Source organism: Bacillus sp. B1-b2 (assembly GCF_009183415.1).
Lineage (GTDB): Bacteria > Bacillota > Bacilli > Bacillales > Cytobacillaceae > Niallia.
Genome location: NZ_WEHU01000008.1, coordinates 57,672 through 115,342, shown reverse-complemented (window position 1 = coordinate 115,342; position 57,671 = coordinate 57,672). Strand labels below are relative to the sequence as shown.

General features: G+C 33.9%; 53 protein-coding genes, 1 tRNA gene, 1 other RNA gene, 1 pseudogene and 1 riboswitch (1 of these 57 only partly in view). Of the genes and pseudogenes, 43 read left to right on the top strand and 13 right to left on the bottom strand.

Going from position 1 to position 57,671, the window contains the following annotated elements; all coding sequences use genetic code 11:
• Positions 1 to 7: 7 nt before the first annotated feature.
• Complete coding sequence (locus tag F9279_RS09865; RefSeq protein WP_152112473.1) at positions 8 to 880, bottom strand: hypothetical protein; 873 nt, start codon at positions 878 to 880, stop codon at positions 8 to 10.
• A 249-nt stretch (positions 881 to 1,129) separates the two neighbouring features.
• On the opposite strand from F9279_RS09865, the gene F9279_RS09860 reads away from it, so the two are divergent.
• From F9279_RS09860 to F9279_RS09830, 7 genes are all read left to right on the top strand, one after another.
• The gene (locus F9279_RS09860) at positions 1,130 to 1,342 is read left to right on the top strand and encodes a YqgQ family protein (RefSeq protein ID WP_152112472.1); all 213 of its coding nucleotides are present in this window, start codon (positions 1,130 to 1,132) and stop codon (positions 1,340 to 1,342) included.
• Positions 1,343 to 1,344: 2 nt separating this feature from the next.
• Complete coding sequence (locus F9279_RS09855) at positions 1,345 to 2,307, top strand: ROK family glucokinase (RefSeq protein WP_152112471.1); 963 nt, start codon at positions 1,345 to 1,347, stop codon at positions 2,305 to 2,307.
• Positions 2,308 to 2,560: 253 nt separating this feature from the next.
• Positions 2,561 to 4,444 (top strand): LTA synthase family protein, encoded by a 1,884-nt coding sequence (locus F9279_RS09850; RefSeq protein ID WP_152112470.1) that lies wholly within the window; start codon positions 2,561 to 2,563, stop codon positions 4,442 to 4,444.
• Positions 4,445 to 4,684: 240 nt separating this feature from the next.
• Complete coding sequence (locus tag F9279_RS09845; protein WP_152112469.1) at positions 4,685 to 5,872, top strand: M14 family metallopeptidase; 1,188 nt, start codon at positions 4,685 to 4,687, stop codon at positions 5,870 to 5,872.
• A 143-nt stretch (positions 5,873 to 6,015) separates the two neighbouring features.
• The gene (locus F9279_RS09840) at positions 6,016 to 7,128 is read left to right on the top strand and encodes a hypothetical protein (protein ID WP_152112468.1); all 1,113 of its coding nucleotides are present in this window, start codon (positions 6,016 to 6,018) and stop codon (positions 7,126 to 7,128) included.
• A gap of 62 nt (positions 7,129 to 7,190) precedes the next feature.
• Complete coding sequence (locus F9279_RS09835) at positions 7,191 to 7,505, top strand: MTH1187 family thiamine-binding protein (RefSeq protein ID WP_152112467.1); 315 nt, start codon at positions 7,191 to 7,193, stop codon at positions 7,503 to 7,505.
• A 15-nt stretch (positions 7,506 to 7,520) separates the two neighbouring features.
• The gene (locus F9279_RS09830) at positions 7,521 to 8,156 is read left to right on the top strand and encodes an MBL fold metallo-hydrolase (RefSeq protein WP_152112466.1); all 636 of its coding nucleotides are present in this window, start codon (positions 7,521 to 7,523) and stop codon (positions 8,154 to 8,156) included.
• A gap of 48 nt (positions 8,157 to 8,204) precedes the next feature.
• Here the strand turns inward: F9279_RS09830 and F9279_RS09825 are convergent, their stop codons facing one another.
• Positions 8,205 to 8,903, bottom strand: a complete 699-nt coding sequence (locus F9279_RS09825; RefSeq protein WP_152112465.1) for a helix-turn-helix transcriptional regulator — start codon at positions 8,901 to 8,903, stop codon at positions 8,205 to 8,207.
• 269 nt (positions 8,904 to 9,172) lie between these two features.
• On the opposite strand from F9279_RS09825, the gene F9279_RS09820 reads away from it, so the two are divergent.
• Positions 9,173 to 9,850 carry a GNAT family N-acetyltransferase gene (locus F9279_RS09820; protein ID WP_152112464.1) on the top strand — a complete coding sequence of 226 codons (678 nt, stop codon included), beginning with the start codon at positions 9,173 to 9,175 and terminating at the stop codon, positions 9,848 to 9,850.
• Positions 9,851 to 10,707: 857 nt separating this feature from the next.
• Here F9279_RS09820 and F9279_RS09815 read toward each other — a convergent pair.
• Positions 10,708 to 10,779 (bottom strand) — tRNA-Gln (locus tag F9279_RS09815).
• A 130-nt stretch (positions 10,780 to 10,909) separates the two neighbouring features.
• Here F9279_RS09815 and comGA point away from each other — a divergent pair.
• Genes comGA through F9279_RS09775 form a run of 8 tightly spaced genes read left to right on the top strand, consistent with a single transcriptional unit; the run spans position 10,910 to position 15,134 of the window.
• Positions 10,910 to 11,980 (top strand): competence type IV pilus ATPase ComGA, encoded by a 1,071-nt coding sequence (gene comGA, locus F9279_RS09810; protein WP_152112463.1) that lies wholly within the window; start codon positions 10,910 to 10,912, stop codon positions 11,978 to 11,980.
• On the top strand, positions 11,964 to 13,001 hold the full coding sequence (gene comGB / locus F9279_RS09805; RefSeq protein WP_226793395.1) for a competence type IV pilus assembly protein ComGB: 1,038 nt from the start codon (positions 11,964 to 11,966) through the stop codon (positions 12,999 to 13,001). Before comGA ends, comGB begins: the two co-directional genes overlap by 17 nt.
• 13 nt (positions 13,002 to 13,014) lie before the next feature.
• The gene (gene comGC, locus F9279_RS09800; RefSeq protein ID WP_152112461.1) at positions 13,015 to 13,323 is read left to right on the top strand and encodes a competence type IV pilus major pilin ComGC; all 309 of its coding nucleotides are present in this window, start codon (positions 13,015 to 13,017) and stop codon (positions 13,321 to 13,323) included.
• A gap of 2 nt (positions 13,324 to 13,325) precedes the next feature.
• Positions 13,326 to 13,763 carry a competence type IV pilus minor pilin ComGD gene (gene comGD, locus F9279_RS09795; protein WP_152112460.1) on the top strand — a complete coding sequence of 146 codons (438 nt, stop codon included), beginning with the start codon at positions 13,326 to 13,328 and terminating at the stop codon, positions 13,761 to 13,763.
• Positions 13,747 to 14,094, top strand: a complete 348-nt coding sequence (locus F9279_RS09790) for a hypothetical protein (RefSeq protein WP_152112459.1) — start codon at positions 13,747 to 13,749, stop codon at positions 14,092 to 14,094. Before comGD ends, F9279_RS09790 begins: the two co-directional genes overlap by 17 nt.
• Positions 14,018 to 14,515: a competence type IV pilus minor pilin ComGF gene (gene comGF / locus F9279_RS09785; RefSeq protein WP_152112458.1), complete on the top strand. Its 498-nt coding sequence runs from the start codon at positions 14,018 to 14,020 to the stop codon at positions 14,513 to 14,515. The genes F9279_RS09790 and comGF overlap by 77 nt, the downstream gene beginning before the upstream one ends.
• A 2-nt stretch (positions 14,516 to 14,517) precedes the next feature.
• Complete coding sequence (comGG, locus tag F9279_RS09780; RefSeq protein ID WP_193224529.1) at positions 14,518 to 14,898, top strand: competence type IV pilus minor pilin ComGG; 381 nt, start codon at positions 14,518 to 14,520, stop codon at positions 14,896 to 14,898.
• A gap of 11 nt (positions 14,899 to 14,909) precedes the next feature.
• Positions 14,910 to 15,134: a YqzE family protein gene (locus F9279_RS09775; RefSeq protein ID WP_413463201.1), complete on the top strand. Its 225-nt coding sequence runs from the start codon at positions 14,910 to 14,912 to the stop codon at positions 15,132 to 15,134.
• Between the two features lie 54 nt (positions 15,135 to 15,188).
• Here F9279_RS09775 and F9279_RS09770 read toward each other — a convergent pair whose 3' ends face one another.
• Both F9279_RS09770 and F9279_RS09765 read right to left on the bottom strand, forming a co-directional pair.
• A complete protein-coding gene (locus F9279_RS09770) occupies positions 15,189 to 15,980 on the bottom strand; it encodes a YqhG family protein (protein ID WP_152112456.1) in 792 nt (263 codons plus the stop codon).
• The gene (locus F9279_RS09765) at positions 15,958 to 17,667 is read right to left on the bottom strand and encodes a DEAD/DEAH box helicase (protein ID WP_152112455.1); all 1,710 of its coding nucleotides are present in this window, start codon (positions 17,665 to 17,667) and stop codon (positions 15,958 to 15,960) included. The genes F9279_RS09770 and F9279_RS09765 overlap by 23 nt, the downstream gene beginning before the upstream one ends.
• Before the next feature lie 280 nt (positions 17,668 to 17,947).
• A riboswitch (glycine riboswitch) is annotated at positions 17,948 to 18,040 on the top strand.
• A gap of 188 nt (positions 18,041 to 18,228) precedes the next feature.
• On the opposite strand from F9279_RS09765, the gene gcvT reads away from it, so the two are divergent.
• Genes gcvT through gcvPB form a run of 3 tightly spaced genes read left to right on the top strand, consistent with a single transcriptional unit; the run spans position 18,229 to position 22,151 of the window.
• Positions 18,229 to 19,335 carry a glycine cleavage system aminomethyltransferase GcvT gene (gene gcvT, locus F9279_RS09760; RefSeq protein WP_152112454.1) on the top strand — a complete coding sequence of 369 codons (1,107 nt, stop codon included), beginning with the start codon at positions 18,229 to 18,231 and terminating at the stop codon, positions 19,333 to 19,335.
• A 19-nt stretch (positions 19,336 to 19,354) separates the two neighbouring features.
• Entirely contained in the window at positions 19,355 to 20,701 is a 1,347-nt protein-coding gene (gcvPA, locus tag F9279_RS09755; protein ID WP_152112453.1) for an aminomethyl-transferring glycine dehydrogenase subunit GcvPA, read from the top strand.
• Complete coding sequence (gcvPB, locus tag F9279_RS09750; protein ID WP_152112452.1) at positions 20,694 to 22,151, top strand: aminomethyl-transferring glycine dehydrogenase subunit GcvPB; 1,458 nt, start codon at positions 20,694 to 20,696, stop codon at positions 22,149 to 22,151. Before gcvPA ends, gcvPB begins: the two co-directional genes overlap by 8 nt.
• 148 nt (positions 22,152 to 22,299) lie before the next feature.
• Here gcvPB and F9279_RS09745 read toward each other — a convergent pair whose 3' ends face one another.
• The 3 genes from F9279_RS09745 to F9279_RS09740 form a co-directional block, all read right to left on the bottom strand.
• Entirely contained in the window at positions 22,300 to 22,584 is a 285-nt protein-coding gene (locus tag F9279_RS09745; protein WP_264298240.1) for a GNAT family N-acetyltransferase, read from the bottom strand.
• Positions 22,575 to 22,790 carry a hypothetical protein gene (locus F9279_RS25675; protein ID WP_226793389.1) on the bottom strand — a complete coding sequence of 72 codons (216 nt, stop codon included), beginning with the start codon at positions 22,788 to 22,790 and terminating at the stop codon, positions 22,575 to 22,577. The genes F9279_RS09745 and F9279_RS25675 overlap by 10 nt, the downstream gene beginning before the upstream one ends.
• A 432-nt stretch (positions 22,791 to 23,222) precedes the next feature.
• Complete coding sequence (locus F9279_RS09740; RefSeq protein WP_413463202.1) at positions 23,223 to 23,600, bottom strand: rhodanese-like domain-containing protein; 378 nt, start codon at positions 23,598 to 23,600, stop codon at positions 23,223 to 23,225.
• Between the two features lie 241 nt (positions 23,601 to 23,841).
• Here F9279_RS09740 and F9279_RS09735 point away from each other — a divergent pair, with 241 nt between their 5' ends.
• From F9279_RS09735 to F9279_RS09720, 5 genes are all read left to right on the top strand, one after another.
• Positions 23,842 to 24,678: a biotin/lipoate A/B protein ligase family protein gene (locus tag F9279_RS09735; RefSeq protein WP_152112450.1), complete on the top strand. Its 837-nt coding sequence runs from the start codon at positions 23,842 to 23,844 to the stop codon at positions 24,676 to 24,678.
• Between the two features lie 135 nt (positions 24,679 to 24,813).
• Positions 24,814 to 25,839: a spore photoproduct lyase gene (gene splB / locus F9279_RS09730; protein ID WP_152112449.1), complete on the top strand. Its 1,026-nt coding sequence runs from the start codon at positions 24,814 to 24,816 to the stop codon at positions 25,837 to 25,839.
• An 85-nt stretch (positions 25,840 to 25,924) separates the two neighbouring features.
• Entirely contained in the window at positions 25,925 to 26,065 is a 141-nt protein-coding gene (locus tag F9279_RS25155) for a hypothetical protein (RefSeq protein ID WP_193224528.1), read from the top strand.
• Between the two features lie 80 nt (positions 26,066 to 26,145).
• Positions 26,146 to 26,409, top strand: coding sequence for a hypothetical protein (locus tag F9279_RS09725; protein ID WP_152112448.1), 264 nt, complete (start codon positions 26,146 to 26,148; stop codon positions 26,407 to 26,409).
• A 663-nt stretch (positions 26,410 to 27,072) separates the two neighbouring features.
• Positions 27,073 to 27,396: a hypothetical protein gene (locus F9279_RS09720; RefSeq protein ID WP_152112447.1), complete on the top strand. Its 324-nt coding sequence runs from the start codon at positions 27,073 to 27,075 to the stop codon at positions 27,394 to 27,396.
• A 159-nt stretch (positions 27,397 to 27,555) separates the two neighbouring features.
• Here F9279_RS09720 and F9279_RS09715 read toward each other — a convergent pair whose 3' ends face one another.
• Positions 27,556 to 27,786: a spore coat protein gene (locus F9279_RS09715; protein ID WP_152112446.1), complete on the bottom strand. Its 231-nt coding sequence runs from the start codon at positions 27,784 to 27,786 to the stop codon at positions 27,556 to 27,558.
• A gap of 230 nt (positions 27,787 to 28,016) precedes the next feature.
• Here F9279_RS09715 and F9279_RS09710 point away from each other — a divergent pair, with 230 nt between their 5' ends.
• The gene (locus F9279_RS09710; RefSeq protein ID WP_152112654.1) at positions 28,017 to 28,901 is read left to right on the top strand and encodes a patatin-like phospholipase family protein; all 885 of its coding nucleotides are present in this window, start codon (positions 28,017 to 28,019) and stop codon (positions 28,899 to 28,901) included.
• A 99-nt stretch (positions 28,902 to 29,000) separates the two neighbouring features.
• Here the strand turns inward: F9279_RS09710 and F9279_RS09705 are convergent, their stop codons facing one another.
• Together F9279_RS09705 and F9279_RS09700 are read right to left on the bottom strand one after the other, a co-directional pair.
• Entirely contained in the window at positions 29,001 to 29,381 is a 381-nt protein-coding gene (locus F9279_RS09705) for an SA1362 family protein (protein WP_152112445.1), read from the bottom strand.
• Between the two features lie 128 nt (positions 29,382 to 29,509).
• A complete protein-coding gene (locus F9279_RS09700) occupies positions 29,510 to 30,451 on the bottom strand; it encodes a DUF1385 domain-containing protein (protein WP_152112444.1) in 942 nt (313 codons plus the stop codon).
• 194 nt (positions 30,452 to 30,645) lie between these two features.
• Here F9279_RS09700 and F9279_RS09695 point away from each other — a divergent pair, with 194 nt between their 5' ends.
• From F9279_RS09695 to F9279_RS09615, 17 genes are all read left to right on the top strand, one after another.
• Positions 30,646 to 31,182: a YqhR family membrane protein gene (locus F9279_RS09695; RefSeq protein ID WP_152112443.1), complete on the top strand. Its 537-nt coding sequence runs from the start codon at positions 30,646 to 30,648 to the stop codon at positions 31,180 to 31,182.
• 153 nt (positions 31,183 to 31,335) lie between these two features.
• Positions 31,336 to 32,397, top strand: coding sequence for a M24 family metallopeptidase (locus tag F9279_RS09690; RefSeq protein ID WP_152112442.1), 1,062 nt, complete (start codon positions 31,336 to 31,338; stop codon positions 32,395 to 32,397).
• Positions 32,398 to 32,409: 12 nt separating this feature from the next.
• Positions 32,410 to 32,967, top strand: a complete 558-nt coding sequence (gene efp / locus F9279_RS09685; RefSeq protein WP_152112441.1) for an elongation factor P — start codon at positions 32,410 to 32,412, stop codon at positions 32,965 to 32,967.
• A gap of 67 nt (positions 32,968 to 33,034) precedes the next feature.
• A non-coding RNA gene (gene ssrS / locus F9279_RS09680) (6S RNA) lies at positions 33,035 to 33,224 on the top strand.
• 178 nt (positions 33,225 to 33,402) lie between these two features.
• Positions 33,403 to 35,406 (top strand): beta-galactosidase, encoded by a 2,004-nt coding sequence (locus tag F9279_RS09675; RefSeq protein ID WP_152112440.1) that lies wholly within the window; start codon positions 33,403 to 33,405, stop codon positions 35,404 to 35,406.
• Positions 35,407 to 35,550: 144 nt separating this feature from the next.
• Entirely contained in the window at positions 35,551 to 38,235 is a 2,685-nt protein-coding gene (locus F9279_RS09670; protein ID WP_152112439.1) for a beta-glucosidase, read from the top strand.
• A complete protein-coding gene (locus F9279_RS09665) occupies positions 38,235 to 40,454 on the top strand; it encodes a glycosyl hydrolase family 95 catalytic domain-containing protein (protein WP_152112438.1) in 2,220 nt (739 codons plus the stop codon). The genes F9279_RS09670 and F9279_RS09665 overlap by 1 nt, the downstream gene beginning before the upstream one ends.
• Positions 40,455 to 40,572: 118 nt before the next feature.
• Positions 40,573 to 42,339 carry a sensor histidine kinase gene (locus F9279_RS09660; protein WP_193224527.1) on the top strand — a complete coding sequence of 589 codons (1,767 nt, stop codon included), beginning with the start codon at positions 40,573 to 40,575 and terminating at the stop codon, positions 42,337 to 42,339.
• 15 nt (positions 42,340 to 42,354) lie between these two features.
• Positions 42,355 to 43,800: a response regulator transcription factor gene (locus F9279_RS09655; RefSeq protein ID WP_152112436.1), complete on the top strand. Its 1,446-nt coding sequence runs from the start codon at positions 42,355 to 42,357 to the stop codon at positions 43,798 to 43,800.
• Between the two features lie 10 nt (positions 43,801 to 43,810).
• Positions 43,811 to 44,464, top strand: coding sequence for a DUF624 domain-containing protein (locus F9279_RS26230; RefSeq protein ID WP_152112435.1), 654 nt, complete (start codon positions 43,811 to 43,813; stop codon positions 44,462 to 44,464).
• Positions 44,461 to 45,750 (top strand): hypothetical protein, encoded by a 1,290-nt coding sequence (locus F9279_RS09645; protein WP_152112434.1) that lies wholly within the window; start codon positions 44,461 to 44,463, stop codon positions 45,748 to 45,750. Before F9279_RS26230 ends, F9279_RS09645 begins: the two co-directional genes overlap by 4 nt.
• A gap of 214 nt (positions 45,751 to 45,964) precedes the next feature.
• Positions 45,965 to 46,921 (top strand): ABC transporter permease, encoded by a 957-nt coding sequence (locus F9279_RS09640; protein ID WP_152112433.1) that lies wholly within the window; start codon positions 45,965 to 45,967, stop codon positions 46,919 to 46,921.
• Positions 46,922 to 46,931: 10 nt separating this feature from the next.
• Complete coding sequence (locus F9279_RS09635; protein ID WP_152112432.1) at positions 46,932 to 47,846, top strand: carbohydrate ABC transporter permease; 915 nt, start codon at positions 46,932 to 46,934, stop codon at positions 47,844 to 47,846.
• Between the two features lie 35 nt (positions 47,847 to 47,881).
• Positions 47,882 to 49,531 (top strand): ABC transporter substrate-binding protein, encoded by a 1,650-nt coding sequence (locus F9279_RS09630; RefSeq protein WP_152112431.1) that lies wholly within the window; start codon positions 47,882 to 47,884, stop codon positions 49,529 to 49,531.
• Positions 49,532 to 49,629: 98 nt separating this feature from the next.
• A complete protein-coding gene (locus tag F9279_RS09625) occupies positions 49,630 to 50,517 on the top strand; it encodes an ROK family protein (RefSeq protein WP_226793387.1) in 888 nt (295 codons plus the stop codon).
• Between the two features lie 13 nt (positions 50,518 to 50,530).
• The gene (gene yicI / locus F9279_RS09620; RefSeq protein ID WP_152112430.1) at positions 50,531 to 52,834 is read left to right on the top strand and encodes an alpha-xylosidase; all 2,304 of its coding nucleotides are present in this window, start codon (positions 50,531 to 50,533) and stop codon (positions 52,832 to 52,834) included.
• Between the two features lie 37 nt (positions 52,835 to 52,871).
• Positions 52,872 to 54,332 (top strand): glycoside hydrolase family 1 protein, encoded by a 1,461-nt coding sequence (locus F9279_RS09615; protein ID WP_152112429.1) that lies wholly within the window; start codon positions 52,872 to 52,874, stop codon positions 54,330 to 54,332.
• 375 nt (positions 54,333 to 54,707) lie between these two features.
• On the opposite strand, the pseudogene F9279_RS09610 reads toward F9279_RS09615, so the two are convergent.
• A pseudogene (locus F9279_RS09610) lies at positions 54,708 to 55,106 on the bottom strand (M23 family metallopeptidase); the annotation flags it as partial.
• A 68-nt stretch (positions 55,107 to 55,174) separates the two neighbouring features.
• The gene (locus F9279_RS09605) at positions 55,175 to 56,557 is read right to left on the bottom strand and encodes an alkaline phosphatase (RefSeq protein WP_152112428.1); all 1,383 of its coding nucleotides are present in this window, start codon (positions 56,555 to 56,557) and stop codon (positions 55,175 to 55,177) included.
• A gap of 248 nt (positions 56,558 to 56,805) precedes the next feature.
• Between F9279_RS09605 and spoIIIAA the strand changes: the two genes are divergently transcribed.
• On the top strand, positions 56,806 to 57,671 hold the 5' portion of the coding sequence (gene spoIIIAA, locus F9279_RS09600) for a stage III sporulation protein AA (RefSeq protein ID WP_152112427.1). It continues 61 nt past the right edge of the window; only the first 866 of its 927 coding nucleotides appear in the window; its start codon is at positions 56,806 to 56,808; its stop codon lies beyond the right edge, outside the window.

The following is a 57,671-nucleotide window of genomic DNA, read 5'->3' as shown; positions in this document are numbered from 1 at the left end:
ATAGTTATTATAAATTAGAAATTTGTTGTCTAAGTACTACAGGCTCCTTACTTTCCGTTATAAATAATACCAGAAGATGATTATTAGCAATCAGAATAACAGGCATAGAACTTCCAATCGGACTAATAGTAGAGCCATCTATTTTTGTAATTCCCAGGAAATAATTTTTATATAATCCTTCTGTTAACTGCCCAATTATCTCGGCAGTTTGTTCTTGTGAGAATAGATTAATACGAGAGTCATTAAACTGAGTTAAGTCCGATAATAAAATCCTTGTATGATAATCCTCTAGTGAAATTCCAAACTTATTCAAAACACTTTTATAGGCAAACTCAATATAATCATCTGTTTCGCTTATTAATTCTTGTTTCCACTCTTCCTCTACATTTGATTTAGGTGTATGAAAAACGAAAGGCTTATCATCATAGGTTGAATTAACAACGAATAAGGTATCTCCAGAAATTCTCTGTGAGCTAAAGATACTGCCGTTGCTATCATGCACCTCTGCAAAGTGGAAGGATACAGCTTGAAACAAGCTACTTTTACTTTCAATAATTGATTTTTCTTCAGCTAGCTCCATTTTATTCTGCTTCCATTCACCCATAGTACTAATTAATTTACCATTTGCAAATAAAAAACTCATATCTTGCCTCAAATAAGCTTGTTTATTAATAGAAGATTGTGTTTTCCAAAATATGCTATATTCATCAAATCTTTTTTTATTATATTCAAGGGAAGTGCTTGCTTTCGGAAATGTAACAGATGGATCAATTGGAAAATAAGTAATGCTTTCCTTCGCAATTTCTTTTTGCTGGAAAATATAAAAAATGAAAATTAGAATGATTAAAGCTAAACTTAATCTAAGAAAATCTTTTCGCATATTGTTCACCACTTCATATAGATTAAATTTCTGATTCCTGATGATTGAAGATGTGCAAGCTTGTCTTTAGTATAGTCTTTCCATTTATATGTAGAACCTTAAAAAAGTATGTGGTCAGTTGATAAAATTGTTATCGGTATCTTGTCAGTATCATATTGAGGTAAATGTTAATATCCTATATACTTGAATTGAAAGCGATTAATCTACAAGGTATAGATAAAGGTAGAAAAAGATAGTTGAGGTACTGATATGAAAACAATTTATGATATTCAGCAATTTTTAAAGAAATATGGAACTATTATCTACATAGGTGATCGTCTAGGAGATTTACAATTGATGAAAACAGAAATAGTAGAACTCGATAAAGCACAGTTAATGAATAAGCAAGATTTTGAAACAGCAATCTTTCTACTTAACCAAGAGATACAACATATGCAAGATGAGAATTCTGGAGGGGAATAAGGATGAGTGAAAAATGGGTTATAGGAATTGATTTAGGTGGTACTACAGTTAAGATAGCATTTCTTTCTCTTGAAGGTACTATTATTGATCATTGGGAAATACCAACAGATAATTCAGAAGAAGGAAAAAATATTACTAGTGATATAGCAACATCAATTCATGAGAAGTTAGTTCAATTGAATCATGCAAAAGAAGATGTTCTTGGTGCTGGAATGGGAGCACCTGGCCCGTTTGATTATGAAACTGGCATCATTTTTAATACAGTTAATTTAGGGTGGCCAGATAATTTTCCGTTAAAAGAGAGATTAGAGCAGGACTTAGGCTTACCAGTTATCATTGATAATGATGCTAATTGTGCGGCTTTAGGTGAGATGTGGAAAGGCGCAGGTGAGGGAAGTAAAGATCTTGTCTGTGTTACTCTAGGAACAGGTGTAGGTGGCGGTGTTATTGTAGAGGGGAATATTGTTCAAGGTGTTAAAGGTGCAGCAGGTGAAATTGGTCATATTACAAGTATTGTAGAAAATGGTGCTCCTTGTAACTGTGGAAAAACTGGTTGTTTAGAAACCATCGCATCTGCAACAGGGATTGTTAGGATAGCTAAAGAAAGGTTAGCGGAAGAACATGAATTAAGTTTGTTACATAGTATGTTGGATCAAGAAGGAAACATAACAGCTAAAGATGTCTTTGATGCTGCAAAAAAAGAAGATAAGCTAGCTAAGTCAGTTGTTGACTTTGTATCCCTTCACTTAGGACTTGTGCTTGCCAATATCGCAAATACCCTAAATCCGGAAAAAATTGTACTTGGAGGGGGCGTTTCTAAAGCTGGAGATATCTTATTAAATTCAGTTAAAGAAAACTTTCTAAAATATTCTTTTAAAAATGTGGCAGAATCTACAATTATCGATGTTGCTACATTAGGTAATACAGCTGGAGTAATTGGTGCTGCTTGGTTAGCGAAAAAATAATTACAATTAAGCTTTTTTATATTTTTATAATGAGTTCTTTTTCTAAAAAAGGGAGAAGAACTTTTTTTTTTGAATTTTTTTGGATTATTTTTGAAACTTTTCACCTTGGTAAATCGTCTGTAATAGAGGGAAATATTATATTTTAATACATAATTATGAAAAATAGATTAAAATAAAATAAAAATTAGATACGAATATATGAATTGCGTAAATATAATTAAGACATTAGGATAATAGGCTAGGGGGATCACTTTTGTTTACAAAAAAAATAGACTTTACTAAGGTTTCACTAATTGCTATAGCTACTCTTTTTCTTTGGGTGAAAACAAATATAGCGTATGTAGTTAGCTTTGACATTAAAATTGAAAACTGGATTCAACAATTCATATTAATTATTAATCCATTAAGTTCGCTGCTTTTTGTATTTGGAATAGCGATGTTTTTATCAGGAAAAAAGCATATAAGATATATCTTTATTGCTAGTGTCGTATTATCCATCATTCTTTATGCTAATGTAGTATTCTACCGAGTATATACTGACTTTTTGACACTGCCACTTTTATTTCAAACTAGCAATATGAGTGATTTAGGGAGCAGTGTAAAGGAGCTAATTCATTTCACAGATATTCTGTATTTTATTGATATAATCGTAATAGGCGTATTAATAAAGAAACAACCGAAATTTATTAAAATAGCAACATATACAAAATGGCAAAAAAGTTTTTTCTATTTGCTCACGATTAGTTTGGCCTTCTTTAATTTGAGTTTAGCAGAAACGCAAAGAACACAATTGTTAACGAGAACGTTTGATAGAGAGATTTTAGTCAAAAACATAGGTGCCTTCAATTATCAGTTGTATGATATCTTTTTACAAACGAAGGCTACAGCTCAAAGAGCACTTGCGGATGGAAGCGAATTAACAGATCTATTAAACTATAATCAAGCTAATTATACGGAGCCTAGTGAATCTATGTTTGGAATAGCAAAAGGAAAAAATATCATTATGATAAGCCTGGAGTCTACACAAAGTTTTGTTGTGAATCGAGAAGTAAACGGAGAGGCTATTACACCCTATTTAAATGAATTTATTAAAGATAGCTTGTATTTTGAAAATTTTTATCATCAGACTGGACAAGGTAAAACCTCTGATTCTGAATTTATCGTAGAAAACTCACTATATCCTTTAGGAAGAGGAGCCGTTTTCTTTACTCATTCAGGAAACGAATACCAGGCAACACCAGAGATATTAAACGAAAATGGTTATTATACAGCTTCCTTGCATGCTAATAATAAGAGCTTTTGGAATAGAGACATAATGTACAAAAGTTTAGGATATCAAAGGTTTTATGAGATAAATGATTATGAAGTAAATGAAGAGAATTCAGTAGGGTGGGGATTAAAGGATATTCCATTTTTTGAACAGTCTATTGATCACTTAAAAGAGATGCCACAGCCATTTTATACGAAGTTTATCACACTAACAAACCACTTTCCTTTTGAACTAGAAGAGGAAGACAAATATATAGAACCATTAACTACTGGGAGTAAGACACTTAATAACTATATTCCGACAGTCCGATATCAAGATGAAGCATTAAAAATCTTTATAGAAAGATTGAAAGAAGAGGGCCTCTATGAAAATAGCGTAATTGTCTTATATGGAGATCATTATGGAATATCAGATAATCATAATAAAGCAATGGCTGAATTGTTAGGGGAAGAAGTAACGCCATTTGTAAGTACACAATTACAAAGAGTACCTTTTGTTATTCATATTCCAGGAATGAAAGGGGAAACCATTTCTACTGTTTCTGGACAAATGGATATCAAACCTACCCTTCTTCATTTATTAGGAGTGGAAACAAAAGATGATATACAATTCGGTTCTGATTTGTTTTCTACTGAAAATAATCCCTTTGTCGTTTTAAGAGATGGAAGCTTTATTACAGAAGAATATGTGTATACAACAGATGTTTGCTATGACAGAGCAACTGGAGAGCAAATAGAGCAGAGTGCTTGTACGCCATTAGTAGAGCAGTCAAGCCTTGAGTTACAGTATTCAGACAGTATTATTAATGGAGATTTATTAAGGTTTTATGATAAAAAGAGTGGAACATTAAAAATACAAGAAGAATGAGAAATAAGTAGTGATTAGCTTCTTACCTTACTAGTGGTAAGAAGCTAATCTTGTTTACATTGCCACTTTTTTCAAGGAATTCTTGTAGATCACACAGAAATCTCAGCCTATAATGTTACAACTGTAAATTTAGCAGACTATTTAGTACATACTCTTGAAATACCTACTACAAAACAGAGAAACAGAAGAATTTTTCTAGAAAAAACATCATAGCCTATAAATAGGAGGGGAGTGTGCGAAATGGACGTTAACATAAGACCAGGAGATACTTTATGGTATTATAGCCAACTATTTAAAGTGCCATTAAATCTTATAATAGATAGTAACCCAACTGTAAATCCTAATAGCCTAACAAGCTCAGAAATTATTAAAGTACCTGGGTTTGTAACACAGGAGTATACAATTAAGCCAGGAGATACTTTATGGAAAATAGCAGGAATTAGAAATATATCAGTTGATAGTTTATTATTACTAAATCAGACATTGAATTTAAATAATCTAGAAGTAGGTCAACAAGTGACTGTTCCCAAAAGAGTTGTTCTCCAATCAGTAAAAGGGAAAAAAGAATACGATTATGGTGACTTAGAAATGGATCTTAAATCCCTTACCAACATTTTTCCTTTTGTAAATTTAAGCACAATAGGAAAAAGTGTATTAGGTAATAATATTTATGCTTTGAAAATAGGTAAGGGAACCAAGAAAATACAGATGAATGCCTCTTTTCATGCGAATGAATGGATTACTACTCCAATATTAATGACTTTTATTAATGAGTTTCTACTTTCTTTAACAAATAATGCTGCTATAAGAAATGTACAGACTATGCCGCTTTATCAATCAGTAAGCTTGACTATTGTACCAATGGTAAATCCAGATGGAGTTAATCTTGTCTTAAATGGACCTCTTGAAGCAAATAAAACAGAGGTATTAGAGATTAATAATGGTAGCACGGACTTCACTGGCTGGAAGGCAAATATCCGAGGAATTGACTTGAATAATCAGTATCCTGCCAACTGGGAAATAGAAAAAGAAAGAAAAGAACCAAAATCTCCTGCTCCTAGAGATTATCCAGGTGATACCCCACTTTCTGAACCTGAAGCGATAGTCATGGCTGATTTGGCAACACGTGAAAAATTTGATAGAATGCTAGCTCTTCATACTCAAGGAAAGGAATTTTATTGGGGATATGAAGGATTAGAGCCTCCTGAATCCTTACAATTAGCGAATGAATTTAATCGAGTAAGTGGATATGAGGCTATTCAATATGTAGACAGTCATGCAGGTTATAAAGATTGGTTTATTCAAGAATTTAGAAAACCTGGCTTTACTATTGAATTGGGGAAAGGGATAAATCCGCTTCCTTTATCTCAGTTTGATGAAATATATAAGGATGTCACAGGCATCTTTTTAGCAACTATGTACATGTAAGGAAGCTACTGTATGAATTCAATAGGTAATATTTAATAATTTTATAAAAGTTAATACAAAAAGCCGAAATATCGGCTTTTTTGTGTTACTATTCAATAAGGGTAAAAGTAATGAATGATATATGGATTTAGGAGTGTGAAAAAATGAGTTGTTTCTACAAAAGAAACATGTTAGCAATCATTCTTCTCTTCACTTTTTTCACACTTATACTGTCCAGCTGCGACATGAGGCAGGGTAATACTACAACAAGTGATAAAGAAGCGAAGGACAAAAAAACAGTAAAAACAATACTTCCTCCAATTAGTCCACAAGATGGAGAGTTTGTTCAGGTATATGGTTGGATAAATAAAAATATTATATGTTATTCAGCTAAAACGGACACAGATTACACGGTGTATACGTATAATCTTCATACAGGAAAACATACCTCGATATATAAGTCCGAATATACACTAGCAAATGTGAGTATTAATGATCATTATTTATTGATATATAATCTACTTTCTGATACAGAGGGCGAAATACATATTATAGATTCAAAAGGAAATAAGCTATTCTCAAAAGCAATAACAAGCTATGAAACCTCATTTGCATGGAATCCATATAATGAAAATGAAGTGCTAATTACTACTTTCTCTAAGGAATGGGAAAGTAAAGTATATAAGCTAGATATAAACAAAAGTACAATAGACGAATTTAGTAAATCAACTCCTTTTCCTAAGTGGATAGCAACAAAAGAAGTAATGTATCTTGATTGGGATCAAGCAAACCCTTCTTTATATGCACCATTAAAAATCTACAATGTAGAATCAAAGCTTGAAAGAGAAGTGCAATTAAATTCTGTCTACTTTGTAGATCAAAGCAAGGATCAGCTTTTTACTATATCTAGTGAATCAGAATACGCTAATGAAGCAATCTATCGTTTTTACGATACAAATCTAGAAGAAAAGATAAGTGTTAGCTTACCAAGGCTTTCTAAGTTCTCCAATTGGACAGTGCCAAACTATACATTTTATGATAATCAGTTAATAACATTTGTTCCAAAGACTGCAGGAGATGCTGAGACCTATCAAGATGGATATGACTTAATTAGTATTAACATGCTTGATGGAGAAAGAAAAGAATTAATAGCAGATATAGAAGATCAACCACTTCAAATATCAAGTGATGGTAACTATTGCTTATATGGATATTATTTAGAAAATCTCATCAATTTGAATACAGGTGAGATTAGCTATCTATTTCCATCTAATTGAACAAATATAGAAATTATGACAGAATAAATAGGAATAACTCGTAAATAAGGAAGGTGTAGAAAATGGCAATAGTAGATGTTACAGTGATACCAGTTGGAACCGAAACACCTAGTGTTAGTATATATGTAGCTGCTATACAAAATGTATTAAAGGGGTATGAAGATAAAGGTCTTATTCGTTTTCAATTAACGCCAATGAATACGATTATTGAAGGTGAATTACCAGTTCTATTTGAAGTTATTCAAGCAATGCATGAAGTACCGTTCGAAGCAGGATTACAAAGAGTGTGTACAAATATAAGAATCGATGATAGACGAGATAAAGTTAGAAAAATGGAAGAAAAATTAGAAAGTGTAGAGAAGCACTTGAATAATTAAGAAAGGAGACTTCCAATGGAATATAAACAAATTCCTTTAGGGCCAATCCAAACTAATTGTTATTTGATTTGGAATGAGAACAAAGATTGCTTAGTAATAGATCCAGGAGCAAATGGAGAAAAACTAATCAAGTACATTACGGAACTAGCGTTAAGTCCCATTGCTATATTATTGACACATGCCCATTTCGACCATATTGGTGCAGTAGAGGATGTGAGAAATGAGTATAGCATACCAGTCTATATCAATGCCAAGGAGGAAAATTGGCTAATAGATCCTAAATTAAACGGTAGTGAGGCATTTCGTTTACCTCAACCAGTAGTTGCGAAACCCGCAGAGTATTTTCTAGATGAAAATCCTAAAATGAAAATAGGGGATTTTGTTTTTCAAGTGTTGGAAACACCAGGACACTCTCCAGGAAGTGTTACCATCTACTTTAAAGAAGAGAATCTTGCATTTGTTGGGGATGCATTATTTTACGAAAGTGTAGGTAGAACTGATTTGACCGGTGGAAATCAGAGAACATTGTTAGATAGCATACATAAAAAACTATTAACACTACCTGAGCATACGATCATATTATCAGGACATGGTAGAAAGACTACTATTGAGCATGAAATGGATCATAACCCATATATTAATGGATTTTAACTATAATAAGGGATGCTAAGCCTAATAAATGCTTGCATCCTTATTTTTTTATCTGACCTGTGTATGATAAGCACATTGGTCACAGCCTGAGATAATATTCTGTTTTTCCACTAATGTAACATCAGTAAATAGGGTCTCAAACATACCAACAAAGAAGGATTGGTGCATCATACAAACCTTATCCTTATGCAATTTAGCAACTTCTTTAAAAGGACAGTTATACACTTCAAAATACAGAGCTGATTGGTCGTCATTCCATTCAAGAGATGGCATTTGACCAGTCATTAAGCTAGCATTCTGTAAGATTCTTACTTTATCATCTTTGGAAAGAATACCAGCATTATTTGTAATACGGATGATTTCTTGTTCCATTAATTCTTTACCAAATTGTCTACCTGTTTCATATAATGCTATACTTCCATCCACTCCTAGCTTTTCAAGCGATTGAAGCAAGATGCTACTTAATAGTTTATAATCTCTAAATGGAAAGCTGAATTGAATCACTTCATCAGATAAACGATATAATCTGCTTGGGCGACCACCTTTTCCTGTCTTTTTTGTTTCCGAAACAAGCATTCTTACATCTTCTAGTTTCGATAAGTGCAAGCGAGCAACATTTGGATGGATTGAAAATTCATCTGCTATTTCTTGTACCGTAACAAATTGATGGCGATTAGTAATATATTGATAAATATAAAATCGTGTAGGATCAGACAGTACATTGGTGACTTTAAGTGTTTCCTCCATAATGGATATTCCTCCTAGGAACTAATTTCCTTCATTATAATATAGCAAACTATCATAAACACGTTAGTAACGATTAGTTTACAAAATGTTCACATTTTCACATGGTATTTGTTCATAAAATATACATATTCACTGTAGGTAAGATGGAAAAAGGACTTAGAGTGGAAGGTATGAAAGTGTACATAGTCTAAGCTTACTATTTATACATAGATTATTTTTTATTAAAATAATAGTTAGAAAAGAAGAATATACAAATAGGAGTAAAAATTATGACTATAATCTGGAAAGAAGTAACACTTGAAGACCGAAATTTATGGAATCAAGTGATGGAATTATATGATAGATCATTTCCTCTTGAGGTGAGAGAACCTCATAGCATTTTCAAAAAAAGTATGAAATATGCTGAAATTTCAAAGCCAAATGCTTTTCACTTTATAGCGGGTATAGATAATGAGCAAGTAGTTTCTTTTGCAACAGGACATTATTTAGCAGAAGTGAATGCGGGATTTATTGTCTATATCGCAACTAACCCGTCTGTTCAAAACAAAGGATTAGGTTCGCAGACATTGTTAACGTTAGAGCAATTATTAAATAAAGATGCTATTAAAGCTGGCTATTCATCCTTAAATCTCGTCATACTTGAGACAGAGAAAGAGGAAAATGCAGAGACAAAGCAAGAACAAGAGGAGTGTCAGAAGAGAAAATCATTCTTTGAGAGAAATAAATACAAAGCATATAAAGAAATAGAGTATGTCCAACCACCATTGTATCAAGAACATGAAGCAGTGCCATTGAACCTACTCATTAAGAATGTCCAGAAAATCGATATAACAATAGAGTATATTTTTCAAATTGTAAAATATATGTATCAGGAAAAATATTTAGCCGTAAACGGGTTAGAGAAAGAGACGATCATAGGGTGTTTACAGAATATGGGATTAGAATAGGGTTTGCCTGTTTTGTAATAGTTGGAGGAATTGGATATTAGCTATACGTATTTAACGGGGACTATAACAAGTCCATCATTTTGTTAAATAACCTAGATTTTAAAAATGATAAGTTAATAAAGGTTCCACATATGATAACCTTAGCATTAGAAAAAATATTATTTAATGAGAAAGTGAACTTAGCAGAATTTAAGCAGCTAATCAATTTATAAACAAAATGTCTATGAACAATTTGTAAATATAGAGGGAAACCCTCTCGTATCACAATGGAAAACGAAGGATTTTTTTATGTACTTCATTTATTTAAATATGGAGATAGTAGTAATTGAAAGAGTTATAAAATATTTTATGATGCTTCTTACCTTAGAGAATTTGGAAAAGACCACTATTAGAAAAATAGTCGTAGAAATCCTCTTATTTTCATTACTTCCATGAAAAACAACGGAAATAGACGGAGAATTACGCCTATTTCCTTAGAACACATGAAATAGGAGGCATTTTCCTTACTTAACCGGAAAAATCCGCTTATTAGCAAGCGAATTAACATTATATTTGCCTTTAGTCGGAATTCTCTGCTTATTTTTGATGATTCCTACAAATTGGCTGTGGAATTTTGTTAAACAAAGTGAAAAAGAAGGAGAAGTTTTTTCCTTCTTTTTTTAGACGGGCAGTCACAAATATTGGTGAAAAAAGTGAGCACTCATCTTATGATCTATAGATACAGTGGATATTCTGAAAAAAAACGATAGTATTTTGTGTAAAATCAGCTTTCAAAGACACCGGATATAAAACGGTGTTTTCTTGATTAATTCCTTAGACTATAAGGGGATTTCAAGAGTGGTTTCTCTATTTTCCTACTGGGCTAGCTGGATTCGAACCAACGAGTGACGGAGTCAAAGTCCGTTGCCTTACCACTTGGCTATAGCCCAATGTAACATTCTAATGATAGTATGCTAAAAAATATTATTTTTATTCGATTTTTTTAGAAATGAAGGAGGAATTTCTCTGATTCTGTCGAAATTACTCATTAAGACATGCAAAAGGTGGTGTAGAAAAAAAGTGTTATCTATTGAAGCTTTAGCTAATCAGCTCATTCGAGATGCTGTTGAGCAAAATGCGACAGATATTCATTTAGTTCCTCGGCAAAAAGAGTCCATTATTCAGTTCCGTATTGCCAATCATCTTCTCTTCAAGCGAAGCATTAATCCAAAAGAAAGTGACAAACTAATCTCTCATTTTAAATTTACTGCTGCCATGGATATTGGAGAAAGAAGAAAACCACAAAATGGTTCTATAACCACCACTGTAAACGGTCAATACATTGGCCTTAGATTATCCACCTTGCCCTCACATCCTCATGAAAGCTTAGTCATCCGAATTCTCCAAGACAACAATATGCTTCCGATGTCTACAATCTCTTTATTTCCTAAAGTGACAAAGAAATTAATCTCTCTCCTAAAACATGCTCACGGCTTAATTATCCTCACAGGTCCAACAGGCTCTGGCAAAACCACAACACTTTATTCCTTATTAAATGAAAATGCACATCTCTATCAGCGAAATGTAATCAGCTTAGAAGATCCAATAGAAAAAACGCAAGATAATGTTCTGCAAATACAAGTAAATGAAAAAGCAGGGATCACCTATTCGACTGGGCTAAAGGCTATTCTTAGGCATGATCCAGATATCATTATGGTTGGAGAAATTCGGGACGCTGAAACAGCTCATATTGCAATTCGAGCAAGCTTAACAGGTCATTTGGTGCTAACAACCATGCATACTCGAGATGCGAAGGGAGCAATTCACCGATTGGTTGAATTCGGGATTAATGAAATAGAAATTGAACAAACCTTAATTGCAGTTACAGCACAAAGGCTTGTAGAGTTAGTCTGCCCTTATTGTGGTGGTAAATGTAAGCCTCAATGCTATAGGCTTGAGAACAGAATGAAAAGAGCTACAGTATTTGAAATGATTACAGGAAGCATGATAAAAGATATTCTGTATCATCGAACCACTTCTATAAATGGTAAATATGTTTCACTAGGATCTTCGATTTCAAAAGGAATAGCATTAGGATTTATCAAAGAAGAGGAATACGAACGGTGGATTTATGATGAAGAGAAAAGCTAAAAGTTGGTCTTTGATGGAGCAGTCGCAATTTTTAAAATGCCTTGGTGAATTATTAGACAGGGGATATTCAGTAGCAGAAGCAGTTCAATCAGCCACTTATTATATGCCACCTAAAAGGGTAGAAGATATCAAAGCCTGCTATGGTTCATTGAAGGGTGGTGATTCATTTTTTGACAATCTAACCCGTTTAAATTTTGATCAACAAGTAATAAGCTTTGTATTTTTTGCAGAAAAACATGGAGGCTTTTCTTCCGCCTTTCAAGATGCGAGTAAAATGATTCAAAACAAATACGAAACGGTAGGAAATATGAAGAAACTTCTTTCTTATCCTTTATTTCTTCTTTTCTTTACTTTTATCTTACTATTCTTTGTTCAAAGTATATTAATTCCTCGATTTAACTCTATCTTTGCTTCCATGGATTTAGAAAGTAATTTTTTTATGAAAATAGTGCAAGTCTTTCACTTCCTTCTTCCTTTCTGCTTTTTTTGTATACTCATCTGCTTCTTACTCATCATTCTATATTACTACCTTCATTTCCAAAAACTCGCAGTAATGAAACGAATTAACCTTCTTGTTGGCTTGCCTGTAATAGGAAGTTATGTCATGCAGTATTACTCCTATATTTTCACACTTCAATTAAGCTATTTACTTGCTAGTGGTTTCTCCATGTATGAAAGCTTACTATTCTTTCAGGAAAATAAACAACAGCGCTTATATGCAGAAGTAGGAGCTACTATTATATTTCAGCTTAGAAAAGGAGTGAAATTAGAAAAAGCATTGAATTCTGTAGAGTTTTTAGATAAAGAATTGTCTCGAATCATTCAACATGGACAAGAAAATGGGAAATTAGATCAAGAATTATATTATTATGGAAGTCATTGTTTAAAGCAAATGGAGGAGAACCTCAGTAAAACAATGAAAATGATTCAACCAGCTCTCTATACGTTTATAGGAGTGTTAATAATATCTATTTATTTATCTGTATTATTACCAATGTTTCAACTCTTAAATGGACTATGAAAGGAAGAAAACGATGAAGAATGAATCTGGTTTTACCTTAATAGAAATGATGATTGTTCTAGTGGTCATTTCCATTCTATTATTAGTGACCATTCCTAATATAACAAAACATAACTCAAAAATTAATACCACTGGTTGTGAAGCTTTAACGAAAATGGTTCAAGCAGAGGTGCAATCCTTTTTCATGGAGCATCGGGAGTATCCAAAAGATATGGATGCATTAGTGGACGAACAATATATTATAAGTGAGCAAAAAACATGCCCAAATGGTAGTGAATTAATACTAACAAATGGTCTAGTTACTGTGTCTACTGATGAATAAGTATGAAGAATAAGGAATCAGGGTTTACATTGGTAGAAATGTTAATAGCACTTTCCCTTTTTACTATACTAGCTTCTTTCTCTATTCTTCTACTAAAGCCTCAACAAACGGCCTTAACAGAGAATAACTTTATCACACAATTACAGGCTGATTTATACTATGGACAAACATATGCCCTTGCAAACCAACAGTTAGTTCAAGTGAAAATTTTCCCTGCTATAAAGCGCTATTACCTACATGAAGAGATTGGTACAGGCTATTTAGTGAACCGATATTATGATCCATCTGTTGAGTTTCTTAATCAATCATCTATTTCTTTTTACATTCTACCAAATGGTAATTTTTCTCGTTTTAGGTCGTACGATTTTAGTATTGCTAATCAAAAGTATAGAATTACCACGCTAATAGGTAAAGGGAGGTTTTATGTTACGGAATTGTAAAGGTTTTATATTAGCAGATTATTTTTTAGCATTATCTATTTGGGCTCTTATTTCCATGACCTTGATACCTATATTTATTCACGTGCAAAAACAGTTTTTAAAGTCGGAGGAGCAAAGGGAGATAAATGAGTTATTTTATCATTATTTGATTGATCAAAAGTTAGAGGAGTTTAGTAGCAATGAATCGGTATTAGAAGGGAATGGAAAACAATATCCATTAACATGGAGAGAGAAGGAGGAGGTATGTGTGTCTTATGAAGATATGTTTCATCAGGATCAAACTATTTGCGAAAAGGTATATACCGAAAATCAATCTCCATTATCAGAATGAAAAGGGATATTTATTTATGGAGATGCTTCTTTCTTTATTTATAACAGTGGTTATTAGTTTACTTTTATCCATTCCTTTACAGATTATTGGTAATCAGCAAATGTTGAAAGTAGAACTAATGGATATGGAATGGGAAGTCTTTTACCTACAGTTAAAGAAAGAAACAAAGCTTGCTAAGAAGGTAGATGTTTCGAACAATAAGCTGCTTCTATATGTAGATGGCAATGTTGTAACTTATGAAAAATATGGAAACATTATCCGTAGAAGAGTAAATGCAACTGGTCATGAAATTGCTCTTCAGCAAGTGAAGGAAGTGCAGTTTCTAAAATCTAATAATGGGTTTCAACTGAGTGTAATAGATCAGAAAAATAGAAAGAAGGATTCGACCATTTATTCCTATTTAAACTTGGAGGGATACTAGAATTGTTAAATGAAAGAGGATTTATTTATCCACTCTCTCTTTGTATCTACTTACTTTTCATCCAGTTTTTATTATTGTTGTATGATGTATATCAAAATAAAAAGGCAATAGAAGTAGAAGCAACTCATAGTATCATACAAGAATATTATTTTCTTAGTGTGATAAAAGAAGTGGAGAATCAATTAGCTCATAATGAAATAGCTAGTTCGAAGGGAATATACTCCTTTATAAATGGAGAGGTTCACTACACTATTAATTCTTCATCCACACAAGAATATAAAATAGATTATAAATTATATCACTTCAATAAGAAGGCTGTAAGTGGTACAAGCTACTTTAATAAGGAGCAAAATAGAATGGTGAAGTGGGTAGAAATCAATTAGTATAAACCATCATGTTTTGGGGAATAATGCTACAAAAAGATATAGCAGGTGATGAAATGAAAACAAATGATTATGTCAAATTCCTAACACAAACATTTGTACAGTATATGGATCAGCCTAGAGAAGAAAGACAGAAATTAAAAGAAGAAAAAAAAGGGAATAAAGAACCTTTCATGCTTAAATGGTTTGGGATATTGCCTTATGTTATTGCATCCAGTTTTCAGAAGAAAAAGTAATTCTTAGCTTAATAGATGTCTCTGTGGTAGACGGATAACCCAGAGACATCTTTTTTATATGGCTTCAGATGAGAGGTAAAATAAGCCGCCATTAATAATGGAAATATTAATTTTGGGCTCGTATTGTTCTTTTAATGCTAAACGCTCTGTTTCTAATGTTTCTGTTTCTTCTACCTCTTCATAAAAATGTTCTAATAGTTCTAAATCGTTTTTCCACCTATCTCTTGCTGCGATTGCCCAATTGTGATCTTCCTCTAATAAAGATTGTTTTATAGTATTTTGAATACGCATAATACCACTTTTTGGCATTATGAGTGGTGAAAGGGTAAAGGTGTAGTCAGGAATTTTAGCTGTCATCCTTCTTTTTTCTATAACAGAATGAAAGGAATCTATTATCTGACCATTAATTAATTGCAAGCCTAAAGAACGAAAAATATCTCTTTTGCGATCACATTGATAAGAAACTTTAATATTTAGTCCAAGCCATGGCTTTAGTGCTGATTGTTGTTCAGGTTTTCCTCCATTATCTTCATAAAGGCGAATATAGCCTGCTAAATTTTTGGCAGAAGCAAATAATTGATGAAGTCTGGGAGAACCAAAATGAATAAGTTCTCCTTTAATATCACTAGGTGCTACTGTAGGATTTGTTATTAGCGTTAATTTAGCAGGATTTGGCGTACCACCAGTCTTTTCTAGGTAATGCCAATAAAAGGGGCGATTCATTAACTCCTTATCCATGTCTACTGTCAATTGAATGGTGAGATACCCAGGCTTATTTTCCGTAATCTCACAATCATTGGCTAGAAAAAAACGTTCAAGAAAATTATGAATTTCCTGCTGCTTCAAAACGTTCACCATCCTTTACATTTTGTGCAAATTCAATCATACTCGTAAGGTTATCCATCTTAATCTTCATTTCTCCTTCTGATTTAGAATGAGAAAATATATCCTTCATATAATCATCCATATTACCAAAATCCAGTTTTGTTAGAATATCATCTAATTCGCCAATTACTTTTTCGAAAAGATGAATTTTTTCATATAAAAGTTTGAGAATATGGTCTTCAACGGTATTCTTAATAGCAAAATTGTATATTCTAACATCTTCCTTCTGACCAAGGCGATGAATACGGCCAATCCTTTGTTCTAATCTCATCGGATTCCATGGTAAATCGAAGTTTATGATATGATGACAGAATTGAAGATTAATCCCTTCACCGCCAGCTTCTGTTGCTATTAATACTTGTGCATGATTCTGGAATAAATCTCTCATCCAATCCTTTTTGCCTCTCTTAAATCCTCCACGAAAAGGAACAGACGTAATGCCATGTTGCTTTAAGAACCATTGTAGATATAATTGTGTTGCTCTATACTCCGTAAAAATAATGACTTTATCATCAATTTTTTTAATAAGCTCTAAAGCTTTTTTTGCTTTTGAGTTTTCTTGTATTGCTTCCACTCTTTGGACAAGTGTTTGTATTCTTTGTTGGAATTCTGCAGATGGATTTTCTGTTTTTTTCAACATGTTTTGTAAGGTAAAGTAGACGGCTTCTCTACTCGAACAAGCTTCTCGTTGTAAAGTAATCATAGAAAAAGGACTTCGATTGTTTTCCGTTTCATTTTCATCTGTTTCATATGATTCTCCCCGCAGATCAAGAATGCTATCATATAAGGCTCTTTCTTCGTTGGAAAATTCAATAGAAACCGCTTCTACAATCCGTTTAGTCCATTCAATTCCCGTATCATTTCTTCTATTACGAATCATTACCTTATTTACAAGTGCTTTTAAATGCTCATCATCATCAATTGATCGTGCATCTTTTTTATATTTTTCATAAAAAGTAGATTCACTTCCTAGATGACCTGGTTTTAGAAGAGAAACTAAGTTGAAAATTTCACTAACTCTATTTTGAATAGGGGTAGCGGTTAATAATAAGCAAAACTTCTTTTTAAGATTTTGCACAAATTCATAGTTTTTGGTTTTGTTATTTTTTAGTTTATGTGCTTCATCAATAATTACTAAATCATAATCTAGATTTTTAATAATTTCTCGATGAGGCTCTCTTTTAGCCGTATCAATGGAAGAGACAACAATATCATATTGTTCCCACACATAACTTTTTTTCTGAGCAACAGCAGGAATATAAAACTTTGTATTAAGTTCTATTGCCCATTGTGTCACAAGAGACGCTGGAACTAAAATTAACACCTTTTTCACTAATCCTCGAATCATATATTCTTTAAGGATTAAACCTGCTTCTATCGTTTTTCCTAATCCAACTTCATCAGCAAGAATGGCTTTGCCGTTCATATTTTCAATGACTTTCTTCGCAACCTCTAGTTGGTGAGGAAGAGGAGTTAAGTCAGATAGATGATTTGGAGCAATAAGTCCTTCAAATTCAGGTATAATATTGTTCGTTTCCACTTGTACAGCTAGTTTATATAGCTCCCAATTTGCCCATGGACCATCATCAGAAATTCTTTTTTGTAATTGCTCACTCCAAGAATCATCAAAGTTAATTTGAAGAGTCATACGTTGTCTTCCTTTCTAATTAAGTTGTTTTGGGCTATGCATATAAGTAGTAGTTAGTATTTACATATAATAAAAAAAGATATTGCCACTTATTCACCTTGATGTTAGGATTAAAGGAAGAAAAAGTTTTTTAATAATAATATTTATTCTGTTTTTTAGTAAAAATATGAACATTGAGAAGAAAAAGTACATAGAACGATCGTGTTTTAACTTGGATTAGTAATGAGTTTAAAAGAATAGTATATAGTATTACCAAAGAATGATAATTTTATGATGGCGGATGAGAAATAGGGGAGAGACTACTTATGTGGCGCCGAAGGAGCAAACAATTGTTTATTGTGAATCTCTCAGGCAAAAGAACTCGATTTTGACGCAACTCTGGAGAGAGCTTTTGAAATTTTAAAAGCCACCAAAGGGGACAGCTAATTATTTTAGTAAACTCTCAGGTGAAAGGACAGAGACCTTCTTTTTTATAAAAGGGAGGTCTCTGTCCTTTTTTATTTGTCTTACAGAAAATAAATAAAATAAGGATATATACAGATGGGAAAGAGGGGATAAAGGATGAGTAATTTAAAGCGTACACCATTATATGAGGTGTATAAGGAGTATGGAGCAAAAACGATAGACTTTGGAGGCTGGGATTTACCTGTTTCATTCTCTAGTATAAAACTGGAACATGAGGCTGTCCGAACAAAGGCTGGATTGTTTGATGTATCTCATATGGGAGAGATTGAAGTAAAAGGAAAAGGCAGTCTTTCCTATCTTCAAAAGCTGCTTACAAATGATGTTTCCAAGGTAGCGGTAGGAGCTGCGCAGTATTCAGCTATGTGTTATGAAAATGGCGGAACAGTAGACGACTTACTTACTTATAAAATAGCAGATCATCACTATTTACTTATAGTAAATGCCTCAAATGTAGACAAAGATTTTGAATGGATGAAACAAAAAGTATTTGGGGATGTAGAGATAGTGAATCTATCGGAAGAGTACGCACAATTGGCCTTACAAGGACCTCTTGCTGAGACTACACTAGACAAATTAAATCCTTCTATTCCTTTAACTGAAATAGGCTATTTTAAATTTCAAAAGGATGTATCCCTTGCTGGTATTAACGTGTTAATCTCTAGAACAGGCTACACAGGAGAAGATGGTTTTGAAATATATTGCGATAAGCATGATGCAGTTCGACTTTGGAAAGCAATTCTAGAGGAAGGTGCTAATGATGGGGTCATTCCATGTGGTTTAGGAGCACGTGATACTTTACGTTTTGAAGCAACACTTGCTCTATATGGTCAAGAATTATCAGCAGATATCACTCCTCTTGAGGCAGGAATTGGATTTGCTGTTAAGTGTAATAAAGAAGCTGACTTCTATGGGAAAATTGTTTTAAAGAAACAAAGAGAAGAAGGATTAACTAGAAAAATAGTTGGAATTGAAATGCAAGATAAAGGGATTCCCAGACATGCATATAAGGTATTTAAAGATGGAGTGGAAATAGGTGAAGTAACAACTGGAACACAATCTCCTACTTTAAAAAGGAATATTGGGCTTGCTTTATTAAGTATTAACTATACAGAAATAGACACAGAAGTGGAAGTAGAGATAAGAGGAAAAAGGTTAAAAGCAAAAGTGATTCCTACACCATTCTATAAAAGAACAAAAGCTTAATGACAGGAGGAAATGTAATATGAAGCATCGTTATTTACCAATGACAGAACAAGATAAGAAGGAAATGCTTAAGCAAATTGGTGTAGATTCAGTAGAAGAATTATTCTCTGATATACCAGAATCTGTTCGTTTTAACGGCGAATATCAAATCAAACCGAAAAAGAGTGAATCTGCTTTACTAAAAGAGCTTACTAAGCTATCACAAAAAAATGCAGATGCCAAAGCAAACGTTTCTTTCCTTGGTGCTGGAGTATATGATCATTATTCACCTGTTATAGTAGATCATGTGATTTCACGCTCGGAATTTTATACAGCTTATACACCTTATCAGCCAGAAATTTCTCAAGGGGAATTACAAGCTATCTTTGAATTCCAAACAATGATTTGTGAATTAACAGGGATGGATGTTGCCAATTCCTCTATGTACGATGGAGCAACCGCGTTAGCAGAAGCAGGTATGTTAAGTGCAGGAACAACGAAGCGTAAAAAAATACTTCTATCTAGTACGGTTCATCCTGAAGCAAAGGAAGTAGTACGTACATATGCAAAAGGTCAATATATTGAGGTTGTCGAAGTACCACATAAAGATGGAATTACCGATTTGGATGCCTTAAAGCAACAAATAGGAAATGATATTGCAGCAGTTATGATTCAATATCCAAACTTCTTTGGTAAAATAGAGCCTTTAAAAGAATTAGAGGAAATCATTCATGAACATAAATCATTATTTATTGTTTCAAGTAATCCATTAGCATTAGGTGCATTGACTCCACCAGGCAAATTTCATGCTGATATTGTGGTTGGGGATGCACAAGTGTTTGGTATTCCAATGGGATTAGGTGGACCACATTGTGGTTATTTTGCCGTTACTTCTAAGTTAATGCGCAAGGTACCAGGACGTTTAGTAGGCCAAACCGTTGACGAAAGCGGACAACGAGGCTTTGTATTAACACTACAAGCTAGAGAACAGCACATTCGTCGAGATAAGGCCACTTCTAATATTTGTTCCAACCAAGCATTAAATGCCCTTGCTGCTTCTGTAGCAATGACCGCCTTAGGAAAACAAGGTGTTAAAGAGATGGCTGTAGCGAATATTCAAAAAGCACATTATGCAAAAACAAAATTAGCACAAGTAGGATTTGAAATAGTCTTTGCTGGTCCATCTTTCAATGAATTTGTGATTAAATGTAATCAAGATATTGCTAATATTAACCAAAAATTATTGAATAGTGGGATAATTGGTGGATATGATTTAGGCAGAGATTTTAAAGAACTAAAAAATCATATGCTTGTGGCAGTAACAGAGTTAAGAACGAAAGAAGAAATAGATCAATTTGTAACAGAAATGGAGGATTACCATGGTTAATCAAAATCAACCTCTTATCTTTGAAAATACTACTCCCGGTAGAATAGGGTATAGTTTGCCAGAAATGGATATTGAAACTGTAGATTTAGGAGAGCTAATTCCTAATGAATATATAAGAGAAGAAAACCCTGAGTTACCAGAGGTTTCTGAGCTAGATATTATGCGACATTATACAGCTTTATCCAAAAGAAACCATGGTCTCGATTCAGGCTTCTATCCTTTAGGATCTTGTACGATGAAATACAATCCAAAAATTAATGAAAACGTGGCTAGATTTAATGGTTTTGCACATATTCATCCATTACAAGAGGAATCCTCCATTCAAGGTGCATTAGAATTAATGTATGATTTACAGGAGCATTTAGTCGAAATTACTGGGATGGATGAAGTAACCTTACAACCTGCAGCAGGGGCTCATGGTGAATGGACGGGACTGATGTTAATAAGAGCATACCATGAAGCAAATGGTGATAGAAATCGTACAAAAGTTATTGTCCCAGATTCAGCTCATGGAACAAATCCTGCTTCAGCTACGGTTGCCGGACTTGAAACAATTACGGTTAAATCTAACGAAAATGGTTTGGTGGATTTAGAAGATTTAAGAAGAGTAGTAGGAGAAGATACAGCTGCTCTTATGTTAACAAATCCAAATACACTAGGACTGTTTGAGGAAAATATACTAGAGATGGCGGAAATTGTTCATGAAGCAGGTGGCAAGCTCTACTATGATGGAGCAAACTTAAATGCTGTATTATCTAAAGCAAGACCTGGTGACATGGGCTTTGATGTAGTTCACTTAAATCTACATAAAACTTTCACAGGACCTCATGGTGGAGGTGGGCCAGGATCTGGACCAGTTGGAGTAAAAGCGGATTTAATACCTTATTTACCAAAACCAGTTTTAATAAAAGTGGATAACAAGTACTTTTTTGATTATGATAGACCACTTTCCATTGGAAGAGTTAAACCATTTTACGGAAACTTTGGTATTAATGTACGTGCATATACGTATATTCGCTCTATGGGTCCAGACGGATTAAAGGCGGTTACAGAAAATGCAGTAATAAATGCTAACTATATGATGAGAAGACTTTCAGCATATTATGATCTACCATTTAATCGACATTGTAAGCACGAGTTTGTATTAAGTGGAAGAAGACAGAAGAAGCTTGGTGTTCGAACTCTTGATATAGCTAAAAGATTGTTAGACTTTGGCTATCATCCACCGACTATTTATTTTCCACTAAATGTGGAAGAATGTATCATGATCGAGCCAACAGAAACAGAATCGAAGGAAACTCTAGATAGCTTCATTGATGCTATGATTCAAATAGCAAAAGAAGCAGAAGAAACACCAGAAATGGTGCAAGAAGCACCACATACGACAGTGATTGGACGGCTTGATGAGACATTGGCTGCTAGGAAGCCAGTTTTACGCTATTTAAAATAAAAGCATAACCATATTAAAAAACAAGCTAAAGAACCATAAGTGGAGGCTTCTTTAGCTTGTTTTATTTATACTCTCTTTGAAAATTTAATGTTGATAAATGTGTAAAAATTAAAGGAAACCCAATAAAAATAGTTCCTTCCTGTTTGTACTAACTTGGCACTTTTTTGATGGAATAAATGGCTTGTTCTGCTCCAAACCTGGTAATTGATCGTTCAAATTTCATTCCAATTCTTTCTAAAAGTCTACAAGAGGACTTATTGGCAGTTTGTGTTTCAGCAATTAAATTTGATAGTTTTAATTCATTTAAAGCAAAGAAAGTTAAAAATTGAACAACTTCTGTCGCATAACCTTTTCCCCACCATTTAGGTAAAAATTGATAGGAGAGCTCAGGGTAAACTTCGTCGTGGTGAGGATCAAGAGACACTAACCCCATAAAATTATTGGTGAGCTTTTTTCTAACAACCCAATAATAACAGCCATTATCTGATCTAAGCATATCTGCAAATACTTCTTAATTGTATTATCTGATTGTACTCCACCAAGGAATTTTCTAACTTCATCATTTGTATATAAATTTCTTATATCAACATAATCGGATATTTTTAATACTTTAATTAAGCATTTTTCTGTCTCAAACAACCAAACTCTCCTTCCTGAAAAATACCAGTCTAGATTTAAGATCCTGAAAAGATTATCTCTTCTTTTTTCTGCTCGTATCCCTAGCTAATCCTGTAAATGGATTTATTTCGTAAGTCAGATCTCTTCCAACCTCTTTTTCTTCCGCAGAGATTCTTTTTCCTAATGCTATATAATACCCAATCCACGTGCTAAAGGATAAGACTCTCCGATGAATATTATTCAGTTACCAATAATAACACCTCTATGGAAAGTTATAGGAAAATATAACATAATTTAATTATAATTTTAGTGAGGGTCTGCCTTAAAAACATGAGTTTTCGGAAAAGGTAAAAGACCAAATCTGTAGTGATTTGGTCTCATAAACAAATTATTCGGTTATGAAAAGCATTAATAATATATAGTAACTATTCTATCGCTTTGATAGATAGTTGATTAATTTTTTGCTTTTACTTTGCCTGTCCATTTCTTAAAGCCGCCTTCTAACATGGTAAGATCTTTATACCCTTTACGATGTAAGAATTGAGCAGCTCTTCCGCTTTTCATACCATTTTCGCAGTATAAGTAAACTGGTTTATCTGGGCGAATCTCACTTTGTCTCATTTTAAGTTGTGAAAGTGGAATATTTCTTGCGCCAAGAACATGTCCCGCTTGAAACTCATTCGGTTCACGTACGTCAATTAACTGGGATTTTCTGTATCCTTGACGGAATTCATCTTGTGCAATAGTTTTCACAATTCTTCGTTGATAAAGCCACATTATAACGGAATAGATAATAAATGCGACTAATATGATGAGAACAGTATAAATCATTTGCAATTCTCATTTCTCCTTTCCATAACTACACTAACTCTATTATATATAGCAAACTATATAGTAGTAAAGTAAATCCTTCTATGAATCCAAAAGTTACATAAAGTACGTTTCCTTTCCTTTTCTTGCTACTATTGTCTCAATTGTTTCTACAAATTTTCATTGTATCTTTTCAAATAACTACATTATTGATAGACTTAGTTGTGATTTATTCATTAAATATAAAGGGTAGTGTTAATTTATGACTAGAGAAACCTGGAGATTTATTGATTCTGGTGATCATTCACCTTCGTTTAACATGGCATTAGATGAAGCTCTATTAGAGTGGCATGGACAAGGAAAGTTCCCACCGATTATTCGTTTTTATGGCTGGAATCCAGCAACTTTATCAATTGGTTACTTTCAAAAAGTAGAAAAAGAAATTGATATGGATGCTGTTAAGAAGCTTGAGCTTGGATTTGTTAGGAGGCCAACAGGCGGTAGAGGTGTTTTACATGATCAAGAATTAACTTATAGTGTCATTGTATCAGAAGAACACCCGAAAATGCCTAAGACAGTAACAGAAGCTTATCGAGTTATTTCAGAAGGGATTTTAAAGGGCTTTCACTTTCTTGATTTAGATGCCTATTTTTCTATTCCACGTACAGAAGAACAGAAGAATAGTTTAAAAAATCCTCGCTCTGCTGTCTGCTTTGATGCGCCAAGTTGGTATGAGCTAGTGGTAGAAGGAAGAAAGGTTGCAGGCAGTGCTCAAACAAGACAGCAAGGGGTTATATTGCAGCACGGTTCAATTCTTTTAGACTTAGATGAAGATAAATTATTTTCTCTATTTAAATATCCTAATGAGCGTGTTAAAGAAAGAATGCAAAAAGCATTTAAAGAAAAAGCAGTAGCAATAAACAACATAACGGATAAAAAAATCACCTTGAATATGGCAAAAGAAGCATTTAGAAAAGGGTTCGCAGATGGCCTCGATATCCATTTAGAAGAATATCAATTGACGGAAGAAGAACTTTTATATGTTCAAAAAATCGCAAAAGAAAAATATGAAAGTGATGAATGGAATTATAGAAGATAGTACATATTTTACAGTTATAAAGAAGGAAAATAGAGGATGGGGATAATTCCCTGTCCTCTATTTCTTTTTTAAGATAAAGATAATGGTAATGAATCATGCTAAAAGTTCTAGAGTTAGGAGAAAGGAAGTTATTACATGAAGCCATTTGTACCACAACTTGTCTATATTGAGCCAAAAGCTCTTGAATATCCATTAGGGAGAGAATTGAAAGATAAATTTGAAAAAATGGGTGTAGAGATTCGAGAAACAACGTCTCATAACCAAGTACGAGGTATCCCTGGTGATACAGAATTACAACAATATCGAAATGCGAAGTCAACTTTAGTTGTTGGTATTAGGAAAACATTAAAATTCGAAACCTCGAAGCCGTCGGCTGAGTATGCTATTCCTCTTGCAACAGGGTGTATGGGGCATTGTCACTATTGTTATCTGCAAACTACTCTCGGAAGCAAACCTTATATTAGAACATATGTTAATTTAGAAGAGATATTTGAACAAGCGGAGAAGTATATGAAGGAACGTGAAGGTCAGATCACTAGATTTGAAGCTGCATGTACTTCTGATATTGTAGGTATTGACCATTTAACACACTCGCTAAAACGTGCTATTGAGTATTTTGGTGAATCGGAAACAGGTCAACTACGTTTTGTTACTAAATTTCATCATGTAGATCACCTATTAGATGCGAAACATAATGGTAAAACAAGGTTTCGCTTTAGCATTAACTCTAGATATGTTATTAAAAATTTCGAACCAGGAACTTCTAACTTTGATGAGCGAATAGAAGCAGCAAGGAAAGTTGCTAATGCTGGATATCCGTTAGGCTTTATTGTTGCACCTATTTATTTACATGAAAATTGGAAGGAAGGGTATCATGAATTATTTGAGAGGTTATCGAATAGTCTAGAAGGCATTGATACGACTGATCTTACGTTTGAATTAATACAGCACCGATTTACAAAGCCTGCGAAAAAGGTTATTGCGAAAAGATATCCAAAAAGTAAATTGCAAATGGATGAAGAAGAGCGTAAATATAAATGGGGAAGATACGGCATAGGAAAGTATGTATATAAAGATGAAGATGCAAAAGATTTAGAATCAAGTATAAGAGGGTATATTGCGGAGTACTTTCCAAAAGCTGAAATTTCTTATTTTACTTAATAATACAGCGTATGTAAATCCTGTCTTCATTAAATTTGAATAAAGTGATTAGTAATTATTAATGAATAATAGGTGGATGTGTATTATGCTTAGAGTGTTTATAGCTCTAGGCTATTTATTTTTATTTGGAAGTTCATATTTAGAGCTTATCTGGAAAAATCCTGTTATACCTGTGTGTATTTTCGTTATTAGAGAAACAGGTTGTTTTGCAAATGACAACGAGTAATTGAATATTAGTAATGAAATATGGTACAAGTTGATTTCTTATCCATATATTATACTAATGAACAATTAGGAGGATAAGTAATGCTATCAGGATGTAATCAGGATAATTCTAAAAAAGAGAAAAATTGCACATGCAAGCGAGCACATAAAGGTAAACGCAGAACTCAAAATATGCATGAGAGTTTAAAACAATGTCCTTGCAAAAAATGCAATAAAGAAGATACATGTAATATAGAGGTTAATGGAGGAAATCAGGATCAATTCCTTTATCAAAAGCATGGAGATCAAGGGGGTCAGTCACAAGGGGATCAGATACAAGATCAAACGATAGGCGATCAAGCATAAACGATAGGTGACACGACCCAATCCCAATCAACTGGAGATACAGAACAGAATCAAACCATTGGTGACTCAGAACAAAATCAATATGTAGAAGGAACAACCCAAACGCAAGGAGACCAAGAACTCTCGTTTAATCAGACACAAGGTACTGTTAATATAGATACAGGTGAGCAAAATCAAAATGTTAATGCGGGAAATCAATCGCAAGAAGTAAGCTATGGAACACAGACAGCTTCTGGGCCAACGGCAAGTGCTACTTATGGAGATCAGACATTAGGGGATCAAAATGTTGAAGGTCATAGAAATACGTCTCCATTAAATAATAATCAAACAATTGACACAGATGTTAGTGGAGTCAATGTATATGTTACAACTACTACAAACTGTGGCTGCAGTAATAAAGAGCTTAAAAAAGAAAAGCAAGGTGGTTGTGATTCCTGCTGCCAAGATTCACTTTGCCAATTATTAAGAGAGATTGCAAGTGTACAATCATTAGAGTCAAGTGTAGGAATAGAAATATACCCAGGTTTTCAAACTTCCAGCTCATTAAGCAATCAACTAATCATCAATATCGATTCTTTTTGTCAAGGTGCCACTTTTGTTGATGCAGCTGAGCCAACAAGTTCAGAAAGAACTACTATTAGTTTAGGAAATATAAGTGGAATTATGGTAGATGATTCTAATGAATCTGTTTTCCAACTTATTCAGCAGTTTGCTGTTTCTTGTAATCTGCCAACGCATAATAATAATTGCACATGTGGAAGAGAAAAAAGTGATTGTCAAAACAGTTCACTTGCTAGTGATTTAGCTAGTGCAGGAAGATTTGGTATACCTGTATCTCTTTTCGTGGAAGGACAAGTTGAGCCATTAGATCCTTTAAGTGTTCTAAATGTTTGTGATTGCTTAGTCATTTTAACAGATGATGTAAGTAATCCATCCTTCTTTTACGTTTTCACCACTTGTTCTATAAATGGATTTGTGACGGAATAAGTGTAAGATCAGTTCTTTTGCTAAAAATCATGACAATAAAGAATCCTTAGTTAAAAGAAATAATGATACACAGATAACATTTTCTTTAAAATGTCACCAGTTTGGGATGCTTCTTTGCTAATAAGAAGCATCCTTTTCTATTAAATCTAATAAAACTAATTAATAATAATATCCAAATGGTGGGAATCCATATCCATAAGGAGGATAACCATATCCACCATAGCCTCCATATAATGCTGGTCCAAGTAATGCTCCAGTTGCAAGTCCTCCAACTAATCCTAAACCAAGCCCTAATCCACCAAAACCAAAACCAACTCTTCCAAAGCCAGGCCGTCCAAAGCCAGGGCGAATTCTTCTTAGATCTTGTGTGTAGAAATTTTGATTATACATTATGTTCCCTCCCCTAAAACTTGAATCAACATAGTGTATGTGTATATACCTATTTTGACTGATGAAAACGTCTAGCTTACTGGAGACTATTACACAAAAAAATCATATTTAACTTGTCCCTTGTACTATTTTGTGCCGTTCACGATTAAATTGAAATATAGGATGAAGGCATAAGGATGTTGAAATACATTACAAGGTACACTTGCTTTGTTATAAGGGAGTGAAAAATGGTGTATATTGATGGAGTCTTTTCTGGTGGAGGAATTAAAGGTTTAGCATTAGTAGGTGCATTTGAGGTGATTGAACAACGTGGTTTCCAATTTTCAAGATTGGCAGGAACAAGTGCAGGATCTATTGTAGCGGCCCTCATTGCTGCAAAATACACTAGTGAGGAAATCGCAAAACTTCTTGAAGAGCTAGATCTACAAACCTTTATGGATGAAAGAAGGCTATTAATACCCTTTCCATTAGCTAAATGGTTTTTCTTATATTGGAAATTGGGTTTGTATAAAGGGGAAGAGCTAGAAAAGTGGATAGAAGATAAATTAGCTAGAAAAGGAATAAAGACTTTTTCAGATTTACCACATCAAAGCTTAAGATTTGTTGCTTCAGATATTACAAACGGTGCATTGCTTATCTTACCTGATGATTTGCCCAAATATGGATTGAATCCTCATACCTTTTCTGTAGCAAAAGCAATAAGAATGAGCTGTAGTCTACCTTATTTTTTTGAGCCTGTATCTATTGGGAGCAAACAGAATAAAAGCTTGATAGTGGATGGAGGAGTGTTAAGTAACTTTCCAATGTGGCTATTTGATCAAGAGAATGTGCTAAAAACGAGACCTGTGTTAGGAATAAAATTAAGCCATAATTTGAAAGATCACCCAAAGCATCAAATTCATAATGCCATAGATTTATTTGGTGCCATGTTTGAGACCATGAAAGATGCCCATGATTCTAGATATATCTCTCGAAAGCATGAAAAAAACATTATATTTGTACCAACTGAAGGAGTTTTAGCTACAGAATTTACCTTAACAAAAGAAGATCAAGAAAAATTAATTCAATTAGGAAGGGACTATGCTGATAAATTTTTTAGAGGGTGGTCTTATTAATGATTTGTATAGAAGTAACTGAAGTTTTTAAAAGCAGATTATTAGAATAAAAGGGATGAATCAAAAAAGTATAGTGATCGACAGTAAGAATCGAGCTTCTTAAAAGGAAGCTCGATTCTTCTTTTTCCCTTTCTTGCCGTCGATTACAGTTAAATTCGCTGTGCTTCTGCTTTTTTGATGCTTATGGGCTTTTAAGGAAGATACTCTATTAGAACTAGAAGGTTTAGCTGGAGATTTCTCTCTTGTTTGTAATCTTTTTTTCGATTGCTTAGCAGCTTTGAGAAACGCCTTTTGCTCTTTCTTCTGAGGATTCGATTTGTTTAGACTCTGGAATACAAGCCATATGAGGACTCCAATACCGAGAAGCATCACGATATTCAAAAAGAACCCAGAGGGATTGCTTATTAAACTTGTAATGAGTCCGACCCCAGCAAGTAGAAGAATCGTAAGAAATAGTATAGAAGAAAATCGGTTTTTCAAAAAAAGCCACCTCCCTAAAAGCATGATGAGCAATTTTAATAACTTTTAAACTTATATGATGAAAAGTTTATTCAAATAAATGAAAATGGTTCACAAAAATGAATGTTCAGATAATAATTAACTGTTTTTTATAATATCCCTGTTTGCAATTGTGCTTCTGTTTCTTCTTCCCGTCTTTTAAGCTCTTGGAAAGAAAGAATAGCTACTTCGACTTGTTCATCCTTTGGTTCTTTCGTTGTTAATAATTGTAACCAAAGTCCAGGAACTCCAAGGTATCGTAATACAGGAACATCACGTAACTTATTAGTAAACTGTAATACTTCAAATGAAATCCCAATTACAAAAGGAATCAATGCAATTCTTACTAATATTCTATCCACTAAATTGTCTGTTTGGAAGAATAAATATAGAAATAAACCGACTATAACGGTAAATAGCATAAAGCTAGATCCACAGCGATAATGTAATCTGGAAGCTGCCTGTACGTTTTCTACTGTTAACTCTTTTCCACTTTCATAGGCGTTAATTACTTTATGCTCAGCACCATGATATTGAAAAACTCTTTTTATAAGAGGAGTTAAAGATACAAAGTAAATATAACCTAGTAATAAAATTAACTTAAAGAAGCTCTCTAATAAAACTTGGGCAACATGACCAGAGATAATGGGCTGGAGCATGGCGGCAAGAAAAGTTGGAACAAGTGTAAAGATGAATTTTCCAAAAATAAAGGAAAGAATTCCTATAGCAGCTACACCTAAAATCATGGTTAATTTAGAAGGTTCCTGTTCTTCTAATTTATAATCTTCAGAAGGGTCTACATCATAACGATCTGTAGAAAAGTTGAGATGCTTTGTTCCATTTCCACTAGATTCAATGATAGCAACTAGGCCTCTTAAAAATGGGATTTTCTTTAATTTTGAAAGCTTTTCATTTTTTGTTCTTGGGAGGTGAAAATAATCGATACTTTGATCTTTTCGTCTAATCGCCGTTACATAATGGTGTTTTCCTCCAAACATAACACCTTCCACAACAGCTTGGCCTCCATATAATGGTTTTTGCTCACTGGACATGAATAGTTACACCAACCTCAGGTTAAATTAGGTGGAAACAGGTACAAATATGGTCATACTAGCTATCCCCTATCTCTATATTACTAAAAATAGAATAAAACCACTAGTCTCACTTCACATTGTTAATGAATTGAAAAAAATAATGTAAGGGAATAATTGTCTTCGGACATACTAATTTTTGGAGGTGTATGTAAATGAGCAATGTAACAAAACAAACACATAGTGAAAAAGAAAAACCGATGTCATTTATTGCATTAGTCATTTGGACAGGTATGGTTGGTGGAATTTTTTGGTCTTCAATGGGGTATGTAGCTTATGTTTTTAACTTTCTTGAGTTTAGTCCACGAATTATATTAGAACCATGGGCAATTGGAAATTGGAAGAATAGTTGGTTAGGGACTGTTATAAGTATTGTTGCAATTGGTTTTATTTCTACTATTGTAGCATTTGCTTATTATGTGACTTTAAGAAAGTTCAAAACTATCTATATAGGAATGGGGGTTGGTATTGCTTTATTTCTTTGTGTCTATGTTATCTTAAACCCCCTTTTTCCAGGAATGGCTCCTTTTCTTGAATTAAAACGAGATACCATCATTACATCAGCTTGTTTATACGTGTTATATGGTGTTTTTGTAGGATATACTATTTCTTATGAAGAAAGTGAAGTTCAATTGCAAAAATTAAAAGCAAGTAAAGGACACGGTGGCAAAACGTCAGAAAATGAGGGTTAATAGGAAAAAACTTTCCTCTTAAGAGTGATAGTAAATATAAAACAATCCCATGAATTTTATGTTAGAATAATATACATGATTATTTTTTATTAATTTAAATTTTTTACATTATTTAATTGTTAATGATGTATTTTTTTAGAGGGAGTGATTTTAATGGAGAAATTTAAAAAAATAAGAGAAACATTAATTAGTTTGAATGTAGATGGAATAGTAATTACAAGCACTTATAATAGACGCTATGTAAGTAATTTTACGGGTTCCTCAGGTTCTGTGCTTATTACAGGGGAAAAGGCATTATTTATAACAGATTTTCGTTATGTAGAACAAGCAACCACGGAATGTGAAGGTTTTGAAATAGTACAACATACAGGTCCAATACTTCAGGAAGTTTCTCAACAAGCTGAGAAATACGGAGTGAAGAAGCTTGCTTTTGAACAAGATTATACGACATTTACGGAGTATAAAAACTTAGAGGATGTCTTTCATGGAGAATTAGTGCCTGTTTCAGGGATAATTGAAAAGTTACGCTTGATAAAGACTAATGAAGAGATTAAGATATTAAAGGAAGCTGCTAAGATAGCGGATGCTGCGTTTACTCACATCCTTGATTTTATTAAGGTTGGAAAAACGGAATTAGAAGTTTCGAATGAATTAGAGTTTTTTATGAGAAAACAAGGCGCAACTTCATCATCCTTTGACACGATTGTAGCATCAGGGAAAAGATCAGCATTGCCTCATGGTGTTGCAACGAACAAAATTATTGAAGCTGGTGATTTCATCACTTTAGATTATGGTGCATACTATAATGGTTATGTTTCTGATATTACTAGAACAATAGCAGTTGGTAACCCAGATGATAAATTAAAAGAGATTTATGACATCGTATTAAAGGCACAGCTTAGAGGCATGGATGGGATTAAACCAGGTATAACTGGCGTTCAGGCAGATGCTTTAACTCGTGATTACATAAAAGAAAAAGGGTATGGAGATTATTTTGGACATACAACAGGTCATGGAATAGGATTAGAAGTGCATGAAGGTCCAGCTCTATCCTTTAGAAACGATTCTCCCTTAGAGCCTGGTATGGTTGTAACGGTAGAACCAGGTATCTATATTCCAGGTGTTGGTGGAGTGCGTATTGAAGATGATACTTTAATAACAAATGATCATAATGAAGCTTTAACCCATTCAACAAAAGAATTGATTATTTTATAGGAGGATTACTGCATGATTTCAGTAAATGATTTTAAAACAGGTTTAACAATAGAGGTAGATAACGGGATCTGGCGAGTTCTAGATTTCCAACACGTTAAACCAGGAAAAGGTGCAGCTTTCGTTCGTTCAAAGTTAAAGAACCTACGTACTGGCGCTGTACAAGAAAAAACGTTCAGAGCTGGTGAAAAAGTAGGGAAAGCACAAATCGATAACCGCAAAATGCAATATTTATATGCAAGCGGAGATCAGCATGTATTCATGGATGTAGAATCATATGATCAAATTGAATTAGCTGCATCAACTATTGAATATGAATTAAAATTCTTAAAAGAAAATATGGAAGTTCATATCATGATGTATCAAACAGAAACACTTGGTGTAGAATTACCTAACACAGTAGAATTAGAAGTTGCAGAAACAGAACCTGGAATTAAAGGTGATACAGCTTCAGGCGGTACAAAACCAGCAACGATGGAAACTGGCGTTACTGTTCAAGTTCCATTCTTCGTTAACCAAGGGGATCGTTTAATCATTAACACTTCTGAAGCTAGTTATGTTTCTCGTGCTTAATTAATGGTTTAAAATTAACGGTTATTACCATTTGCTTTCATTGTACAAATGAGGTATGATAATAACATAAACGCTGCGTTGTACGTTATCGTATGAAGTTTCAACCTTTATCGTTAATTAGGGAGTTCTATATTAAGGAAGGATCAGCAGGCTTAAATGATTTCATTTAAGACATATGATGAGAGCCTTTGCGAACACCCACCTGGTGGAGCAGGTTTTGAAACTCCATACACCTAAGCGGCAAATGCGGCACAAAAAGAAGGTAACCATTGGTTGCCTTCTTTTTTATTGTATTGAAATATTTTCATAAGAACATTCCTTCAAAGAGAACCACTAATTTTTCATGTTTTATATCTAATAATTACAGGTTTTTTTTAATAAATAATTGATATGATTAAAATATGTAAGCGTAATCATTTGAATGGAGGGTTACTGGTGACTGTTAATTTTAATAAAATGCTTTTTGGTGGAGATTACAATCCAGAACAATGGCCAGAAGAAATTTGGGTGGAAGATATGCGCATTTTTAAGGTAGCTGATATTAATTCAGTCACCATCAATGTTTTTTCATGGGCTCAATTACAGCCTTCTGAAACAGAATATGATTTTTCAACATTAGATAGAATAATGGAAATGCTAAGAAAACATCAATATCATATTGTATTAGCAACTTCAACAGCAGCTTTACCAGCCTGGATGAGTCATCGCTATCCAGATGTTAATCGAACAGATTTTGAAGGAAGAAAGCACAAATTTGGCCATAGGCATAATCATTGTCCGAATAGTCCAACCTTTAAGAAGTTTGCCCCCCTTTTAGCAGAGAAACTTTCCGAAAGATACGGGCATTTTAGTGAAATCGTTTGTTGGCATATATCAAACGAATATGGGGGGGAATGTTACTGTGACAACTGTGAAAAAGCATTTAGAGTATGGCTGAAAGATAAATATAAATCAATTGATGAAGTAAACAAGGCGTGGAATATGACTTTCTGGAGCCATAAGATATATGACTGGGAAGAAATAGTGGTTCCGAATGCATTAGGGGATGGATTTGGAAACGACAAGACTGCCTTTGCAGGAATTTCATTAGACTATAAAAGGTTTAATTCAGATTCCTTATTGCAAAATTATATTGATGAAAAACTGGCTATAAGAAAATTTGATAAAGAAACACCTATAACAACAAATCTTATGGGTGCATACAAACCTTTGGATTATTTTAAGTGGGCTAAAGAAATGGACATTGTTTCATGGGATAGTTATCCAAGCTATAATACGCCAGTAAGTTTTACTGCCATGATGCATGATTTAATGAGAGGTTTGAAAAATGGTGATCCATTTATGCTTATGGAACAGACACCTAGTCAGCAAAATTGGCAGCCTTATAATTCTTTAAAAAGGCCGGGACAGATGAGAAATATGAGTTATCAAGCCGTTGCCCATGGAGCAGATACAGTACAATTCTTTCAATTGCGCAGATCTGTTGGTGCATGTGAGAAGTTTCATGGAGCAGTCATTGATCATGTTGGAACAGAATATACAAGAGTTTTTCGAGAAATTGAAGAGCTTGGTAAGGAGTTAAATAACCTCGGAGAACAATTAATTGGTGCACGCACACCAGCAAAGGTTGGTATTATTTTTGATTGGCCAAATTATTGGGGACTGGAATATACGAGTGGACCAACCATTGAACTGAAATATGTTGATCAAATTCATCACTACTATCAAGAATTATATCGCCGTCAAATAGATATAGACATCGTTTCCATTAACAGTTCATTTGCTACATATGATGTACTTATAGCCCCTTGTCTATATATGATTACAGAAGAACAAGCAGCGGCCATTAAATTATATGTAGAAAATGGAGGTCGCTTTGTAACAACTATGATGAGTGGTTTAGTTGGTGAAAGCGACAATGTACATTTAGGCGGTTATCCTGGCCCACTTAGAGAAATTGTGGGTGTATGGGTGGAGGAGTTTGATGCTTTACCTCCTGAAAAAATCTATCATGTACATTTTACAAATGGGGAAACAAGCTCGTGCAGAATGCTTTGTGATATTATTCATCCAGAAGGGGCGGAAGTTGTGGCAACATATGGTGAAGGAGAATTTTATCAACATACACCAGCAGTGACTAAACACCATCTAGGTAAGGGTCAAGCATTTTATGTTGGCACCATGCTGGGGAATAATGGGATGGAACTCTTGCTAAATCAAGTATTAGAAGGATTGGAAATTACACAATATGATTTGCCAGATGGAGTGGAAACGAAGGTACGTGAAAAAAACGGAAACAAGTATCGGTTTATTATAAATCATCAAAACAAATCTGTTGAAGTTTCCCTACCTTTTCATGGAACAGATATTCTTACCAGCATGAAAGTGGGAGGGGTAACTATTTTAGAGCCGTTTGATGTAAAAATAATCACAGAATAGGAACCGACAATTAACGATACTTAGTAAAGACGAAAGTGGGGATAACTCCCCACTTACAAACATGTTAGATAGAAAGCTGAAAAGATTGGACCTTAAACTATATACCGATTTTATTGAACTTTAAATAATAAGGGGGACTTATGGGTGTCGCATAATGCATTAGTAGAATCTTTAGTTGGACTACTTACACTAGAAGAGAAAATAGGATTGCTGTCAACTAGCCAATCAAGTGTTCCTCGATTAAATATTAATGAATATCATATTGGTGGAGAAGCTGCACATGGAGTAGTAGATCGAAAAGGTGGAAATACTACAGGATTTCCTTTACCCCTTGGGCTCGCTCAAACATGGAATCCTGAATTGTTAAAAAGTGTAGGAAAAGTAATAGGGACAGAAGCTCGAATAAAGTATTTAGAATCTGGAAAGAAATCCTGGTTGACGTTATGGGCTCCAACAATCGATATGGAAAGAGATCCTAGGTGGGGAAGAAATGAGGAAGCGTACGGTGAGGATGCTTATTTAACTGGCAAACTAAGTGTTGGCTTAATTGAAGGAATGCAAGGGCATCACGAAGAATATCTTCTCATGGCTGCAGCCCCAAAACATTTTTTCGGCAATAATAATGAGGTCGGAAGAGAATCAACTTCAAACTTTATCCCATTAAGAAGCCAAGAAGAGTATTATTTAAAAGCATTTGAACCGTCTATCACAATAGCAAATGCACAGTCATTGATGACTGCTTATAACGGAGTTAATGGAATCCCTTGCATGCAGTCCCCAGAAATATTAACAACAGTAAAAGGCAAATGGGGGATGGATGGATTTATTGTTAGTGATGGAGGGGCACTTACATTAAATGTTGATGAGTATCAATACTATAATACATATGAAGAGGCCTTAGCCGATTCTCTGAAAAGTGGAATAGATTGTTTCGTGGATAATAAGGAGTTAGTAGAATCTGCAGCTTTTAAAGCGATAGAAAAGCAGTTAATTACAGAAGATGATATAAATCAGGCAGTTAGAAATATATTGAAAGTGCGTGCTCGACTCGGTCATTTTACGGAATCTTGTCCATATGACCAAGTAGACAAGAATTTGCTAGCAGGGAAAGAGCATGCAGAAATAGCTAGACTTGCTACTCTTGAGCAAGTAGTTTTATTAAAAAATGAAAATAACTTTCTTCCTTTGGATAAAAATACAAAGCTAGCCATAAGCGGACCACTTGGTAATGTTTTTTTAAGAGACTGGTACGGCGGTTATCCCACAAAAGAAAAAACAATTGCAGAAAGTATGATAAAAACACTAGGGGAAGAACTAGTAACTTTCCATTCTAGTCATGATTCAATTAAGATTCATGTCAGTGGAAAAGAAGTAGGGATTTCTATGGATGGAAATCTTGTGCTAGAGAAAAAAGGAGACTTTACGCTAGAAGACTGGGGATATAATCAATTTGTTATTAAGGATAATAGTACAGAGCAGTATCTTGCTCTAAATGATGAAACCAAATCATTCAAGCTGCATAAAAAGGAAGTATTTGATTGGTTTATAAAAGAACTCTGGATAAAAGGTGAAGAAAAATGGTATTCTTGGAATAACAAACCAATTGGTAGGCTGGAAAATAGTATTGGAATCTCTAATAATCAGCAATCCATCCAATTTATTACACAAGAAAATGGGATTTCGGAAGCAGTTCGCTTAGCCCAAAATGCTAGTGTTAACCTTGTTGTTTTAGGTAATCATCCTATGATTAATGGGAAAGAAACACAGGATAGACCAGGATTAAGTTTACCACAGAAACAAGAGGAACTTTTGAAAGCGGTTTATAAAGTTAATCCTAATGTTGTGCTACTTGTGGTTGGAAGTTATCCTTTTGATCTGACATGGGCACAAAAGCATATTCCAGCAATCTTGTTTACTACCCATGGATCCCAAGAATTAGGAGATGTAATGAGTGATATTCTATTTGGAGAATGTGCACCAACTGGAAAACTTGCACAAACATGGTTTATGAATGAGAAAGCTTTGCCGCCTATCACAAACTATGATTATATTAAGTATCCAAGAACATATCACTATTTTGATAAAGAGGTTTTATATCCATTTGGATATGGTTTAACTTATGGTGAACTAGCGATAACAAACTGTGTATTAGAAAACGAAGAATTATCAAAGAATACTCCTCTTTCCTTAAGAGTAGTGCTTAAGAATAATTCTAATAAAGAGATTACAGATACCGTCCAAGTCTACGGGCAATTAGAAGCGGAAGAACCTATTAAATTACCAAAAAAATTAATAGGATTTCAAAAATTAAACCTTCATCCTGGTGAGGAAAAGACAGTACATTTTTATCTATCCGCAAAAGAGTTTGAATTCTATGATGTAGGAGTAGAGAAATTTAGATTGCCAGAAGGGTCAGGAAGGATCTGGGTTAATTTTTCGTCCATCGAAGGTAAATGGACCAGTATTTTTAAAGTGAATGGATCTCAGAGTGAGGGACGTATGGTTTCCAACCAGTTAAATTTACATGCATTTAATGATTATGAGAAGGCATACAGCACTGTTACTAATGAAAAAGAAAGCTGTGTAGAACTATCCCCATTCGGTAAATTGATATACAAGAAGGTAGAATTTAGGGAAAAGGAGTACATACTCCATTATCATACAGAAGAGGATGGTGAGTTAATTATCAATAATGGTAATAGTAAGATAACCTACTCTGCTAAAGAAAGAAAAATCCTCATTCCCATGAACAAAGGAAAGCAAGAAGACTTTATTCTCGAATCTACTTCGAAAATTCAGTTAATCACTTTAAAGAAGGGTGATATTTAATGACAAAATTAATTAATTGTCAGGTTGCTAATCGTTGGGAAGATGGTCTATTGATAGGAAATGGAGGGTTGGGTATGGTGCTATATGGAGCACCAGATGCAACCTATTTGGATTTATCCAAGCAAGATCTCTTTTTAAAGAGTAATAATATGCATAATCTACCTTACTTAGCTCCACATATAGAAAAACTCCGCAACATCATAGATATAGAAGGCTATACGAAAGGTATCCACTATTTTTATGAGAAAGCAAAAGAGTTAGGATATGAGGGTTTAACAATGAGCGACCCTTTTATTCCTGCTGCAAGATTTCTGTTAGAGATAAAGAACGATTCAGTTGAAAACTACCAACGTATGACTGATTTTAATAGAGGAACTATACGAATAACCTACGAATCTTCTATAGGAGGAAAGGTAGAGCAAGTTTTATTTGCTTCCAAAAATAATGATTGTATTTATGGGAAAATGGAAAGTGAGCATCCGATATCAGGTCGAATTTCTCCAGTCATATGGGGGGAAATTGATTTTGTTCAGCAACTATTGAACTCGTCTGAGGGACAGTTAAAATGGGAAAATAGATATCAGGATCATTCAGGGTATGATGTGGTTTTATCTATGCATAGTTGTACAGGAAGTATTATTGCTAGTAAAGAGCATCTAGTTTTTGAAGATGCTACTGAAATTTACTTTACCATTCAATATGTGGAAAAGGATGAAGAAATTTTAGAAATAGATTCATATGAAAAGGCATTAAAAAACCATGTGGAATGGTTCCAAGATAAATATAACTCTGTACAACTATTGCTAACAGATGAAGAGGAAACGATATACCTAGAAGAAGTACTTTCAGAAATGAGAGCGCTTAACAGAGTGACACCTGAATTTATACAAATCTTTTATCAGGCCTCCAGGTATATTATTCAATCAATGGCGCAAGGAATTCCAACATTGCAGGGAATATGGTCAGGAACATTACAGCCAGCATGGAGCGGGGATTATACCTTTGATACAAATGTACAATTAGCCATTTCATCTCTTGCAAGTAGTGGTTATTTTCCAGAATATCTAAGCTTTTTTGAACGCATAAAGGAGTATTTTCCAGATTTTAGAGAAAATGCAAAGTCCTATTATGGATGCAATGGATTTTTAGTCCCAGCGCATGCAAGCACGACGGCAAAACATGTTCATTGGAATGAAGAGTGGCCATTAATTTTTTGGATTTCAGGAGCAGGTTGGATTGCACATTTTTATCATGAATATTGGCATTATACAAAGAACGAAAAATTCTTAAAAGAAGAGTGTGTCCCATTTTATAAAGAAGTACTTTCCTTCTATTTAGATTATGGCCAACAGAGAGAAGGCAAAATCCTCTTATCTCCAAGCTATTCCGCTGAAAATGGCATGGGAGATAACACAACAATGGATATTGCGATTATGAAAAGTGTGCTAAAACACTATTTTGATGCAAAGCATTACTTAGATGAGGATGTGGAAGAGGAATTTACAGAACTGTATGGACAAATCCCTGAGTATCGTTTACTAGATGATGGAGGAATAGCTGAATGGTTAGATGAAAGAACGGTAGAAAATGATAATCATCGTCATTTTTCTAATTTATATCCATTATTTCAAACAAAAGAAATTAATAAAAGCACACCAGAATTATGGAAAGCCGCAGAAATCGCCTTCGAAAAACGAATGGATTCTTGGTTAAATAACTTAGAAGGAGATACAACTTCTTCCCATGGAAGAATGCATGCAGCTATGTGTGCCATAAGCTTAGAACAGGTAAACAAGGTAACACAATCCTTAGAAGCACTTATTTTGGAAAATGCGTTTATGGATTCTTTGGCAACTGCCCATTACAGTGGGAAAGAAGTATTTAATGTCGACGCAAATGGGTCTCTGCCAAAGGTAATTCATGATTGCTTAGTATACTCTGAATACGATGAATCCATAACCATTCTAAAAACAGTTCCTTATTTTTTAAATAAAGGTAGACTGAGAGGGATATATTTACCGAATCGGCTTTACTTGCATTCATTGGAATGGGATGTAGATAAAGGTTTTGCTAATGTAATCTTAGTTAAGCAAGAACCTCTTGTCCCAGTTATAAATCTGGGAGTTCATTATGCATTAATAGAAGAGGCATCATATGAAATAAAACAGCTAGACAATCAAAGGTGGCAGTATTATGTGTCCTTTTCTTTTACAAAATAGTATTTGGTAGTTTCATAGATGGTTAATGGGAGCGGGAAGAAGGTTTACCTGTAAGTTAAGTTAGGTATTTCCTCCCCTTTTTTTAAATAAAGCGTCTAGTGAAGAGGCGATGAAAAAGATGAAGAATAGATTTATTCCTATTAAAAAACGATTAATGTTGATGTTCTTAAGTGTAGTTATTCCTGTTTTTATAGTAGGAATATATTTAACGATTAACATTAGACAAGACATGATTGAATCTAGAGAACGAGATATACTGGTCGAAACAGAAAGAGTCAGAAAAGGATTGGAGGGCAATTTTACCTCTATTATTCAAATATCAGATTGGATTTATCAGGATCCTGGATTGGCCAAACTAGTTCAAAAAAAATATAGCAATCCTAAGGAAATGATAGAAGGATATAATGAATTTACTTTATTTGATTACTTTCTTAACTATCATAGAAATCTTGCAAATATCCGTTTTTTTATTGACAATACATCATTTATGACAAATTCTAATTTTGTTGTTACTGATGACCAAATAAGGCAAACTGATTGGTATGAAGATGCAGTTATGGGTAAAGGAAAAATTTCTTGGAGAAATATAATAGATCCTGTAACTGGAAAAACATTTTTGGCACTTATCAGAAGTGTATATGATATAGAAAATCAATTTTTAGGTGTCTTAGCCATATATGTAGACAATTTGTCGCTCATGGATATTTTAAATTCGGCTACTATTGACAATGTCCTATTATTAGACAATGAAATGACTAGTTTCCAATATGCCACTCATACACCCAAACCTTATTTAACGAAGGAATTACAAAAGAAAATGCAAAGTTCGCAAATGAATGTTGGCGAAACTTATTATATAGAGATGAAAGAAACAAAACCATTTATCTTCTTTGGCCAGCTGCTAGAGTTACCAAAGTCTATTACTAATCACTTTCAAGTGGTTACCGTGATGAATAATGAAGAGTTATTAAATGAAGTAAATCAAATTATGATAAAAAGTTATACCATAATTGGCATCGTTATGTTGTTAGTGTTGTTTGTCATTAAAAGGTATACCAATTCAATGGATAGAAGAATATTACAATTAAAGGATTCCATGCAAAGCGTTGCCAGCGGTGATTTTGACATACCGATTACAATTGATGGAAATGATGAATTAAGAGATATCTATAATCAGCTTTATACAACAATGGAAAGCTTGCGGGAGTTATTACATAAAAACTACCAACATCAACTCCAAGAAAAAAATTGGCAACTTCAGCAAAAGGAATCGGAATTCAAGTTATTAGCAAGCCAAATAAATCCGCATTTCCTCTATAATACGTTAGAAATGATTCGGATGAGAGCATTAAAAAATAAGGATAAGGAAGTATCTGAAAGTGTAAAAATCCTGAGCAAATTATTAAGACGTTCCCTTGAAAATAACCAACAAAGATACGTGAAATTGAGTGAAGAAATTGATTTCTTACTTCTATATTTGCGAATTCAGAAGCTGCGTTTTGGTAGTAGAATAAGATATGAAATAACCTCAGAAGTGAATACAGCACAATACAATATCCTTCCTCTTATCTTGCAGCCAATTGTCGAAAACGCATTTGTCCATGGTATTGAAGAAAAAGCGGAGAGTGGACAAATCCTTATTAATATCGTGGAGGTGGGAGAGGATATTCATATTTTAATCCAAGATGATGGAAAAGGGATATCTAAAGAAAACTTACTTGAAATACAAAATATATTAACTAAAGAAGAAATAGGAAATCGAATCGGTATAAATAATGTTAATCAAAGAATAAAAAGAATGTACGGAGATCAATTCGGATTAAGTATAAAAAGTACAGAAGGAAAAGGAACAACTGTAAGGGTTAGAATTCCATCAACAAAATAAAGGGGGGCATAAACAATGAAAAAAGTATTAATTGTCGATGACGAGCCAATAATTAGAGAAGGTCTTCCTCATATTATTGATTGGCAGTATTATGGATTTGAAATTGTCGGTGCTGCTCAAAATGGGATAGAAGGAATAAAACTAATTCAAGAATATCAACCCGATCTAGTGATTACAGATATACGCATGCCTGAAATGGACGGGTTAGAGATGATACATACTGCGAAACAAAGGGGAGTTTCCTTTTACTCTATTATACTATCAGGATATTCAGAGTTTTCTTATGCCCAAAAAGCCATTCGTTTAGGAACAGTCTCTTATTTACTAAAACCGATAGATGAAGATGAATTAACAGATATATTGCAGAGGATTAGTAAAATAGAACAAAATAGGAAACCGGATTTTGCTCCTTCCGAAGAATTAAAAAAGAATATATTTGAAGGAATACAGATAAGTTTATCTCATGAATATAAATTAGCAAATCTAGTTTGTTTTTCTAAACAATCAACAGCTGAGGAATTTCAGACTTGGGTGAAGGGGATAAAAGATGTACTTTGTTATCTTTTAATTCATGATGATTATACGTATGTTTTAGTGTTAACCGTTGACGAAATTGATTTAGATGCAGTAGTCGAAAAGTTAATTATATTAGCTCAAGAAAAGAAGGAAGTTATCTTCGAATCTTCATGGCTGAATAAAAGTCATCCACTAAATCAACTTTACAAGGAGATAAGACTATTAAAAGAAATGACTTTCACCTATTCGAATCTAAGTGTTATATCAAAGGAGAGAATTAAATTTTTACAGATTCAATCCTTATATACAGGAAATATAACAGAAAAATTATTAACTACAGTATTGAATGATGGAGATCTTTCTGATTCATTTATTAAATATAAAGAAAACTTCATCTATAAACCAATGAATGAAAATGAAATAAAATGGGCAGTTATAAATGATTTTCATATCGTAGTAGGTAAAGTTATAGAGGCAATTCAACCTTTAAAAAGAGAACGTTTTCAAGAATTGGTACGGATTGTTCAAGATTGTATTGCTGGAAGTGAAAATTTGGAAGAGCTATTGTGTGATATAAGGATAAAATACTCCTTGTTACAAGAAGCAATAAATGAAAGTTTGAATAGAATTAATACGATTCAAGAAATAGAACTATATACGAAAAAGCATTATAAAGAGGATTTAAACCTTAAAATTATTTCGGAATATTTCAATTATAATAATGCTTATATTGGTAAGAAATTCAAAAAAGAAACTAGGATAAGCTACTCTCAATATTTAGATGAAATACGTATGGGAAAAGCGAAGCAGCTTATAAAAGATTCGAAGTTAATGATCTATGAAATAGCAGAAAGAACAGGGTATACAAATTTGGATTATTTTTACAAAAAATTCAAACGGTTTTATGGTATGTCTCCAAATGAATATAGAAAATTAAAGGGGTAAGGTGAAAGAGATGAACAGTAAGAATATATATAGTATCTTAAATTACATTTCAAATTTTTTTCTGTTAAATCTATGTTTTCTATTAAGCAATCTTTTATTTTTTGGTGCCTTATTACTTTTCCCCTTTTCTTTAGAAAATATTTTGCTTTTTTATATAAGTCTACTTCCTATGGGAGCAAGTCTGACTGCGCTATTCTCCACTAATGGGCGTTTATTAAGAGAGGGTGGAATCACACCTGTTAGAGACTATTTTTTGGACTACAGGACAAATTTTAAAACTAGTTTTTTTTACTGGTTCATACAGCTGACTATCTCTTTAATATTGTTTGTTGATTTCTTTTATATGTTAGAACGAAATAATACTTTAATAGCCATAGTTATTGGCCTTCTCTTGGCCTTGGTTATTATGATATCTAGTATAAGTTTATGTGTATTAAGCAGATTTGAAAGTAACGTGAAAACTCTGTTAAAGGTAGGTCCTTTTACAATTCTTCGCTTTCCAGGGAAAGTATTCTTGCATTTATCTACCTTAATTATACTGGTCGTTCTGTTTTACTATCTTACTGCTTTTTCCTTTTTGATTGCTTTTAGTCTATTTGGTTACATTGTTATGTATTATACTAATCCGGTATTAAATCAACTAGAGAAGGAGCTAATAAAATGAACAGAATAAAAAAAAACTCTCTCATTTATTTGTTCATTTTGGTTGTGCTCTTGTTAAGTAGTTGTAAGGACGGAACCCAACAAACCACTTCTGTAAATAATAATAAAGTTAACTTCCAAAATATAGAGCAGGCAAGTACAATTCAAGTAAAACAGAATAGTAGTAACATAGAGATAACGAAAGAAGATAACACTTGGAAGCTAGTGAATACTGATATACAAGATGATATGCCAAATCAATTTGTAGCAGCACTTTCTAGCATAAAAGGAGATAAAGTAAAAATAGATGATGACCTAGATTTATTTTTAGAAGTGACAGCTGATCAGACTGAATTAAAGCTATATACGAAGGAAAATGAATTCTACTTGGTAGAGCAAGATCAGACCTACCATGTAAAGAATGTTCCGAATCTAGTAAAATACTACTCACCAATCATATTTTCAGAAGATAAGGTATTTCCAATTGAAGTAGATGATATTATACAAGTATCCTTCGATGGAGAACAAGGTGACTATACTCTAAATCAACAATCTTCCAGTTCTTCAGTTGAAAAGGCTCCTTTTATTAGTGGTTGGTACCTTCATGACTATTATGAACAAGAATATTCGGTGGAATACAATAAAATGGAAGAAATATTAAATACTCTTGCTCACTTAAAAGTATTAAAACAGGCACAAGATATTAACCAAAATGAGCTAACAAAGTGGGCTGACATTTCTGTTAAAGATGAGGTAAAGGAATATACATTACAGTTATTAAAGGATGGAAAAAATCAATATTTTGCAACTATTAATAATGAAGAAAGCTTGCTCTCTATTTCAAGAGGACAAGTAGAAAACTTACTTAATAAGCCATTAACCATAATAGATAAATTTGTGTGCTTAATAATGGCAGATGCTTTAGATGAGTGGACGGTAAAAGGAGAAGAGGAATTCAAGATAACAGCTTCCCATCAACTAAATAGAACATCAGATAAAATTATCTCTAACTTTCAATTGAATAATAGAAATATAGAGGAAGATGAGTTTAGAAAGATGTATCAATATGTTGCAGCGCTATCTGCTGAAGAGGAATATATAGGAGAAGCATTAGAGCCAGATCCCTATTTAGAAATGACATATAGATTTACTTCTGATGGAAAAGAGCATAGTAGAACACTTGAATATTACACATTAAAAGAGAATGAAAGAAAAGTAGCAATAAAAGAGAATGGAAATATCGATTTTATAATGAAAAAGGATCAACTAACAGAGATGCAATATCAGTTAGAAGCTGTAAATAAATAAGAAGAACTATCCATATTGTATAAAAAAGTGCTCATATACTTAATTATGGGCACTTTCCTTTAGGTATACAAAAAGTTGTGAAAATAATATTTAAAACGCTTACAAAAACACTATTTTTTACTACTTCCTACACTAAGAATTACTATTACTAATGAAAGCGCAATCAAATATAATTTATTTATAAGCAGTTAGTTTAGTTTAGGGAGTGGGGATTATGGAGATAGCACCTGTTGTTAATCAAGAAAAGAAACCCCAAAAAGAGAAGAAGATAACATGGAAAAAGCTGAAAGAACAAAAAGTACTCATTTTTATGGCACTTCCTCTAGTAATTTGGCTGATCATTTTTTGTTATGTTCCTCTTTTTGGATGGATCATGGCTTTTCAAGATTACAAACCTGCACTGGGAGTTATAGAGTCTCCCTGGGTTGGACTTAAGCATTTTAAAGCATTGTTTGAGGATGAATTGTTTTACCGTGCACTTATCAATACTTTAGGGATGGGAGGATTGGGAATAGTTTTTGGAACTATTAGTTCCATTGCGTTTGCTTTATTGCTAAATGAATTAAGATTTACTAGGTTCAAGAAATTTACTCAAACCGTATCCTATCTTCCACACTTTGTATCTTGGGTAATCGTGGCTAATATTGTAACCACTATGCTTTCAACAAATGGAGTAGTAAATGAACTATTAATCTCTCTCCACATCATAGATTCACCTATTCAATTTATGAGTGATCCAGACAAGTTTTGGTATATCGTTACATTCTCTGACGTTTGGAAAGAAATGGGATGGAATGCAATTATATACCTTGCTGCAATGGTTAGTATTGATAGAGAGATGTATGAAGCTGCTTGGGTTGATGGTGCAAGTCGCTTTAAACAAATGATCCATATTACACTTTCATCCATAAAGCCAATCATTTTAATTTTGCTTATTATGAGTATTGGCAACTTAATAAATATTGGGTTTGAGAAACAGATGTTGTTAGGGAATAATATCGTAGCTGATAAAGCCTTAGTATTAGATAAATATGCTCTAGATTATGGTATTGGGATGTTTAGATATTCATATGGTACTGCAATTGGAATTTTTAAATCAGTGGTAAGTATAATCTTAATCTTTGTATTTAATAATATCGCCAAAAAATCAGGAAATGGCGGTCTCATGTAAGGAGGGTATTATGGCAAAATTATTACGAAGAAAAAATCGCTTGAACAGGCCAACTGGATTTGATTTGTTGATTGCAGTCATTATGATTGTTGTCATTATCGCAACCCTATATCCATTTTTAAATGTGTTAGCTATCTCATTAAATGACTCAGTTGATACAGCAAAAGGTGGATTGCATATTTTACCAAGGGAATTTACTTTTGCTAACTATATTGAAATTTTTAGTAATAATGATCAATTGCTTTTAGCATTTACGAACTCTGTTTTAAGAACGGTAGTAGGTACAGTTGCAGGAGTTTTATGTACCTGTGTGATGGCTTATGTTATTAGCCGAAAAGATTTCATTTTTAGAAAGCATATCACGACATTACTTATCATTACCATGTATGTCAGTGGTGGGCTAATTCCTGGATATATCTTAATTCGCAATTTAGGATTGATTAACAGCTTTGCAGTATACATTATTCCCGCACTGCTTAGTGCCTTTAATGTGATTGTTATTAGATCCTTTATTGATAGTTTACCAGATGCATTAGAAGAATCAGCGAAAATAGATGGTGCCAATGATTTTGTTATTTTCTACAAGATTATTATGCCGCTATGTATTCCAGCCATTGCGACAATTGCACTTTTTATAGCGGTTGGCCAGTGGAATAGCTGGTTTGATACTTATTTATATGCAAGGGGGAATGTTAACTTAACAACGCTTCAATATGAATTAATTAAGATATTAGATAATGCTAGTGCACAATCAGCTGGAAATGTAAGTAATGCCGCTATGGAGCAGTTAAATGCAGGAAAGACCACTCCAGAATCAATAAAAATGGCGATTACCATTATTGCAACGGTACCAATTTTGCTTGTATATCCTTTCCTGCAAAAGTATTTCGTCTCTGGATTAACACTAGGAGCAGTAAAAAATTAAGTTGATAGAAAGAGTGTATATTAGGAGGGACTTATATGAAGAGGAAGAGAAAAATGATTTTGGCAAGTGTGCTTACTACAGGTATGCTGCTTTCAGCCTGTAATAATGATGTAAATACAGATGAAAATAGTGGCGAAGATGTTACAACATTGACTTTCTTTAGTGCAGATCTAACGAAGGATGATAAATTTGACAATCCAGTTGCAAAGGAAATTACAAAGAAAACAGGAGTGAAACTAGAAATCTCTCATCCTGTTGGAGGGGATATACAAGCCATTCCATTGATGATTGCTAGTGGTGACTATCCTGATCTAATTTTTGGTAAAGGAGATATCAATAAATTAATTGATGCTGGAGCGGTTATACCGTTAGATGATTTAATAGAAGAAAAGGGTGAAAATTTGAAAGCGCTTTACAAAGATGAACTAGTGCGCTTGAAAAATAATACAGAGGATCCCCAGATATATCATGTTGGTACTGGTGGAATGACGAATACAGTTTTAAATCCAAGCGGAACATTTAAAACTCAATTGGAAGCATTGAAAGAATTAGGTTATCCAGAAATAAAAACACTAGAGGAATTTGAGAATGCATTAAAAGCATATAAAGAAAAGTATCCTCAAATCAATGGACAAGATACTATCGGTCTTTCTCTATTAGGCAGTGATTGGAGATGGTTAATAACAGTTGGAAACCCATCTGGTTATGCTTCAGGCTACCAAGATGATGGACAATGGCTAGTAGATGAGGAATCTGGAGAGACGAGATATAAATTCCAAGATGAAAAAGTAAAAGAGTACTTCAAATGGCTTAACCATATGTATGATGAAGGATTAGTAGATCCAGAGAGCTTCACGCAAAAATATGATACGTACATTGCCAAAATATCATCTGGCCGTGTTATTGGATTAGCAGACCAAAATTGGGATATAAATGATGGGGTTGCTGCACTTAAGGCAGATGGACAGTCATGGAGAACATATGCACCACTTGCCGTAACACTAGAAGAAGGTATCTTACAGCCAGATACGAAAGATTATGGGTATACTGGTTCAACGGGTGTTTCTATTTCTTCCACAAGTGAACATCAGGAAAAAGCTTTCGAATTCTTAGATTGGATGGCATCTGAGGAAGCACAAATTTTAGTGAATTGGGGCATTGAAGGGGAAAATTATGAAATCAAGGATGGAAAACGTGTTGCCACAGACATACAAGAGTCTCAAACAGACCCTAATTATACCCTTAAAACAGGTGTAGGAAACTATATCTATCCATTCCCACAATGGGGTACAGGTGCAGTAGACTCTACTGGTCAACCAATTTCCCGTTCTGATACGAAGGAATTAGCAATGTCTAATTACACAGAGGAAGAAAAAGAAGTCATTAGTAGTTATGGTCATGAAGTATGGGCAGATTTCTTCCCATCTCCAAAAGAATTAGGTAGTACTAAACATGGTCGTGCCTTTGAAATTGCCATACCAGCAAGCAGTGATTTAACGGTTATCCAACAAAAAGCGGATGATTACACGACTCAAGCTATTACAGATATTATTATATCGGATCCAAGTGAATTTGAAAAAAAATGGTCAGATATGCAAGAAGAATTAAATAAATTAGGGATTGAAGAAGCAAGTTCTGATATGACTGATTTAATCAAAGATCGTATGGAGTTATGGGGTAATTAAGGAAGATATTAGAGGGGATGTATATAAGATGAAAAACAATATAGAATTATCTGTTTTACATCTTATTGATTCATCCTCTTTATAGAGGTGAATGGATATTGGCTATCATAAGCTTTGATGTTGGTGGAACATTTGTAAAATATGGTCTGTTTGATCAATCTAACATAGTAAAGAAAGGAAAATATAAAACGGAAAGAAATGATAAAGAAATTTTCCTTTCTGGTTTGGTTAGCAGAATAGAGGAACTAGACGAAGTAATGCCTATTTCAGGTATAGGATTGAGTTTTCCAGGCTTTATTGATACAGATAATGGAGTTCCTATATTAGCTGGGGCAATTACTTCTATTAATGGCATATCTATAGTTGATGAATTAAAGAGACGAATTTCGCTTGACTGTCCAATTTATATTGATAATGACGCGAATTGTGCAGCATTAGCAGAGAAATATGATGGTGCAGCAGTAGAAAACCATGATTTTATTCTAATTACGCTTGGTACAGGAGTAGGCGGGGCGATATATCATTATAATCAGACGATAAAAGGTCACTCTTATCGAGCAGGTGAATTAGGGATGATGCTTATAGATTATGGAAGATCTCCTAATAAAACACTTCACGAATTAGCATCAACTAGTGCACTAATTAATCTTTACAAAGAAAAAAATAAGCTTTCTCCTGAGGATGAAATATCTGGAGAGGAAATATTTGCAAAAACAAATGATCCTAAGGTAAATGAAGTAATTAGAGAATGGAGTAAATATGTTGGTATTACAATCTTTAATTCTGTAGTGCTTCTAAATCCTGAGAAAGTTCTTATAGGTGGTGGGGTCAGTCAGAACTCAACCTTAATTTCCTACATAAAGGAAGCATTAAGCACTATACCTCATTGGAAAGATTTCATGGTACCTATAGAAACATGCAAGCATCACAATGATTCAGGCTTATGGGGTGCTTATTATCTTGTAGAACAACAACAATTAAAGTAAGGGAGTGTAATAAATGAAGTTTTTAAACGGTGGCTGGCTAGTAAAAGATGGATTTGAGGTAAACTACGCTACTCATGTATATGGTACAAGACAAACAAAAAATAATTTAACCTTATATACTCCATTTTCCTATATTTCCAATAAAGGAGCTACCTTAGATGGTGGAATGATGACAGTAGAACTCTTTTCTCCACATTTAGATATTATTGGGGTAAGAATGTATCATCACAAAGGTGCAAAAAAGCTGGGTCCTGATTTTGATTTAAACACAAAAGATATTCTACCAGAAATGGTAGAAACCGAATCGGATTATTCTTTTGTATCAGGTGACTTGAGCGCAGTCATAACAAAGGGAGAGAACTTTTCCATTTCTTTTAATTATAAGGAAGCAAACCTTACTGAAAGCAAACCTAGAAGTAAAAGCTACATTAAAGATCCACAAGGCTTTTCCCATATTAGTGAGCAATTGTCACTTGATGTAGGGGAATATATTTACGGGCTGGGAGAACGGTTTACGAATTTTGTGAAAAACGGACAAACAGTTGATATTTGGAATGCAGACGGCGGCACGGGTACGGAGCAGGCGTACAAAAATATACCATTCTATGTTAGTAACAAAGGGTATGGAGTATTTGTGAATTCACCAGGTGAAGTAAGCTATGAAATAGGTAGTGAAAAGGTTTCAAAAGTTCAATTTAGTGTACCTGGTGAGATGATGGAGTATTATGTAATCGGTGGAGAAAGTTTAAAAAAGGTCCTAGAAAATTACACAGATTTAACTGGCAAACCTTCCATGCCACCAGCATGGTCTTTTGGCCTTTGGCTTAGTACATCTTTTTTGACCGACTATGATGAGAAAACAGTGACCTCTTTTGTGGATGGTATGGTTCAGCATGATATTCCCTTAGAGGTTTTTCATTTTGATTGTTTATGGATGAAAGAATATGAATGGTGTAATTTCACATGGGATCAGGAAACTTTTCCAGAACCTCAAAAAATGTTAGAGAGGTTAAAAGCAAAAGGTTTGAAAATTTGTGTATGGATTAATCCATACATTGGGCAGAAATCTCCGTTATTTGATGAAGGAATGGAGAAAGAATACTTTTTAAAGAAAGAAAATGGAGACATATGGCAGTGGGATAAGTGGCAAGCAGGGATGGCTATTGTGGACTTTACTAATCCAAAAGCAACCGAATGGTATCAAGAGAAATTAAAATCATTACTTGACATGGGTGTAGACTGCTTTAAAACAGATTTTGGTGAACGCATTCCAACCGATTGTATATATTTTGATGGATCTTCCCCAGAAAGAATGCATAATTATTATGCGTTTTTATATAACGAAGTGGTATACAACTTATTAGTGGAAGAACGAGGTAAAGAAGAAGCAGTAGTTTTTGCACGCTCAGCTTCTGTAGGATCACAGAAGTTCCCTGTACATTGGGGAGGAGACAGTACTTCTGATTATCCATCTATGGCAGAATCTTTACGAGCTGGATTGTCCTTTGGCTTAGGTGGATTTGGATATTGGAGCCATGACATATCAGGTTTTGAGGCAGGAGCAAATCCTGATATCTATAAGAGATGGACTCAATTCGGGTTATTATCCTCTCATAGCAGATATCATGGAAGCTGGGAATATAAGGTGCCTTGGATTTACGGAGAGGAAGCAGTGGACGTAGCAAGAAAATTCACCAAGTTAAAATTAAGTTTAATGCCTTACATAATAAGTCAGTCTGTATACACTGCAGAAAAAGGGATTCCTATGATGCGGCCAATGGTTTTAGAATTTCCTGAAGACTTAGCAACACATACTCTTGACCGTCAATATATGTTCGGGGATAACCTACTTGTTGCACCAATCTTTAGAGAAGACGGAAAGGTATCATTTTATGTACCCGAAACAAAAGGGGTATGGACAAATTATTTAACAGGAGAAACCTATGAAGGTGGGAATTGGTATGAACAAGTCTATGATTATATGAATCTTCCACTGCTTGTACGACCACATAGTATTATTATTGAAGGTAATTGCAATCAGCATGCAGAGTATGATTACACAGAAAATCCAAGAATCCATGTGTTTGACTTACATGAGAATGAGACACTTCATGCAGAAATTCACACGACAAATGGAGAAAAGGCCGCAAATATCCATTTAATTAAAAAGAATGGGAAATATGAAATTGAAATAGATGGAATTACTCAATATGAAATTGTTTTACATGGAGTGACAGATATTCCACCTGCTCCAGAGATTAAAATTGAAAATCATTCTACTTATATCCATTCATCTCAGAAAACTTTAATACTGTAAAAGTAAAGCATCAATCGATAATTAGAGAGGTGAAAGAATGTACTATAAAAACTTGGATAATTTTCCAGAAAACTTTCTTTGGGGAGCGGCATCTGCTGCTTATCAAATTGAAGGTGCTTGGAATGAGGATGGAAAAGGACCCTCTGTATGGGATTCATTTTCAAAGTTGGAAGGAAAAACTTTTGAAGGAACAAATGGAGATGTAGCAGTAAACCACTATCATTTATATAAAGAAGACGTGAAATTAATGGCTGATATGGGATTAAAAGCTTATCGCTTTAGTGTCTCATGGAGCAGAGTTATACCAGATGGAGACGGAGAAGTGAACGAAGCAGGGCTAAACTTTTATGATAGGTTAGTAGATGAACTACTAAACAATCATATTGAACCAGTGGTTACCCTATATCATTGGGATATTCCTCAATCTATACAAGATAGGTATAATGGATGGGAATCCCGCGAAACCATTACAGCCTTTAAAAAATATTGTGAAGTTTTGTATAAGAAACTAGGTCATAAGGTTACTTATTGGGTGACTATGAATGAACAGAATGTGTTTACTTCCTTAGGATATCGATGGGCTGTTCATCCTCCAGCGGTTACAGATATTAAAAGAATGTATGAAGCAAACCACATCATTAATCTTGCCAATGCAGAAGCAATTAATCTTTTTCATGAGCTTGTGCCAAATGGGAAAATTGGTCCAAGTTTTGGCTATGGACCAATGTATCCATATAATGCAGATCCATCGAATGTGTTAGCAGCTGAAAATGCAGAGGCTTTTAATAATGATTGGTGGTTAGATATTTATTGCAAAGGAACCTATCCGAAATTTGTATTAAAGCAGCTAGTAAGACTAGGAATTGCCCCTACTATTAAGGTAGAAGATGAATTACTTTTAAAGTCTGCTAAGCCAGATTTTTTAGGTATAAATTATTACCACGGTGGAACTGCACAACAGAATCGTTTGGAGTATGAAGAGATAGACAAAGAAAAAAGGTTCTCTAGTACAGATCCCTATTCTATGCAGCCCAAAGAAACGCAGGCACTATCTCCTGAAGTACCAATGTTTAATACAGTGGAGAACCCTTTCTTAAATAAGACTGATTGGGGATGGGAGATTGATCCTGTTGGCTTTCGTGTAGCATTAAGGAGAGTTCAATCCAGATATAATTTACCCATATTTATTACAGAAAATGGACTTGGTGCAATCGATATAGTGAATGAAAATGGAAGTATTGAAGATAATTATCGCATAGAGTATCTAGAGGAGCATATTGTAGAAATGAAAAAGGCAATATCAGATGGAGTAGATATCATTGGTTATTGTGCTTGGTCGTTTACAGATTTGCTTAGTTGGTTAAACGGGTATAAAAAAAGGTATGGATTTGTATTCGTTAATAGAACAGAGCAGGATGAAAAGGACTTAGAAAGGATTCCAAAGAAAAGCTATTATTGGTACAAGAAAGTGATTGAAGAAAACGGATCCTTCTTATAATTTAAATAGAAGAACCCTAAGAGATTGCAGGTTAAACTGCCTTCTTAGGGTCCTTTCTTATATTTAGACCGTACTTGAAGATAGTTGCTTAGAAGAGCATTTTTGGCATATGATACCATCATAAGTTATATCTATATTCTGCATCCATTTCTGAAATTTGACTTACAGTATTTCCTCTATCTTACTTCTCGTTTGCGCTTATTAGTTGGATGGTATTTTAAGTTTTTGCCCAACTATTATAAGATTAGGATTTGTTATGTTATTAAGAGTGGCAATTGCTTGAACACTAGTATGATACATTTTACTTATTTTATATAAAGTGTCTCCTGCTTTCACTGTATAGGTTGTTTCGGTCAATGTTGGTGTTTCCTGGCTTTTGTTTATAAAGGGCAATGGATCAACTGCATTAGACTTCGTACTATTCCATCTTCCAACATGTAATTCAAAGTGCAAATGTTGACCAGTGGATTGACCTGTACTTCCCATTATTCCAATTTCTTGGCCCATAACCACTGAATCTCCTACTTGTACTCTTCTAGATCCACTTCTTAAATGAGCATAAACTGTTTCATACTCTTGTCCGTTTGATTGATGAACAATCATAATGCATTCACCATAACTATTGGAGTAATACGATCTTGATACAGTACCATTTGCACTTGCAACAATGCTATGTGTTCCATTTGAAGCAAAATCCACACCAAAATGACTGTTATTTCCTGTTGGTCTAAAACCATTTGATACATAAGTAACCGTAGTTGGTCTCATAAACATAGTAAAATCACCTCATCATAATATATGAAAAGTGATTTACTATGGCTTGTACACAAGACTATAAAATATTAAAAGCTATAACCCATAATAGAAGCAATTTTCTTAGGGATATCTGTATTGTCTATTACTCCGTGAAACTGATCTGCACCATTTCCGTATGCAAATACGGCAATCATATTACTAGTATGTCCTCCTGTGCTACTTAATTTTTGAGCGGTTCGGTTTGTTACCCCAGCATGATAATGGTTAGCGATCATACTTCCGATATTCCATGCGACATGCTGATCAGGATAAACCTGATCTTTTAGCGGATGTACATGTTGTTGAAATTTCTTTGCTTCTGTATCACTCAACTCTATATGAGCATATTTTTTAAAGACATTTTTGATACTTTTATTTGTATATCCTACTCCATTCTTATTCTTCTGTAATTGACTCACCATATAATAAGGAGAAACTTTAATTTCTTTTAAGCCCTCTATATCCATTGCCTCTGTAGCTGATAATCCCATAGTTTCATGATCTGCTGCCACAATAACCAATGTATCATCTCTTTTTTTGGCCCATTCAACACATTCTTTTACGACTTCATCAAACGCTACTGTTTCCTTCCAGATACCAGTAATGTCTGAGGAGTGAGAGGCATGGTCGATTCGTCCACCTTCTATCATAGCAAAAAAACCTTTGTCATCTGATGAAAGGATTTCTAATGATTTCTGTGTCATTTCTTTCAAGGAGGGTTCGTTAGAGGTTAATTCCTCTTTATCTAATTGAAAGTTTAAATGAGACTCATTAAAAAGACCAAGTAATTGTGTATGATTAGATTTTAGTAATTCCTCTTTTGTTGTTACTACTTCGTACCCTTGTTTTTTATAGGCATCTAATAATGTTAAGCTTCTCTTATCTTTTTTACGAAAGTTCTTGTAACCTCCACCAAGAATTATATCTACAGAGTTCTCCAGTTGTTGTTTGGCTATTTCTTCTTGATCTGCCCATCTATTATTAACACTTGCTGAAAAACTTGCAGGAGTAGCGTCCGTTACAGAATTGGTTGTAATAATGGCTGTTCTCTTTCCATTCTTTTTACTAATATCTAAAATACTATCTTTTACTTGCCCATCTGAGGTAATTCCTATCATTCCGTTCGTTGTTTTCTTTCCGATGGCAAGTGCTGTACCACCAGCTGCTGAATCGGTTACACGATGACTTTCTGAATAAGTATGTGCTAATGCTGTATAGGGAAGGGACTCCATATAAAGACTACCTTCTTTGCCATATTGAAATAGACGAGCTATTTCCATTTGACCTATCCCCATTCCATCTCCAATTAGAAAAATAATATTTTTTGGTGTTTTATTCTCTTTTATTCCAGACGAATTTGCTTGTACCGTACAAGAAGAATAGGTGAAAAGCAGGTAAATGGAAAGAAGAGCAATGATTGATTTTTTCATGATGTATCCTCCAACACTTTTATCCTTAATTATAGTTAGGTTTTGATAATGTACTTTATTTAACCATACTTTATGCAATTGGAAAAAGAATCGAAAAAGAGGAAAGAAAAGTCATATCTCACAAATAAAAGCATACATATTAGTAAGTCTTGATTTGTAAATAGGAGCTCCAGCCAAGAAATGATTAATACAAGCTGTTCTGATCTTTATACGATGGACAAGCTTTAACTAAAGAAGGAGGAATATTTGTGAATTCTATCTACTCGTTTTTGCCTAAATCTATTGAAGAACACATCCTCACAATCCCTCCGTCTAAAAGAAATGGAATAGAAGAGATTAGAGTGCGAATAGGTAGACCACTAGAAGTAAGTATAGGTGGACAATCTGTATTCTTTCCATTTTTGATTACAAAAGAGGAAGGAAATCTCCTACTCAATAAAATCAGTCAATACTCTGTTTATACAATGGAGGAAGAGTTGAAAAGAGGCTATATCACAGTTAGTGGTGGTCACCGAGTAGGTCTTGCTGGAAGAGTGGTTTTAGAAAACAGTCAAGTAAAAGCAATAAGAGATGTTGGGTCATTTAATATCCGTATTGCAAAAGAACAGATTGGAATTGCGAATCCTTTTATTCCATATCTCTACAACAATAATAACTGGTTACATACCATGATTATAGGAGCACCACAAACGGGCAAAACAACCTTGTTAAGAGATATCGCCAGAGTAATCTCTACAGATAATGAGTATAAGAATAGGACTGCTGTAAAAGTCGGGATAGTGGATGAAAGATCTGAAATAGCTGGCTGTATGGACGGTATTCCCCAAATGACATTTGGACCAAGAATTGATGTGCTAGATGCCTGTCCGAAGGCAGAGGGGATGATGATGATGATTCGCTCCATGAGTCCTGATGTATTAGTGGTTGATGAGATAGGAAGAAAAGAGGATGAAGAAGCTATTTTAGAAGCAGTCAATGCAGGCATTAAACTGATCATGACTACACATGGAACAAGTTTAGAGGAAGTAAGCAAAAGACCAACATTAGAAACAATCATAAAATTGGGCATATTTGAGCGATTTATTGAATTAAATAGAAAGAAAGGGCCTGGTAC

Coding starts and splice junctions, on each gene's coding strand:
- F9279_RS09645 (WP_152112434.1), top strand. CDS start 44,461: ATGAACAGAATAAAAAAAAACTCTCTCATTTATTTGTTCATTTTGGTT.
- F9279_RS09735 (WP_152112450.1), top strand. CDS start 23,842: ATGACTAGAGAAACCTGGAGATTTATTGATTCTGGTGATCATTCACCT.
- F9279_RS09725 (WP_152112448.1), top strand. CDS start 26,146: ATGCTATCAGGATGTAATCAGGATAATTCTAAAAAAGAGAAAAATTGC.
- F9279_RS09715 (WP_152112446.1), bottom strand. CDS start 27,786: ATGTATAATCAAAATTTCTACACACAAGATCTAAGAAGAATTCGCCCT.
- comGF (WP_152112458.1), top strand. CDS start 14,018: ATGAAGATATGTTTCATCAGGATCAAACTATTTGCGAAAAGGTATATA.
- F9279_RS25155 (WP_193224528.1), top strand. CDS start 25,925: ATGCTTAGAGTGTTTATAGCTCTAGGCTATTTATTTTTATTTGGAAGT.
- yicI (WP_152112430.1), top strand. CDS start 50,531: ATGAAGTTTTTAAACGGTGGCTGGCTAGTAAAAGATGGATTTGAGGTA.
- F9279_RS09740 (WP_413463202.1), bottom strand. CDS start 23,600: ATGATTTATACTGTTCTCATCATATTAGTCGCATTTATTATCTATTCC.
- F9279_RS09635 (WP_152112432.1), top strand. CDS start 46,932: ATGGCAAAATTATTACGAAGAAAAAATCGCTTGAACAGGCCAACTGGA.
- F9279_RS09790 (WP_152112459.1), top strand. CDS start 13,747: ATGTTACGGAATTGTAAAGGTTTTATATTAGCAGATTATTTTTTAGCA.
- F9279_RS09830 (WP_152112466.1), top strand. CDS start 7,521: ATGGAATATAAACAAATTCCTTTAGGGCCAATCCAAACTAATTGTTAT.
- gcvT (WP_152112454.1), top strand. CDS start 18,229: ATGAGTAATTTAAAGCGTACACCATTATATGAGGTGTATAAGGAGTAT.
- comGD (WP_152112460.1), top strand. CDS start 13,326: ATGAAGAATAAGGAATCAGGGTTTACATTGGTAGAAATGTTAATAGCA.
- F9279_RS09690 (WP_152112442.1), top strand. CDS start 31,336: ATGGAGAAATTTAAAAAAATAAGAGAAACATTAATTAGTTTGAATGTA.
- efp (WP_152112441.1), top strand. CDS start 32,410: ATGATTTCAGTAAATGATTTTAAAACAGGTTTAACAATAGAGGTAGAT.
- comGB (WP_226793395.1), top strand. CDS start 11,964: ATGAAGAGAAAAGCTAAAAGTTGGTCTTTGATGGAGCAGTCGCAATTT.
- F9279_RS09825 (WP_152112465.1), bottom strand. CDS start 8,903: ATGGAGGAAACACTTAAAGTCACCAATGTACTGTCTGATCCTACACGA.
- F9279_RS09640 (WP_152112433.1), top strand. CDS start 45,965: ATGGAGATAGCACCTGTTGTTAATCAAGAAAAGAAACCCCAAAAAGAG.
- F9279_RS09845 (WP_152112469.1), top strand. CDS start 4,685: ATGGACGTTAACATAAGACCAGGAGATACTTTATGGTATTATAGCCAA.
- F9279_RS09665 (WP_152112438.1), top strand. CDS start 38,235: ATGACAAAATTAATTAATTGTCAGGTTGCTAATCGTTGGGAAGATGGT.
- F9279_RS09765 (WP_152112455.1), bottom strand. CDS start 17,667: ATGACTCTTCAAATTAACTTTGATGATTCTTGGAGTGAGCAATTACAA.
- F9279_RS09820 (WP_152112464.1), top strand. CDS start 9,173: ATGACTATAATCTGGAAAGAAGTAACACTTGAAGACCGAAATTTATGG.
- F9279_RS09655 (WP_152112436.1), top strand. CDS start 42,355: ATGAAAAAAGTATTAATTGTCGATGACGAGCCAATAATTAGAGAAGGT.
- F9279_RS09605 (WP_152112428.1), bottom strand. CDS start 56,557: ATGAAAAAATCAATCATTGCTCTTCTTTCCATTTACCTGCTTTTCACC.
- gcvPB (WP_152112452.1), top strand. CDS start 20,694: ATGGTTAATCAAAATCAACCTCTTATCTTTGAAAATACTACTCCCGGT.
- splB (WP_152112449.1), top strand. CDS start 24,814: ATGAAGCCATTTGTACCACAACTTGTCTATATTGAGCCAAAAGCTCTT.
- F9279_RS09695 (WP_152112443.1), top strand. CDS start 30,646: ATGAGCAATGTAACAAAACAAACACATAGTGAAAAAGAAAAACCGATG.
- gcvPA (WP_152112453.1), top strand. CDS start 19,355: ATGAAGCATCGTTATTTACCAATGACAGAACAAGATAAGAAGGAAATG.
- F9279_RS09855 (WP_152112471.1), top strand. CDS start 1,345: ATGAGTGAAAAATGGGTTATAGGAATTGATTTAGGTGGTACTACAGTT.
- F9279_RS09835 (WP_152112467.1), top strand. CDS start 7,191: ATGGCAATAGTAGATGTTACAGTGATACCAGTTGGAACCGAAACACCT.
- F9279_RS09840 (WP_152112468.1), top strand. CDS start 6,016: ATGAGTTGTTTCTACAAAAGAAACATGTTAGCAATCATTCTTCTCTTC.
- F9279_RS09745 (WP_264298240.1), bottom strand. CDS start 22,584: ATGGGGTTAGTGTCTCTTGATCCTCACCACGACGAAGTTTACCCTGAG.
- F9279_RS09775 (WP_413463201.1), top strand. CDS start 14,910: ATGTTTTGGGGAATAATGCTACAAAAAGATATAGCAGGTGATGAAATG.
- F9279_RS09660 (WP_193224527.1), top strand. CDS start 40,573: ATGAAGAATAGATTTATTCCTATTAAAAAACGATTAATGTTGATGTTC.
- comGC (WP_152112461.1), top strand. CDS start 13,015: ATGAAGAATGAATCTGGTTTTACCTTAATAGAAATGATGATTGTTCTA.
- F9279_RS09615 (WP_152112429.1), top strand. CDS start 52,872: ATGTACTATAAAAACTTGGATAATTTTCCAGAAAACTTTCTTTGGGGA.
- F9279_RS26230 (WP_152112435.1), top strand. CDS start 43,811: ATGAACAGTAAGAATATATATAGTATCTTAAATTACATTTCAAATTTT.
- F9279_RS09630 (WP_152112431.1), top strand. CDS start 47,882: ATGAAGAGGAAGAGAAAAATGATTTTGGCAAGTGTGCTTACTACAGGT.
- F9279_RS09860 (WP_152112472.1), top strand. CDS start 1,130: ATGAAAACAATTTATGATATTCAGCAATTTTTAAAGAAATATGGAACT.
- F9279_RS09700 (WP_152112444.1), bottom strand. CDS start 30,451: ATGTCCAGTGAGCAAAAACCATTATATGGAGGCCAAGCTGTTGTGGAA.
- F9279_RS09720 (WP_152112447.1), top strand. CDS start 27,073: ATGGTAGATGATTCTAATGAATCTGTTTTCCAACTTATTCAGCAGTTT.
- F9279_RS09865 (WP_152112473.1), bottom strand. CDS start 880: ATGCGAAAAGATTTTCTTAGATTAAGTTTAGCTTTAATCATTCTAATT.